The organism is Arenibacter palladensis (assembly GCF_900129275.1).
GTDB classification, from domain to species: domain Bacteria; phylum Bacteroidota; class Bacteroidia; order Flavobacteriales; family Flavobacteriaceae; genus Arenibacter; species Arenibacter palladensis.
Genome location: NZ_FQUX01000013.1, coordinates 6,263 through 63,728, shown reverse-complemented (window position 1 = coordinate 63,728; position 57,466 = coordinate 6,263). Strand labels below are relative to the sequence as shown.

Genomic DNA, 57,466 nt, shown 5'->3' with positions numbered 1-57,466 from the left:
ACCAATACCCAATGCACCTCCAGAAGCGCCTTCACCTATAATTACCACAATAATGGGAACCTTTAGGCGGGTCATTTCCAAAATATTTCTTGCAATGGCCTCCCCTTGGCCCCTTTCCTCCGCCTCAATTCCTGGATATGCCCCTGGAGTATCTATTAGGCAAACCACGGGGATACCGAATTTTTCGGCAGACTTCATTAAACGCAATGCTTTTCTATATCCTTCAGGATTGGCCATACCAAAATTTCGTAGTTGCCTTGTTTTGGTATTATAGCCTTTCTGCTGACCAACGAACATATAACTCTGATCCCCAATTTTACCAAGGCCGCCGATCATTGCCTTATCATCCTTTACATTGCGATCGCCATGCAATTCCAAAAAGGTTTCCCCGCAAATGGCCCTAATATAATCCAAGGTATAGGGTCTGTTGGGATGCCTTGACAATTGCACCCTCTGCCACGCAGTTAGGTTTTTATATATTTCCTTTCGGGTCTCAACGAGTTTTTTCTCAATTTGTTTACATGTCTCAGAAACATCAACTTCACTCTCTTCACCGATTATCATGCACTTATCCAATTGCTCTTCCAGCTCTTTAATTGGCAGTTCAAAATCTAAATACTCCATAGGTTTATAGGTTTAGCTCTTTTCAACGAGCAAATATAAAACTTTAATGGGAAGGTAACCCATTAGTCGTTTTTTTTAATTTTTTTCTATTTTTCAAAATCCCGTTTGCCACTACTGTCAACAATACCAATAGCGCCCCCACATAGAACAGCGGTTTCATTTTTTCACTGTCTCCAAGAAGTACAACTCCCAATATTATCCCATAGACGGGTTCCAGATTGTTTGTCAACATAACAGTATAGGGAGAAATATATTTTAGAATCTTTACGGAAGCGATGAAGGCGTAGGCCGTACAGACCGAAGCCAGTATAAATATATACAACCAATCATTAATGGAAAGTTGAAAAAACTTTTGGTCATAACTGCCAGAAAATATCAAAAAAACAGACAAAAATAGCACACCGCTCCCCAATTCATAAAACGAAATTACCGATGGTCTTTGCTCCTGGGTTAGTTTACCATTTATCAAGGAAAAGGTGGCAGATAACAAGGAGGACACCAATGCCAAGAGTATTCCATTTAGAAAGCCCGTCTCCACTCTAAACATTATATATAGACCCAGCATAACTATTAGTCCAAAGACCACTTCATAACCTACCATTTTACGGCCATACCAAAAAGGCTCCAACAAGGCCGTAAAAAATGCGCCTGTAGACATTGTTGCCAGGGCAATAGATACATTTGAAACTTTAATAGCCATAAAGAAGGTAACCCAATGCAAGGATACCACTATGCCACCTAAAATAAGCATCAATAGTGTTTTGGGAGGTACCCTTAACTGAAATTTTCTAATGAGGATATAGCCTAAAATGATTAGGGAAGCCATTAGCATACGATACCAAACCAAAGGAAGGGCATCTATGGTAATCAACTTGCCAATGACCGCTGTAAAGCCCCAGACAAAAACTATAAAATGTAGATGAAGGTAATTATTGAGCTTAACGTTTGGCATTCTGCAACAAGTAAAATGCGATGGCCCCAAACATAACGTTGGGAATGATCACGGCCCATAGGGGCGAAAATCCAGATTGTTCTGCGAGGGTACCGAAAACCTTGTCAAAAAAGATATATATAAATGCCACTCCTATACCAAAGGCCAGATTTACCCCCATACCTCCACGTCTCTTTACCGAGGACACCGCCACGGCAATAATGGTTAGGATAAAGGCAGCTATCGGCAGGGCCCAGCGCTTATACTTCACCAACACATAACTATTTATATTGGAAGCGCCTTTTTTTCTTTGTGCCGCTATAAATTTGTCCAGCTCAAACATATTCTTGGTTTCGGCTATATAGGAAACCGGAGTAAGGTCGTCTATCTTAAAATCGAAAATAGTATCCAATCTACGCTTTGTTTCCACAATCTCCTTATCGTTTACCAATTTTCTCTTTTCGTAGGAGGTAAGTCGATAAACCGTATCTTTTTCTATCCATCGGATGTTGGCTGCGGATATCTTAAAATCCAAGGTGTTCTGTTCGTTAAAACGCTCCATGGTGAAGTTATACCCTATCTGCCTGGCAGGGTCAAAACTGCTGACATAGATATAATCACTTTCGTTCAGTTGGTTAAAAATATTGGTAGTTACCCTATCCTGTTTACCTTTCTTTAAATACTTAAATTTGAATTCATTGTATCCCACACTTGCCGGGGGAACAATAAACATATTCATAAAAAACATCATTAAAGCTATGATTGATGCCCCGATCAGATATGGTCGCAAAAAACGTCCATAGGAAACCCCCGAACTTAAAATTGCCACAATTTCAGTGTTGTTAGCCAATTTGGAGGTAAAGAAGATTACGGACAGAAAAAGGAAAATGGGGAACAGCAGGTTTCCTATTACCAAAGTAAAATTCCAGTAATACATGACAATTTCAGAAAGAGGAACCTCATTATCGATCATTTTTCCGATCTGCTCTGCCAAATTTGCCATTATCCCAATAGGGATAAACAGCAACAACATCACAAAGAAGGTTGCCAGATATCTCTTTAAAATATATTTGTCAATTATGCTCAGCACCTAGAGTCTTTTATCCATTTGTTTTACCATTACAGATTTCCATTCATAGAAATCCCCTGCTAAAATATGTCTTCTTGCCTCACGAACCAACCACAAATAAAATCCTAAATTGTGAATGGTAGCGATTTGTTTTCCCAAATACTCGTTCGCCGCGAACAAATGCCTTAGGTAGGCCTTGGAATATTCATGGTCTACAAAGGTAGTCCCCATCTCGTCTAAAGGGGAAAAATCGTCTTCCCACTTCTTATTTTTTATATTGATAGTGCCATGTGCCGTAAACAGCATACCATTTCTAGCATTTCTGGTCGGCATAACACAATCGAACATATCTATCCCCAAGGCAATATTCTCCAAAATATTGATCGGGGTACCCACTCCCATTAAATATCTGGGTTTATCCTCTGGCAGTATTTCACAGACTACCTCTGTCATGGAATACATTTCCTCGGCTGGCTCGCCCACTGAAAGTCCGCCAATGGCGTTACCCTCTGCTCCTACCCCAGCAATATATTCGGCCGATTGCCTCCTAAGGTCCTTATAGGTAGACCCTTGGACAATTGGAAAAAAGGTTTGTTCATAATCATAGGCAAAAGGAGTTTTTTCCAAATGCTTTATACAGCGCTCCAACCACCTATGGGTCATGTGCATGGATCTTTTCGCGTAATTATAATCGCATGGATACGGAGTACATTCATCAAATGCCATAATAATGTCTGCTCCTATGACACGTTGAATCTCCATAACATTCTCCGGGGTAAACACATGGTAGGAACCATCAATATGGGATTTAAACTTAACCCCTTCTTCCTTTATCTTTCTGTTATCCGACAAGGAGTAGACCTGATAACCACCACTATCCGTTAAGATATTGCGGTCCCAATTCATAAATTTATGAAGTCCTCCAGCCTGTTTCAGTATTTCGGTTTTAGGCCTTAAATACAAATGGTATGTATTCCCTAAAATAATGTCAGGATTTATCTCCTCCTTCAATTCCCTTTGGTGCACCCCCTTTACGGAAGCTACCGTACCTACAGGCATAAAAATGGGGGTTTCTATCTTGCCGTGGTCCGTAATAAGCTCGGCCGCCCTAGCCTTTGTCCTTGTGTCCGAATGTTGTAAGGTAAATTTCAAAAAAAATCTATTTAAAGCCGCAAATATAGTCAACTCGGAGCCATTAAAACCTTAACAAAAAAATAAAGTTCTGTTATGGTCCATTATAGTTGATAAAATATTATAATTCCTGCTTGTGTACCCAAAAGATTGCCATTACTTTTGAAAAGTTTAAAAAATATAGATAAAATGCCAAAACTTCAAGAATTACAAGATTTGACCGTTCAAGTTCGCAGGGACATTCTAAGAATGGTTCATAAGGTAAACTCTGGACATCCAGGAGGTTCCTTGGGATGTACAGAATTTTTCGTTGCCCTTTACAATGAAATCATGGAGCTTAAGGATGAATTTGATATGGACGGTAAAGGTGAAGATCTTTTCTTTTTGTCCAATGGTCACATATCCCCTGTTTTCTACAGTGTTCTGGCAAGAAAAGGCTACTTTCCAGTTGATGAATTAAATACCTTTAGATTAATAGATTCGCGTCTACAAGGCCACCCTACCACTCATGAAGGTTTGCCAGGTGTACGTATAGCCTCAGGTTCGTTGGGACAGGGCATGTCCGTGGCCTTGGGTGCGGCACAGGCCAAAAAACTCAACAAAGACTCCAAACTGGTCTATACCCTACACGGTGACGGCGAGTTACAGGAAGGTCAGAACTGGGAGGCCATTATGTATGCCGCTGGTAAGAAAGTAGACAATATTATTGCGACCATTGATTATAATGGCCAACAGATAGACGGAGCTACGGACGACGTACTTCCAATGGGAGACCTAAAGAAGAAATTTGAAGCCTTTGGATGGGATGTTCTGGACATTAAGGAAGGAAACGATCTGGAAGCTATTCTAAAAGGAATGAAAGAAGCAAAGAGTAGAACCGGAAAAGGAAAACCGGTATGCGTACTGCTGCATACTATAATGGGACATGGGGTAGATTTTATGATGTACACCCACGCATGGCACGGCAAGGCGCCCAATGACGAACAATTGGCAACCGCTTTGGCGCAGAACCCAGAAACTTTAGGAGATTACTAATCCACAACCTTTTCCAAAAAAATTAAAGAAAATACAGATGAAAAAATATATAGATCAAGGTAAAAATGACACAAGAAGTGGTTTTGGTGCGGGACTAGCCGAATTGGGCCGGACCAACCCCAATGTAGTTGCTTTGTGCGCGGATTTGGTAGGATCCCTTAAGATGGAGAAGTTTATAGAGGAAAATCCCGAACGTTTCTTCCAAATAGGTATCGCCGAAGCCAATATGATGGGAATTGCCGCCGGACTTACCATAGGCGGGAAAATTCCTTTTACCGGAACTTTTGCCAACTTTTCCACTGGACGTGTCTATGATCAAATTAGACAATCTATTGCCTATTCCGATAAGAATGTAAAAATCTGTGCTTCCCACGCTGGGGTTACCCTTGGTGAAGACGGTGCTACACACCAAATATTGGAAGATTTGGGATTGATGAAGATGTTGCCTGGAATGACTGTCATCAACACCTGTGACTACAACCAGACAAAGGCTGCCACCATTGCAATAGCAGAACATCACGGTCCTGTTTACCTAAGGTTTGGACGGCCAAAAGTGGCCAACTTTACCCCAGTAGACCAAAAATTTGAAATAGGAAAAGCCGTCATGCTCAACGAGGGAACGGACGTTACCATTGTGGCCACAGGGCACTTGGTTTGGGAAGCACTGATAGCTGCTGAAAATCTAGAAAAACAAGGCATATCCGCCGAAGTCATCAACATACACACTATTAAGCCTCTTGACGGGGAAGCTGTGTTAAAATCTGTTAAAAAAACAGGTTGCATAGTTACTGCGGAAGAACATAATTATTTAGGTGGACTTGGTGAAAGTATCTCCGGATTCCTCGCTACCACGCACCCTACACCGCAAGAGTTTGTTGCAACCAAAGATACTTTTGGAGAAAGTGGCACTCCTGAACAATTAATGGATAAATACGGATTAAACAATAAAGCTATAGAGAACGCCGTTGTGAGTGTGTTAAAAAGAAAATAATCAATTCCCTTTTAGGGAGATGAGGATTCTTAACATGGAAAACGGCGAAAACTATGGAACAGAACTCAACTAAACTGCTAGAACTACCTATCAGCAATAAAGGTAGAATTTAGCGGTTTTTTTGTGCCATTACCCCGCCTTTTCGTGTCAAGATAATTTCTTTTTAGGTTAAACAATTAAAAAAGTTGTGCCTAAAATTGCACAATGTATTCTAATTTTAAAAGAACACAGTATGATGAAGAAAACAGTTTTATTAGCAGCTATCGCATTAATGGGTATAACTGCACATGCACAAAAAGGATCAGGGTTCGGAATCAAGGGCGGACTTAACTACGGCGCCAATGGTGATTATTTTGAATCCGCAGAAAACGCCTACAAAGATCCCAAGGGAAATGTGGGATACCACATTGGAGTTTTTGGCATTATCGGGGACAAAATTTACCTTAGACCCGAATTGGTCTATACCAAAACAAAATCGGACTATGAAAACAATAGTCTGGCTATGAGTAAATTGGATGCTCCAGTATTGCTAGGTGTTAACTTAATTGGACCGTTAAACCTTTTTGCAGGGCCTGCTTTCCAATATATTTTGGACACCGATTATGATGGTATTACGATAGGGGATGTAGAAAATGATTTTACCGTAGGACTAAATATAGGTGCCGGACTGTCCTTTGGGAAGTTTGGAATAGACCTAAGATACGAAAGAGGTTTTAGCGAGAATGAGGTAACCGTAATCGAAGGACCATTTATCAATGACCGTATAGACACTAGACCAGACCAATTAATTTTGAGTGTGGCCTTGAAACTTTAAAAAAAATGAACTTATAATAAAAAATGCCCCCGCAGTTGCAGGGGCATTTTTTATTATTTAGTGAACCAATATGGTCAACTTCAAATATTTTTATCCAAATAATCGGGAATACCATCGTTATTGGAGTCTCCCAATTCGTCCTCGGTAAGGATACCATCACCGTCGTCATCGGTATCCAAATAATTGGGAAGGCCATCTTCATCGGTATCATCGTTATAGAGATTACCGTCACCATCCAAATCTTCCAGAATGGTATCCACACCATCCCTATCGTGATCGGCAGTATTGGTTGCCAATAGGTTTACTTCAAACATTAATGGTGCATAGCTTGCCCCAGGTGCGCTTCCACTGAAATAAGCAATCCCTGAGGGCATAAAAATAAGACCTACCCCGCTTCCAGTTACGCTAAAGGTACCGTCGCCATTTTCAATTATATCTCCACCCGACTTAAATTTGGGCATTCCTTCCTTAAATCCTTTTATGACCCCAGAATTACCTGAAACTCCGGAACCCTGCATATCGAACCAAACCGGAGAACCCAGTCTACTATCAAAAATAGTTCCGTCCAATCGCATACCCTGATATTTCAAATATACAGAATCTACGGGCGTAGGATTCTCACCTACTCCTTCCCTAGCAACTATATAATACAAGGTATGTGGAATATCAACTTCTTCCGCATCCAATCCCAAATCACTGGAAGAAACGTTTATGACCTGTGTAAGGGCATCTTCGAACAAGGATCTTTTATCGGCATTGGAACCGGCTATGGTATCGATCCTGATCCTTAAGTCAAAACCTTCATCAATTGGTTCCTCAAAATCTTCATAGTTATAAAAATGCGTCTTTAAATAAGCCTGAATTTCAGCATCATTTTCAACAATAACCTCACTTAGCAGTCTTGGGGGTATCACCTCAAAATCATCCCCATCGTCCTTTTTACAAGACCAGATAGTCAAAAAAATTAAAGCAAGTAAAAGAAATCTCTTTATATTCATCAGTTTATTTTTATTGTCTTTTAATTACGGAATGCCACCTAGGATTATAATAATAACCAATTAGGATTCATTGATTTCTTAATTAAAGGGCGCAAGATACAATTTTCAACTATTTTTGTAGAGGACGTTAACAAAGATTTTCAATAGTTTATGCGAATTGACAAATACCTATGGAGCACCCGTTATTATAAAACGCGAAACATAGCTACGGAGGCTTGTAAAAAGGGGCATATAAGAATCAATGAACAGGTAGTAAAACCATCGAGGGAAGTATACCCCATGGATAAAGTTGTGGTAAGGAAAAACCAGATCAATTATGAATTTACGGTATTGGATATTCCAGAAAGCAGGGTAGGCGCTAAATTAGTGGATATCTACCGCAAGGATACTACTCCCAAGGAAGCCTTTGAGCACAATGAGCTGTTAAAGTTCTCCAAGGATTATTATCGAAAAAAAGGTACTGGAAGACCTACAAAAAAAGACCGAAGGGATATAGACGGTTACTTGGATGAAGAAGCTGAATAAAGAATTTTGGGAACAAAAGTATGAGACTGGGGACATGGGATGGGACATAGGCTACATTTCCACCCCTCTAAAAGAATATATAGACCAGCTTACGGATAAGAACTTAAAAATTCTAATACCAGGTGCTGGCAATGCTTACGAGCTCATGTATTTGGTTGAGAAGGGATTTTCCAATGTTTTTGTCATTGACATTGCCAAACAGCCGTTGGAAAACATAAAAAAAAGAATTCCAAATTTTCCAGAGCATCAACTCCTGGAAGGCAATTTTTTTGATCTGGCATTGAATAATTTTGATTTGATCCTGGAACAAACTTTTTTTTGCGCCCTCGACCCCAGTTTTAGGACGGACTATGTAAAGAAAATAAAGCAACTGCTGAAACCCAATGGAAAACTTGCAGGGCTGCTGTTTAATTTCCCCTTATCCGAATCCGGACCGCCCTTTGGAGGTAGCATTACCGAATACAAGAACCTATTTCAAGGGCAATTTAAGATCAAGACTCTGGAAACCGCATACAATTCCATAAAACCGAGAGCGGATAAGGAACTCTTTTTTATATTTGAATCTAAATAAAAATGACTATGTCCAATAGAATTCTATCACATGTGCAGATACAGCATAAGATAAAGCGCATTGCTTACCAGATTTATGAAACCAATGTTGATGAACCGGAAATTATCATTGCCGGAATTGAAGGAGGAGGATTAAACTTTGCCAAAAAGATCCAGGCCGTACTGCAAAAGATTACCGAGGCCAACATTATTCTGTGCAAAGTAATCATGGACAAGTCCAATCCTTTGGCCAGTGGCGTAAAGACTTCCATTCCAGAATCGGAATATGCCAATAAATCCGTTGTCCTGGTAGACGACGTTCTCAATTCAGGTACAACCTTGATATACGGAGTACATCATTTTTTACGCGTCCCATTAAAACAACTTAAAACTGCTGTATTGGTGAATAGGAATCACAAGAAATATCCGGTTAAGGCAGATTATAAGGGAATATCCCTGTCCACATCGCTTCAAGAACACATCAATGTTGAATTTAAGGCCAAGAACGATTCGGTATATCTAAGCGAGTAATCCCTGTATTTCAGAAACCAAAGCCTCTGGGTCCTTATTATCGCACTCAATAATATGATTCGCCTTAAGGTAAAAATTATTGCGCTCAAACAAATGCTTTCCAATAAACTCGGGCAGATCCCCATCATCTATATTTTTGATCAAGGGTCTATGTTCTTTTTCCAATATTAACCTTTTCACTAGCCCTGGGATAGAAATTTTCAGGTAGAAAACATAATCGGCCAACTCCAACATAGTATCCATATTTCCAGAATAACACGGAGTTCCACCACCGGTTGACAGTATAAAGTTGTTTTTTTGGGATAAAACATCATTTAAATATTCATGCTCCTTTTTCCTAAAAAAAATTTCGCCCTTGCCATTAAAGATATTGGAAATGGAATCTTCCAGCCTTTCCTCAATGACTTCATCAAGATCTAAAAAACTAATTTTCAATTTCTTAGCCAACAATTTTCCTATGGTGGTCTTACCGCTTCCCATATACCCTACGAATACTATTTTCACGCTGTAATTTTTTGTAAAATTGGTCTAATTTAGTGGTAATTCAAAAAAAAATAAAAAATTCTCAAAAAGGCCTTGCAAAACAAACAAATGGTTTTATATTTGCACCCGCAAACAGCAATAGTTTGCAACTCATTTTGACCTGGTAGCTCAGTTGGTAGAGCATCTCCCTTTTAAGGAGAGGGTCCTGGGTTCGAGCCCCAGCCCGGTCACAAAAAAGTTAAGTCTCGTACTTAACTTTTTTTGTTTAAAATAGTTTCTAATTACTTAAATTTAGGGACTATTAAAAAACAGAAAAAGTCCATTCCAGGACTATTATGCCCACGTGGTGAAATTGGTAGACACGCCACCTTGAGGGGGTGGTGTTCGCAAGGACGTGCTAGTTCGAATCTAGTCGTGGGCACCAAAAACCGCTTACTTCTTAAATGAGGTTGGCGGTTTTTTTTTATTCCCTTACCCTACTCTGGGCTTAGTCAATACATCCGACAAGGAAATTTAAATACGTAGTCAATTACAAAAATTGCCTTACATATCTAGAAAATAAGCCTTATTTTCATAATATGGCATTTAGCAGTCTTATAGTGCTACAAATTATACATAAATACCTATGGACAAAAGAGTTATTATCATCGGATCTGGTTTTGCATCCCTTTCCGCATCCTGCTACTTGGCAAAACAGGGATACGATGTGTCTATTTACGAAAAGAACAAGACCGTAGGAGGCCGAGCAAGGCAATTTATCCGGGATGGTTTTACTTTTGATATGGGACCAAGTTGGTATTGGATGCCGGATATATTTGAACGTTTTTTTAAGGATTTTGGAAAAAAAACATCGGAATACTATCAACTGAATAAGTTGGATCCCGCCTATAATATTTACTTTTCAGACGATGTCATTACCATAGGAGATAGTATGGACAAAATTTGCGAAGAATTTGAACGAATTGAAGAAGGGAGTGCAGAACCATTACGCAAATTCATTAAAAAAGCACAGGACAATTATGAAATCGCCATACACAAGATAGTACTTCGCCCAGGCCTTTCCCCTTTGGAATTGGTTAGTAAAGATACCATTGTACGCTTGGACCAGTTCTTTAAATCTATAAGTGACGAGGTCCGTAAACGTTTTAAAAACCCAAAACTAATTTCTACCCTAGAGTTTCCTGTTCTCTTCCTAGGGGCCAAACCCAGCAAAACCCCTTCCTTTTATAGTTTTATGAATTTTGCCGATTTTGGACTGGGCACTTGGCATCCCAAAGGCGGAATGTACCAGGTAATTAGAGCCATGGAGCATTTGGCCTTGGAATTGGGAGTCAAAATTTATACCGATGAAACCGTAACAAAGATAGAAGTAGCCAAGGGTAGGGCCACCGGCATTAAAGTCAATGGAAACAGTATTAAAGCAGATGTAGTACTTAGTGGCGCCGATTACCACCATTCGGAAACGCTGTTGGACCCACAATTTCGTCAATACTCCGAAGCTTACTGGAAGAAAAAGACCTTTGCCCCGTCATCCTTATTATTTTATGTGGGGTTTAATAAAAAGTTACAAAACGTATCCCATCATAACTTATTTTTCGACACCAGCTTTGAGCAACACGCCCAAGAAATATATGACGACCCCAAATGGCCGGAAGCACCACTCTTCTATGCCAACTTTCCGTCCATTACGGATTCCACCATGGCTCCTATAGGTTGTGAAACAGGCTTTTTCCTAATTCCCATTGCCCCAGGTTTAGAGGACACCCAAGAACTACGAAATAAGTATTTTGATATTATTTTAAACAGGTTTCAAAAACTTACCGGTCAACAAGTAAAAAGCAGCATCCTTTTTAAGGAAGACTTTTGTGTAAACGATTTTATAGACCAGTACAATTCCTATAAGGGAAATGCCTATGGTATGGCCAATACCCTTTTGCAAACAGCCTTTCTTAGACCCAAATTACACAGCAAAAAAGTAGATAATCTATTTTTTACCGGGCAGCTCACCGTTCCCGGCCCTGGTGTACCACCGGCCCTTATTTCCGGAAAATTGGTTTCAGAACTTATTGTTAAACATCAAAAAACATAATTATGAAGTCAATTTTTGATGCTGTTTCCCAAGAGTGCAGTAAGCTCGTTACCCATAATTACAGCACCTCCTTTTCCTTGGCCACGAAAATGTTGGCTCCTTCCATAAGAGGGGATATATATAATATTTATGGCTTTGTCCGGTTTGCCGATGAAATTGTAGACAGTTTTCACGATTATGATAAGTTGTTTTTATTGAATAAATTTGAGGAGGATTTGAAGGATGCACTGGAACACAAAATAAGTCTTAACCCCATTCTAAATTCCTTTCAACATACCTTCCACAAATACAACATTCCACTGCATTTGGTAACCTCATTCCTGAAGAGTATGCGGATGGACTTGAAAAAAGGGATTTGTCTTACGGATAGCCAGTACAAGGAATATATCTATGGCTCCGCCGATGTTGTTGGTTTAATGTGCCTAATGGTATTTGTAAAGGGAGACAAAATAGAGTACGAAAAACTAAAACTCTCCGCTATGGCCCTTGGATCTGCTTTTCAAAAGGTGAATTTTTTAAGGGATTTGAAAACAGATTTTGAAGAGTTGAACAGAACTTATTTCCCTAACACCAATCTTCAAAATCTTACAGAGGAAGAAAAAAACAAAATAGTGGATGAAATAAAAGCCGATTTTAAATTGGGATATTCTGGAATAGTTCACTTGCCACGTGAAGCTAAATTTGGAGTTTATACGGCATATAGGTATTATTTTAAGTTGTTGAAAAAATTGCAGGAGACGCCTTCAACTAAGATCATACGTACTAGAATACGGGTTTCCAATCCACAAAAAATTGGATTATTGGTCAATTCGTACATTAATTATAAATTAAAACTGGTTTAGAATGAAAATGTTGATATGGATTTTAATTTTCTTGGCTACTTTTTCCTTTATGGAATTTATGGCATGGTTTACCCATAAATATATCATGCATGGTTTCTTATGGTCCCTGCACAGGGATCACCATAAAAAGGACCACGATTCATGGTTTGAAAGGAACGATGCATTTTTTTTGTTCTATGCAGCAGTTAGCATGACTTTCTTTTGGCTAGGTTCCCAAACCGACTTTTGGTACGGTTGGCCCTTAGGCTTTGGCATTTTGGCATATGGAGCCGCTTATTTCCTAGTCCATGATATTTTTATTCACCAAAGATTTAAATTGTTCAGAAATGCAAATAATTGGTATGCCAAAGGGGTAAGAAGAGCACACAAAATGCATCATAAACATTTGGGAAAAGAGGATGGGGAATGCTTTGGGATGTTAATGGTCCCTTTTAAGTATTTCCAAAAAAAAGAAAAATAGAATAGGAACTTCCTCCGCTTACTGGCTTAACAAATCATCTATAAGAGCTCTCGTTTTGTTACTGTTCCAATCGGCCGCACCAGTTTCTGCTACTACAATTTCACCTTTACTATTTATGATGTAGGTGGTTGGAAGGAGTTTGGATTTAAGTGTTTCAGGTGTTTCGGACACAGGATAGTAAACGGGGAGATTCAGATTCTTTCTTTTTAAAAAGTTCTCCACTTTTTGACGGTCATCGGAAGTTACGAACATAAACGTCACCTTATCTCCATAATCATCGTAGAGTTTTTGCATACTAGGCATTTCCGCTACACATGGAGGGCACCAAGTAGCCCAAAAATTCACAAGGATTACTTTTCCCCTTTGAGCTTCAAAATCGAATGGCCTATTTTCCAAATCGGTCAATTTCCATTGATAGGAATCCAAAGGAACCTGCATCCCCTCCTTTACCATCGCAGCACTAGTGGATAACAATTTACTGGCAAAAACCTTAATTCTAAAACCTACCGGTGTAGAAACCAGTACAAGAACAGCAAGAATAAAAACACCGTTAACAATCCACTTCTTGTTGGGTACCATATTATATCTATTTGGCAATAAGATCGTCCAAAATGGCCTTTACCTTATCATTGTCCCAATCCGCAACCCCTTCTTTGCTAATCACTATCCTTCCCTCTTTATCCAACAAATAGGATCGAGGTGGTTTAGAACCATCCACAGGCATAGGATCGCCCACTATGGAATAGGTTACCGGAAAGGTAAAGCCATGCTCCTCCATAAATTTCTCTACGGGTTCCCTTTCCTCATTGGTAATAATATAGAAATCTATCTTACCCTTATAATCGTCATATAACTTTTGGATACTTTCCACTTCGGCCTCACTGGGAATATTCCAAGACCTCCAAAAATTAATAAATACCACACGACCTTTTGACTTTTTAAAATTGAAAAAATTCCAATTGGCATCCTTTAGCTTCCAATCGTAATCCTTAATCTGTCCCCTATTGATTTCTTTGGTTACTTCCGGCGAAAAGGAGAACCATTTGTTTAACAAAACCTTGCTATAATCGCCCAAAGGCGTTACAAAAAAAGATAGAATTAATGCCATTAAGGCGATGTTCAAAACAGTTTTCTTACGAATTTTCATTTAATTTATCCTTTTGTCAAAACTAAAAAACTCCCGATGATTATCAGGAGTTTTTATAAAGTATTTACAGCACAATATTAAGCCGCGTTCTCCCTTTTTATAACGTTAAGGGCAGAACCTTCATTAAACCATTCAATCTGCGATTGGTTATAGGTATGGTTCAATTTAATGGTGTCTTTGGTACCATCTTTATGCACCAACTCCAAGGTAATTTGCTTGTCTGGAGCAAAATCCTTTATATCGATAAAGTTGAAGGTATCATCCTCTTGAATTAAGTCATAATCATTTTCATTGGCAAAGGTGAGCCCCAACATACCTTGCTTCTTAAGGTTGGTTTCATGGATACGAGCAAAAGACTTAACGATTACCACTGCAACACCCAAATGTCTTGGCTGCATGGCAGCATGTTCACGTGAAGAACCTTCCCCATAGTTATGATCTCCCACAACTACTGTTTTTATTCCAGCAGCTTTGTACGCCCTTTGTGCATCAGGAACACCTACATATTCACCAGTAAGCTGATTCTTTACAAAATTTGTCTTTTTATTGAAGGCATTTACCGCTCCAATCAAGGTATTGTTGGCAATATTGTCCAAATGACCTCTAAAGCGCAACCAAGGACCCGCCATGGAAATGTGGTCTGTAGTACATTTTCCAAAAGCTTTGATCAATAATTTAGCTCCTTGAAGACTTTCTGGTTTTATAGGAGTAAATGGATCCAATAATTGCAAACGCTCAGATTTGGGATCTACCTTTACCTGAACACCAGAGCCATCTTCCATAGGTGCCAAATAACCTGCATCTTCTACTTCAAACCCTTTTGGAGGCAATTCAATTCCCAACGGCTCGTCCAATTTAACTTCTTGTCCGTCCTCATTGATCAACGTATCGTTCATTGGATCAAAATCCAATCTACCCGAAATTGCTATAGCAGCCACCATTTCTGGGGATCCAACAAAAGCGTGGGTATTTGGATTTCCATCCGCCCTCTTGGAAAAGTTACGGTTAAAGGAATGTACTATGGTATTCTTCTCGTCACCTTTTAGATCACTACGATCCCATTGTCCTATACATGGACCACAGGCATTGGTAAATACTGTTGCTCCCAAATTTTCGAATATCTGCAACAAACCATCACGTTCAGCTGTATATCTAATTTGCTCAGATCCTGGGTTGATACCAAAATCGGATTTTGGTTTTATCTTTTTATCAACAGCCTGCTTCGCAATTGAGGCAGCCCTGGTCAAATCCTCATAAGAAGAATTGGTACAAGACCCTATTAGACCCCAATCCACTTTTAAAGGCCATCCATTAGCTTTCGCCTTTTCTCCCAACTGTCCTACCGGAGTAGCTAAATCTGGGGTGAACGGACCATTAAGATGTGGCTTAAGTGTGTCCAAATCTATTTCTATAATTTCATCAAAATATTTTTCTGGATTGGCATATACCTCAGGATCTGCCGTTAAGTAATCCTTAACCGCGTTTGCTGCATCGGCAACATCATTTCTATCGGTAGCCCTTAAATATCTTTCCATAGAGGCATCATAACCAAAAGTAGAAGTGGTAGCCCCCACTTCGGCACCCATGTTACATATGGTTCCCTTACCAGTACAGGAAAGGTTTTTGGCTCCTTCACCAAAATATTCTATGATGGCCCCAGTACCACCTTTTACAGTTAGTATTCCTGCCACTTTTAGAATAACATCCTTGGCAGATGTCCAGCCAGAGATATTACCTGTTAATTTTACTCCTATCAATTTTGGAAACTTAAGTTCCCAAGCCATTCCGGCCATTACATCCACAGCATCCGCACCACCAACACCTATGGCAACCATTCCTAGTCCACCGGCATTAACCGTATGGGAGTCGGTTCCTATCATCATTCCTCCTGGAAACGCATAATTTTCAAGTACTACTTGGTGAATAATCCCAGCACCTGGCTTCCAAAAACCAATTCCGTACTTATTGGAAACGGATTCCAAAAAATTAAAGACTTCGGCACTGGAAGTGTTGGCCACTTTCAAATCTGCCACGGCTCCACTTTTTGCCTGAATTAGGTGATCACAATGAACTGTAGTTGGTACAGCTACTTTTGGTTTTCCAGCCTGCATAAATTGCAACAATGCCATTTGCGCAGTAGCATCTTGACAAGCGATTCGATCCGGTGCAAAATCAACATAGTCCTTACCTCTTTTAAACGCCTTGGTTGGCGTACCGTCCCATAAGTGGGAATACAAAATTTTCTCTGAAAGGGTTAAAGGTTTTCCAACAATTTCACGTGCCTTATCAACACGCTCGGACATGTTGGCATACACCTTTTTAATCATATCAATATCGAATGCCATTATCTATAAAATTTTAGTTTAAGTTATTCTCCAAAATTAAGAAAATACCTTACGTTTATAAAACTTTTAAACTAAGAATACCTCAAGAATACGCCAATTTTATGTAATTATAAAAAAGATTGCCATTATAGGAATGTAAATGCAATAAATTTCATTTTTTTCAGCCTATAAAAATCATGCAGTTGCGGCTTATTTTTTCCCCACTATAAAAGCTTTCCAATAATATCCTCTTCGGAAATTCCTTCGGCTTCCGCCTTATAATTTTTAATAATCCGATGTCTGAGGATTCCCAAGGACACTGCTTTGACATCTTCAATATCCGGAGAAAATTTACCGTTTACAGCCGCATGGGCTTTGGCTCCCAATATTAAATTCTGGGAAGCTCGGGGTCCCGCCCCCCAATCAATAAACTGCTTTACAAATTCAGAAGCATTATCTTGATTGGGTCTGGTACTATTTACCAATTTCACTGCATATTCCACCACATTGTCGGGAACTGGAATTCTACGTACCAAATGCTGAATATCCATTATTTCACTAGGTGTAAACAAAGGGGTTATTTCATGCTTAAAATCGGAAGTTGTTTCCTTTACTACTTTTATTTCCTCCGCAATAGATGGATATTTCAATTCTATGGCAAACATAAAACGATCCAACTGTGCCTCTGGCAATGGATAAGTACCTTCTTGCTCTATTGGGTTCTGGGTAGCCAAAACATAATAGGGAAGATCCAATTTATATTGATTGCCAGCAATGGTCACCGCTCTTTCCTGCATAGCCTCCAATAAGGCCGCTTGGGTTTTGGGAGGGGTACGGTTTATTTCATCGGCCAGAATGATATTGGAAAAAATTGGCCCTTTTATGAACTTGAAGTTTCTATTCTGATCCAACACCTCGCTACCTAGAATATCGCTAGGCATCAGATCTGGGGTAAATTGAATCCTTTTAAAACCCAGTCCCAATGCAGAGGCAATTGTATTTACCATAAGGGTCTTGGCCAAACCGGGAACTCCGATAAGCAAAGAATGCCCCCCTGTATAGATAGAAAGTAATATTTGATCTACTACTTCTTCCTGCCCAATAATGATTTTGGCAATTTCTTGTTTAAGAACCTTATTTTTTTCAACTAGAGCCTTAATTGCAGCTACGTCTGACATGCATTTATTCCTTTACCCAATTATTTGCAAAATCACATTCTTTATTCGCGGAATTAACACTCACATAGGTATCTTCGATATGCTCGTCCATCCATTTTTTAATGGCATTATACTGCTTTTCCCTAAGCGCCAATTCCTGAATCTTTATATAATCCTTCGCAAAATCGGCTACGTGTTCATCATAGCGATTGGTAATTTTCATGATTTTGTACTTGGGTGCGCCTCCCCTGGGGTCATTTTCCAATATTGGCCTAGAAATTTCATTGTCCTTAATATCCCTTACCTGGTTGTAGAGCGATGGCTCCATTTTGGTAAGCTCAAATCTGGAGCTGTAATCCTGTGGGTTTCTTAACAAACCTCCATCAAACTTGGTTTCCTTTTCGTCTGAAAAGTTTAAAGCTGCGGCCGCAAAAGTAAATTTACCGTCCAATACCCCTTGCCTTATGCTATCCAATTCCTGCTTTGCTTTGTCCAATTCCTTTTGGGATATCTCTGGAGTTATAAGAATATGTCTTAGATCCAACTCACGGCCCCTAATTTTTTCAACATATATAATGTGATAACCAAAATCTGTTTCGAACGGATCCGAAATTTCACCTTCCCTCAGGCTAAAAGCCACATCCTTAAATTCCTTTACAAATGGGGTTTCACGCGTCATACTGTAAAATCCACCTTTGGATTTGGATCCAGGATCTTGGGAGTACAAAATAGCTTTCACGCTAAAACTAGCATCATTTTCCTCAATATCTGCCTTGATGCCATTTAGTTTATCTATTACCTTTTGTTTTTCTTCCTCGGAAGCCTTAGGTTGTTTTACGATTTGGGCAATCTCCAATTCCGCTCCAAAAACGGGTCTTTCATCAACTGGAATCTTATTAAAGAACTGCCTAACTTCCTCTGGGGTAATCTCTATTTCCGAAACAATTTTGTTCTGCATTTTTTCAGAAAGCATTCTCAGCTTGTTGATCTTGTACAGTTCTTCACGAAAACTGGCCTCATCATCCTTTTTATAATAATTTAAGACCTTTTCCATAGAGCCGATCTGGGAAACCAATTGTTGCAATTGTCGATCTCCTTGGGCATTTACCTCATCATCCGAAACCAAAATACTGTCCTGAACCGCCTGGTGCGCGTACAAGCGATCTTCCATTAACTTGCCCAAAAGACTGCATCTTGTAACATCGGCAGTGGAAGCCCCCTGACTTTTAAGGTCTATCAAAGTTTTCTCTATATCCGATTCCAAGATTACATAGTCGCCCACTACTGCAGCTATTCCGTCCAATTTTATTTTTTTAAAATTATTGACAGAATCGTTTTTGGAAATCATAGATTCCTCTACAATTACCTCTTGTGGTTCTACCTGGGTGTCAGGAAGAGTTTCTGATTCCTGAGCGCTCATTATCCCTGTCAAAAATAAAATAGAAAGGGTTAAACCTGTTTTAATTACCTTGTTCATAAACTTCAAATTCTTTTTCTTTAATAGCTTCATCCATTACCTCCACTTCCAATTTTTTCATATAATCCAACTTCCTTCTATTTAAAAGCAGTTGCTTAATGGTAGGCTCAATATAAGTAAGGGGCGCAATATCGTTGATTTCCAACATATCGTTTACCTTGCCCAAATATACCCCTAAAGAGTCCTGTAATTCAAAAAATTGTGATTTTTTTAAGTACTTGTCCTGATTTTCAGTGGTTAATGGCGCAATTTCTTCCATAACCCGAAAAGCGCTTACCCAAATAGAATCGTTAAAATTCACCTTTCTAAATTGCACACTTATGGAATCCAAATAGCGCTTATCCGCCTCTTTAAAATTCCTCAATTTATTGGCAACCAAATCCTTATCCAAATATTGCGTAGGCAATTCCACGAACCTCAACTGTATTATGCGTTCCTTTAACTTAAAATTTTCCTTTTCCCGCTCGTAGAACTCAGTGAGCTGGGCCCGGGTAATAGCGGTATCATGGGATTGGAGGACCAATGCCTCCTTGTAGGCGCCTGTGTATAAATCCGTTCTGTAATTGGAAACCAATTGCTCAAAGTATTCCAGCTTCTCCTCGGGAAGATTTATTTTGGCCTTGGAAAGCAAAAGTTGTTTATAAGCCCAATTATTAATATAGTTATTAACCAGGGAAGTGCTGTCCTCCTTGGACATATTGGTCAGAAGCAGCTCTTTTAAATCCTCCTTGTACAAATAAGTTTCCCCTACCCTAGCCACTGGAATTTTGCCTTCCTTCTTATTAAAAAGGGAATCACAGGATATAAATGTGCATAGCAAAACCACACTCATTAAAAATATTGAGATTTTTTCCAGCTTTATTTCACAAAAATCCATTCCGCAAATTTAGCAATAAAGCAGCATTATGCAAGTCCTCATTTCCCAATAAAATTCCCCAAGATTTATAGGAAGGTTTACTGCGCATATTATTCCTTTTATTATTAATTTTATTCCATGGCGGAAAGACAAATAAAACTAATTTGGGATTTTAGGGGTGAATCGGCCCAGAATACGGCGAAACATCATAAAATACATCTTGAAGAATATGTGCTAGCTCAAAATCTGACTTTCAACATTACAGGAAACAATGACCTTAGCAGTATGCACTCCATTGCCTATCTCGTTGTAAGCGAATCTGAGATGATTGCCGTTAGGGATGCCCTAAAACCGCATCGCGGTGAGGTCTACACCCCGATTGACTAAACAAAAAACAAGAAACAGACCTATGGGCAGTAGATTCTTTTTTTTCATTGCAACCATCACCAACTTGCTTCTATCATGTGCTACCCCTACTGAAGACCCGGATTTATTGAAAATTGCCCTAAAGTCCAACAATTCCAAAATAAAGAACGTTATGGACAGCTTGGCAAAACATGAGCTGCAAGTAAGGTATACCCGAATAGACCGTATAAAAGATAGCATAGTTTTTACGGACTATAATTTTCAGGTTAACGACAGCAACTACTTTTACCCAGCAAGCACGGTTAAAATCCTAACGGCCCTACTTGCCTTGGAAAAGCTCAACGAAATGGATTCCCTGGACCTGTACACCCAATTTTATGTGGAGGGTGATTCCTTGGAAACAACATTTGCCAACGAAATCTCCAAGATTTTTGCGGTAAGCGACAATGAGGCCAATAATAGACTTTTGGAATTTTTAGGTCAAGACCAAATAAACAAAAAATTGAAGGACAAGGGCATAGCACCTGTCCGAATCTCCCATCGACTTTCAACGGACAATGCTTTTGAGGTAACTACAAGGCCACTTATAGTCTACTTAAACGACACCACGTTAACCTGGTTAAAACCGAGCGTAAACAAACCCCCTGTTCCTTTGACCCTGAACAGGATAAAAAAAGGCACGGCCTATTACGAAGAAAACACCCTAATTAATGAACCATTCGATTTTAGCTTAAAAAATTATTTTCCAATAAGTGCCCAGAACGAGGTCTTAAAAAGGATAATTTTCCCGGAGCAATTCCCAAAGAATGAACGATTCAACCTTAGTCCCGATCAACATAGTTTTCTGCTGAAGGCCATGAGCGATCCTCCAAGAAAAATGGGGTACGATGATATGGATTATTACGACGGTTATTGCAAGTTTTTTATATTTGGAGATAGCAGGGATACCATTCCCGAATACCTCAAAATATACAATAAAGTAGGCAATGCCTATGGCACAATTACGGATTGCGCCTATATATCTGACAGTAAAAATAATGTGGAATTTATGCTAACTGCCACTCTTTTGGCCAATGAAAATGGGATATTTAACGATAATTCCTATGAGTATGAAGATATTGGACTCCCGTTTTTGGCACAATTGGGAAGAGAGATCTACAATTTGGAAATAGCACAAAAACAACGACAATGACAGCCTTAAGTTTTGACTCTTTCACTAAAAAAATATACATCAAGACCAATATGGAAAAAATTTATTGGGCCTGGTGTACGGCCGAAGGGATTACCTCTTGGTTTTTGAGCAAGGCCACTTACATATCTCCTGATGGACACCCCAAGGCTGCACATCAGAAGATTGCAGAAGGAGACAGCTATATCTGGGAATGGCACAATTGGGACGGTCAGGAAAAAGGAACAGTAACAAAGGCGAACGGCACGGATTTTTTTGAAATTACCTTTGCCAATGTATGTAAGGTTTCGGTTTCGCTCGAGGACTGCGGCCATGATATACTATTAACCTTGAAGCAATACAATATACCTACGGACGACAACAGCAAATTGAACATCCATTATGGCTGCAGCAACGGATGGACCTTCTGGCTGGCAAATCTTAAGGCCTATTTGGAATATGGCATTTTGTTGAATGAAACACAAAATGACCTGCGACACCAACCTCTAGCAGGATTTGAATTTGTGAATATTTAGGGGATATCAATTTTATAAGGATTTAACTGGTATATGGACAACAACAATTCTCCTTATTTCCTATTTTTGCGCATTTTTCAAAAATGATAACAAAACCACGTATCGCCCTAATAATTGGAATAGTCTGTATTTCCATATTCCCAGTATTGGTGAAATTAAATTATACCCCAGGCCTTATTTCCGCCTTCTATCGTATGGCTATCGCGCTAAGCATAATCTTGCCTTATGTCCTATTTACAAAACAATTGAAAATCCCGGATCGAAGAACTTTATTGCTTACCGTTATTTGCGGAATATGTTTTGGTTCTGATGTGGCGGTATGGAATATTGCCATTCAGGAATCCACGGCCACACAAGCATCGTTCCTTACCAACCTATCTCCGGTTTGGGTGGGCATCGGTACATTTTTCTTTTTAAAACCCAAACCCTCCATTAATTTTTGGATAGGTACCCTTATTGCGTTATTGGGAATGGTCACCTTGGTAGGATTTAAATTCTTTGCCCATCTTTCTTTTGATATTGGCTTTAGTTTTGGAGTATTATCCGGGGTGTTCTATGCCATCTATATCCTAATCAGTAAGGAAGTCCTCGCCAAGACTTCTGTAGTAAATTTCATGACCCTTAGCTTAATTTCCTCTTCATTCTTTTTGGGGATCCTATCGTATTCCCTTGGAGAGCCTTTTAACGGCTTCTCTAACATTGGTTGGTTTGTACTTGTCATCCAAGGATTGGTCTGCCAGTTGTTGGCCTGGTTATCCATCAGTTATTCCACCCAACATATGCGCGCCACAAGAGTCTCCTTAAGTCTATTGGCGCAGGCCATCTTGGCCGCAATATTGGCTTGGATATTTCTCAACGAGCTAATTACCCCACAAATGATTCTCGGAGGCATTATTTTACTATTTGGAATACGAATCACCTTTTACGACAAGCCACTTGTTTTACCGATGGGGAAAAAGGCTAAACTCCCGCCTCTTTAATAACTTTCAATGTCTTTTGCAGTCCGGTCTTGGCCACCTCCAACAAATCCATACTGTGGTACTCCGGATTGTACAGCTCCAAGGAAATACAACCGTTGAAACCAGTGGTTTTAAGGTCTTTTAAAATTTGTGGCAGTGGCAAAATTCCGTCACCAGGAAAAACCCTATGCTTATCCTCCATATCGGCTATTTCCATTCCCTTGGGAGCATCGTTAAATTGAAAAATAGCGAATATATCGCCGTTTAGAAGTCTTAAACCTTCAAAACCTCCTTCCGAAATATACATATGATATACATCCGGTATTATCTTGGCTTTAGGGTGGTTGGCATCCAAGGCAACCGCTGTTGCCTGCCCCATTGTCTTGAGCGGAAACATTTTAACAAACACCAGTGCCGGTATTACATTGTACTCTGTTATCCCAATTTCCAACAATCTGCGGTAACAAGAGGCAACAAAGGCAACATCATAATTTTCTCCAACCTGATTGGGTATGGCCTGCACATAGGTGCAACCTATTTCCGATGCCATTCTCATTCTATTTTTAGTAGCCGGCAAGGACTTTTGAAATTCTTCCTCATTCTGGGGAATGCAGCCCCAAAGACCAATCATACTGGGTACGAACAGTCCGGCTTCCTTTATTTTAGCTCCTAATTTCTTAAGATCGCCCCCGCTTTTCTCATATTCAGCCAAATCGCTGTCCCAAGGTTCTATGGCATCGTAGCCTGCCGCTATGGCAATCTCTACCTTTTTTTCCAGGCCCTTGGCCGGTCTAATGGTCGCCGTATCCAAACAGATGGGCCACGGACTCTGTCCGTTTTGATATCTTTTTTCTTTCTTCGGAATTTCCATCGGCAAGGTGTTGGCCATTGAAATTGTTGCGACACTAGCAGTGGCTGCGCCTGCAATAAAGGATCTGCGATTCATATTATAGTCAGTTATTCGACTAAAATATGAAAAAAAGTGAAGTTTGTCCCACTTACTGGCAAGAACCGACGGTTATAGTTTCAATAATCTAACCCATAAGTTTCCAAATGGGCCAAAGATCTATTATCCAATGGCCTTTACCATGAATTGGAACTATAATTTAATAGATTAAGCTTGAATAGGTTCCCCATAGAGGTCAAAATCTGCAGCTTCAAAAATATGAAGATCAACAAATTCCCCTACTTTCAAATAATGCTTTGCTGCATCCACCAAGACTTCGTTGTCTACATCGGGAGAATCGAACTCCGATCGACCTACAAAATACTTGCCTTCCTTACGGTCTATGATACATCGCAAAGTTTTACCCACTTTTTCTTGGTTCAACTCCCACGAAATCTGTGATTGAAGCTCCATGATCTCCGAAGCCCTTTGTTGTTTCACTTCCTCGGGAACATCGTCTACCAAATTATAGGCATGCGTATTTTCTTCATGGCTATAGGTAAAGCATCCCAATCTTTCAAAACGCATTTCTTCTACCCAACTTTTCAAAGTTTGAAAATCTTCCTCCGTCTCGCCTGGATAACCTACAATTAGGGTAGTCCTTATGGTCATTTCAGGTACCGCAGCCCTAAAGTCCTTCAACAATTTTGTTGTTTTGGCCTGAGTTGTTCCCCTCCGCATACTCTTTAATATGGCATCTGAAATATGCTGCAAAGGAATATCCAAATAATTACAAACCTTAGGTTCGCGTTTCATCACTTCCAGAACATCCATAGGAAATCCAGTAGGGAAAGCATAATGCAATCGAATCCATTCAATACCGTCTACCTTCACCAATGCGTTCAGCAATTCTGCCAAATTCCTTTTCTTATAAAGGTCCAATCCATAATAGGTAAGATCTTGGGCAATAAGAATCAATTCCTTCACCCCTTTGGCTGCCAATTTATTAGCTTCGGTTACCAAATCCTCTATAGGAGTACTCTTATGTTTGCCCCGCATAATGGGGATGGCACAAAAAGAACAAGGACGATCACATCCTTCCGCAATTTTTAGATAGGCGTAATTTTTAGGTGTGGTCGTTAGCCGCTCACCAATAAGTTCGTGCTTGTAATCGGCACCCAGGGCCTTTAACAAATTAGGCAATTCACTGGTTCCGAAATACTCATCCACATTAGGAATCTCTTTTTGAAGATCTGGTTTATAGCGTTCACTTAAGCAGCCTGTAACGAATACCTTGTCTACTTCCCCTGCTTCCTTTTTTTGAACGTATTCCAAAATGGTATTGACACTCTCTTCCTTGGCATTGGCAATAAAACCACAAGTGTTTATCACTACCACATTCCCTTCCTCCTCATGCACGACTTCCTTGTTATTGGCCCTTAATTGGCCCATCAACACCTCTGAATCGTATACATTCTTGGAACACCCCAAGGTTACAACATTAATCCTATTCTTCTTAAGTGACTTAGTACGCATATTTTTCAAATAAAGTGCAAAAGTACAACTTGAAAAAAGATTGTAGTCCCATTATATCTTTTTTTATTCTTTTAACGTTAAACCTGTATAACCAATTGAACTCTAATTCATAAAGCACTATGAAAACCCAATTTCTTATTTCTAGTTTATTCCTTTTTTGCTGTTTAATGGGATGCTCTAAAGGGAATGATGACCAAGTGCCAGTTACACCGGAGGAAACCTTATATTTTCCCCCAATAAATTCGAACGAATGGGAAACCGTGTCCCTTGAGGAGCTAAATTGGAATACAAGTGCCGAGCAACCTCTATATGATTACTTGGAGACAAATGAAACAGAAGCCTTTATCCTTTTGAAGAATGGAAAAATTGTTTTGGAAAAATACTTTGGAAGCTTTAACGCCTCTAAAAATCACTCTTGGAACTCCGCAGCCAAAACTTTGACCGCCTTTACCGTAGGAATTGCCCAAAAGGAAGGTTATCTAGACATAGACCATGCCTCGTCCGACTATATGGGAACGGGCTGGTCCTCACTAACCCCTGAACAAGAAGTGCAGATTACCGTAAAAAATCATCTTACCATGACATCGGGCCTTGATTTCACTGGTGAAAATAGTTTTTGCACCAATGTGGAGTGTTTGATATTCAAGGATGACCCGGACAGCTTTTGGTACTACCACAATGCAGCCTATACCTTATTGGATAATATTATAAGCGGTGCCGTTAATGAGGAATATAAAGAATATTTTTACCAAAAAGTTCGGGACAAAATTGGGATGCAGGGATCTTGGATAAAGACGGGATATCTTAATCTTTATTTTAGCAATGCCAGAAGCATGGCAAGGTTTGGACTGTTGAGCCTCAATAAAGGCATATGGGAAGACACCCCAATTCTGGACGACCCCAACTATTTTACAGAAATGACCACGACTTCCCAAGAACTGAACAAGTCATATGGTTATCTCTGGTGGCTCAATGGAAAAAGTAGCTTTAGAATACCAGGTTCCGAAGAATTATTCCCTGGAAAACTGATACCCAATGCTCCGGACGACCTAATAGCAGGACTGGGTGCATTTGATCAAAAACTATATGTGGTACCAAGTAAAGGATTGGTAATTATACGAATGGGCGATTCCGCAAATGAAGATGAATTGGGACCAACTAGCTTTGACAACGATTTGTGGGAAAGAATAAATGAATTGATCAACTAAAATCCTAAGGTATCAAAAATCACTAATTCACGGGCTGAAGATGAACCACTTCCTCCAAGAACCCTATGGTTTCCTTTTTTACAGATTCCAAATCCTTTGAAGTAATATAGGACGTCATTACGTGGTTTCCTACCTCAGGAAAAGCCACTTTCCGTTTTAAGTTGCTATCTACACCCAATTCTTCGTACATATCCAACAAGGCGGGAACCGAGACTACCTTATCCTGTTCTTCCTCGTTTTTATAGTAATACCCTAAGAAGGTGGGTTGATCGATGTGCTGAAAGACTTCCGGTTTCATTGTTTCATCCAATAAAGCCTGCAATTGTGTCAAGGCCTCTACCCTATATTTAGTAGTCCAATAGCTCTGTTTTAGGGAATCGGCTTCAGATTCATAAAAGTCGCTGTCCATAATGGTTTTGGCAATCTCCAATCCCCATGGTCCCGACAATAGGAAAGCCGAGGGATCATAGATCCTTATATTCGGGGAATACAAAAGAAGACTGGCAATATCCCTATCCCCCTGGGCCAAATAAAGAGCAAGTGTACCACCTGTGGAAGTACCCATAACAATTACCTTATTTCCAATCTGTTTTGCTATTGCCAAAGCCTCTTTGGCAGATTCAAAGTAGTCCGTCGCCGTTAAATGAAGCATGGCCTGTTCTTCCTGGATGCCATGCCCTTCCAGACGGGGCAAGTATACATTGGCACCATACCTTTGACCCAGTTCCCTGTGCAGTGGTGCACCTTCCTCATGACTGGCGGACCAACCATGAAGATAAAGAATAGAATACTCTGTTTTGCTGGGAATAGAATCGTACCAAAGAATTTGCGATTCGTTATTGGCCTTGATTTTGGTATTTGACCTTTCCTTCTCGGAAATACTATTTTGAAGTTTATTCAAATCGGTTTCCATTGCCGGAAGGTCCATGGTCAAAAGGGGTTTATCTACCTTAGGACCCAAAAAATAGACAAGGAACAATAAAAGCAGTAAAAAAAATAAAGCTTTAAATAACCTACGGATTACCTTCATTCTTTTTTACTAAAAAATGAATCCACAAATTCTACCTTATTAAAGACTTGCAAATCATCCATTCCTTCCCCAACACCTATATATTTTACAGGAATCTGGAATTGATCGGAAATACCAATAACGACACCGCCCTTGGCGGTACCATCCAATTTTGTAACCGCCAGTGAAGTTACCTCCGTAGCCTTGGTAAACTGTTTTGCCTGCTCAAAGGCATTTTGCCCCGTAGAGCCGTCCAAAACCAGTAGCACCTCATCCGGAGTACCCTCCACTACCTTTTGCATAACGCGCTTCACCTTGGTCAATTCATTCATCAAATTAACCTTATTATGCAATCTTCCAGCAGTATCTATAATTACCACGTCAGCATTCTGCTTAAGGGCAGAACTGAGGGTATCGAACGCTACTGAGGCAGGATCACTGCCCATATTTTGTTTTATGATAGGCACATCTACGCGATCTGCCCAAACCTGAAGTTGGTCTATTGCTGCTGCCCTAAACGTATCGGCCGCTCCGAGCACTACCTTTAAACCTTGTTTTTTAAATTGATATGCCAATTTACCAATGGTGGTTGTCTTACCTACCCCGTTAACCCCAACTACCATGATAACGTAGGGCTTTCTTACCAAGGGTACCGTGAATTCCGTTTCATTTCCAGAATTGGTTTCGGACAACAAGCCCGCTATTTCCTCCCTTAATATAACATTAAGCTCATCTACCCCAAGGTATTTATCCTTGGATACACGGGCCTCTATACGGTCTATAATCTTTAAGGTAGTATTTACACCCACATCGGAAGAAACCAATACCTCCTCCAAATTATCCAAGACATCATCATCTACCTTGGACTTTCCTACTACCGCCTTACTAAGTTTGGATAAAAAATTGGTCTTGGTCTTTTCCAGACCCTTGTCCAAAGATTCCTTTTTTTGTGTGGAAAATATTTTTTTAAATAAACTCATATTTTTGGCATGTTCCTTTTCATCAAAGATATAAAAATAAAAAAGCTACTTTCATCAGAAAGTAGCTTTATAACCAATAAATTTAGGTTATTAATTTTTTTTCAACCAGTCGTTTACCATTTCTGGGCTCATTACAGACTCCATAAAAGTGTAAGCACCTGTTTTAGGTGACTTTACCATTTTAATGGCCTTGGTCAATCTTTTTGAACTTGTTTGTAAACTCGCTACCGTTTTCTTTGCCATGACGTATTATTTAATTTCTTTATGAACTGTCATTCTCTTTAGAATAGGATTGAATTTTTTAATTTCCATCCTATCTGGAGTGTTCTTTTTGTTCTTAGTGGTTATGTACCTTGAAGTACCTGGCATGCCAGATTCCTTATGCTCTGTACACTCCAAAATAACCTGAATTCTGTTACCTTTCTTTGCCATTATTATCTTAGTATTTCAGGATTATTTAATTAACCCTTTTTCCTTTGCTTCTTTCAAAACAACGGAAATTCCTTTTTTATTTATACTCTTTAGAGCTTTAGCGGAAACCTTTAAGGTTACCCAACGATCTTCTTCTGGAATATAGAAACGCTTTTTAGAAAGATTTACATCAAATCTTCTTCTGGTTTTATTAATCGAGAAGGACACATTGTTCCCAAACATGGCTCTCTTTCCAGTAACATCACAAACTTTTGACATCTCTCTACTTTTATTTTGTTATAAACAGGGTGCAAATTTAAATTAATTTTATGGGACGGACAAAATTCTTTGTCAGAATTTTAAAATTTCTTTTTGAAGCATTTCAAAAGCCTTATTTACAGTCTTTTGCACAATTCTTTCACGCTGGCTTCCCATACTATATTTCTCTACCACTGTAGCTTTAGGGGAAACAACCGCTATAAACACTGTCCCTACCTCTGCATCGGAGTCCCCTTTTGTTGGCCCTGCGTTCCCGGTAGTAGCTATGGCAAAATCGGTTTTTAAAATTTTTCGCAGATTGGTGGCCATTTCAACGGCAACCTCTGCACTTACTACAGAAAATTCATCAATAGTGGCTTTGGACACCTTAAGCAGTTCAATCTTGGTTTCGGTGGCATAACTAACTATACTCCCCTTAAAATAAGCCGATGCCCCCGGTATACTGGTTATCTGTTGGGCAATTTTACCTCCGGTACAACTCTCCGCCGTACCCAAGCTCATGCCCTTTTTTGTAAATAATTGGGCAACTACAGATTCTACGGGTTCGTCCCCTGCCTCTCCTAGGATAATGTCGCCCAAAAGATTTCTAATTTTTTCTGCTTCTATATTGACCATGGCATTTAACTGCTCACTATCGTTTCCTTTCGCAGAAAGCCTGAGCCTCACGGAACCAAGACTTGGTAGATAGGCCAATTTCACCATACTGGGCAGGTTGTCCTCTACAGAGGATATCCTATCCGCCAAGGAACTTTCCCCTATACCATAAGTAATGATGGTCTTATGCACAATATAAGGCCGCTTGAACTCATGTATAATTCTTGGAATTACCTTAGTAGTTATTAAATTCTTCATCTCGAAGGGCACACCTGGCAATGAAACAAATACTTTCCCTTCACTTTTAATCCACATTCCGGGTGCCGTACCAAATTCATTGTGGAGCACATCTGCCCTGGAAGGCACCAGTGCCTGATTTTTATTCACCTCCAACAAGGGTATTCCCAAATGCTTTTTAAATATAGCCTCTACATGGGCCAATACTTCCTTGCTCTCCACCAAAGTATCATTGAAATACTCACACAGGGTATGCTTGGTAATGTCATCTTTGGTAGGACCCAATCCGCCCGTAATTATAATGACATCGGCCCTGGCCTCAGCTTCCTTAAGTGCTTCGAGTATATGCAGCCTTTCATCCTGTACCGAAGAAATCTGATACACGGAAACCCCAATCTTATTTAGTTCTTGGGCAATGAAGGCAGAATTTGTATCTATAATTTGACCAATGAGAATCTCATCGCCAATAGTTATGATTTCAGCAAACATTAAATCTTGAAGTCGTTTTTCAATTCTGAAACCACTTGATCTACGTCCTTTTTAAGCAATGGCACCAAACGCTCGATTTCTTCCGTATTCTCTTCCTTTTTTCCCAAAGTTTCTATCTGAAGAGCAATTGCCCGGGTCTGTTCCATGCCCAGCAAATCTACATTAGGTTTAATTTTATGCGCCAATTTATATACACTATCGTAATTTTTTACCACTAATGCTTTCTCCAGTTCGTCCAAATCCTGGGGAACTTCTTCCAAAAAAAACAGCAACGACCGACTTAATGAATTCATCATCACCATCTGCCATTTCATTGATCTTGTCCAGACTATAAATCATCTATTTTATATTTAATGAGAACATTTGTTCATTCTCCAAAGTACCCGAAAGATAATCATTTGCACTTATTCTACCAACACCGGCAGGTGTACCTGTAAAAATAATGTCCCCTTTTTTCAATGTAAAAAAACTGGAAACATAGGAAATTATTTCATCAATCTTCCAAAGCATTAAACTGGTGTCCCCTTCCTGAACAACCTCATTGTTCTTTTTAAGCTGGAATTTTAAATGGTTTACATCTCCCAGACTAGATTTCGGCAACCACTTACCTATAACCGCAGAGCCATCAAAACCCTTGGCCTTTTCCCAAGGCAATCCTTTCTCCTTTAATCGGGACTGAAGGTCCCTAGCCGTAAAATCTATTCCTAAACCAATTTCATCATAATAGGTATGGGAAAACTGGGCATCTATATGTTTGCCCACTTTTTTTATTTTCACCAAAACTTCCACTTCATAGTGTATGTCATTGGAAAACTCGGGAATATAAAAATCCTGTTCTTTTGGCAAAACAGCGGAATCTGGCTTAATAAACAAGACCGGATCTGTAGGCCTCTCGTTGTTCAATTCCTTTATGTGATCAACATAGTTGCGACCAATACAAATAATCTTCATATTATTTAGAAATGTTTAGCAAGTAGCTTTGGAATTTAAACCTAGCCAGTATCTCAAATAAAGCTTTCAATTATAAACGCCAACCTTAATTAAGAATCCTCAACCCAGTTTGTTGTTTAGCTTACTCAATTTTATTTGGGTCAAAACCTTTTTAGTATACAATGGAAAATCAGCATTCAAGATCCAACCAAAATATCCAGGTTCATTTTCCAAAACAGCATGCACTTTTTTACCCTTATGCTTACCAAAGGAGAAAATCTCCTCCCCTTCTTCATCCAACACAATAAACCCTGCAAAATCAACCGATTGTTTTCTCGTTGTAAATTCCGATAGCTTTTTAATGTTGTTTTCCAATTCAGGATAACGGTCCAATTGTGACAAGAGCACTTCATAGGTAGCCAAGGTGTCCGCCTCCGCACTATGGGCGTCTACAAGACTTTTGTCGCAATAAAATTTATAGGCCGCCTCCAAGGTTCTTTTCTCCATTTTATGAAAAATGGTCTGCACGTCCACAGAAACGGTATTCTTCATATCAAAATCTATTTCGGCCCTGAGCATTTCCTCTGCCAAAAGCGGAATATCAAATCGGTCTGAATTGTAGCCCCCCAAATCACTATCCTTGATCATTTTATAAATTTCTTTGGAAAGCTGTTTAAATGTAGGTTCATTGGCTACTTTCTCGTTAGAAATGCCATGGATAGCGACCACTTGTGGAGGGATTTCCATTTCAGGATTAACCAACCATGTTTTACTCTCCTTATTCCCATTTGGATAGACTTTTAGAATAGCTATTTCCACTATTCTATCTTTGGCAACATTAGTACCTGTAGTCTCCAAATCGAAAAAACAAATTGGCCTTGTAAGCTTTAATTGCATGTTGTAGGTTCTTTATGCAAATATAGTTTTTACAAAGGTTATGACTAAAAATAGACCCATAAAATCTTGAAAATCCTTTTAAGGGTGAAGAATTCTATGAATATTAATAAAACTTAGATGTGTAGACTCCAGACCAATGCCAGTAAATCATGAAACCAAGCCAAAACCAAAATCCACAAGAGGATTCAATGCCATAGCAAAGATTTACTAAATCTCCCTATTCACGTCCCAAGCCTCCAGATAATCGGCTACGGCCTTCACGAACATGCCGCCCAAGGCCCCGTTCACTACCCTGTGATCATAACTATGGGATAAATACATCTTACTTCTGATAGCGATAAAATCGCCCTCTTTGGTCTCCACTACGGCGGGCATTTTACGTATAGCGCCCAAAGCCAAGATACCCACTTGGGGCTGATTGATAATCGGCGTACCAAAAACACTGCCAAAAGTACCAACATTGGTTACCGTATAGGTACCATCCTTTACCTCATCTGGTTTTAAGGCATTGTTCCTAGCCCTCTTGGCCAAATCGTTAACCGCCTTTGCCATACCCACCAAGTTTAACTGATCGGCATTTTTAATCACGGGAACAATCAAATTTCCATCGGCCAAGGCCGCGGCCATGCCTATATTTATATTCTTTTTCTTTATTATGGTATCTCCGTCCAGGGATATATTGACCATAGGATACTTTTTTAAGGCAATGGCCACAGCCTCCATAAAAATAGGGGTAAAAGTAAGTTTCTCACCTTCCCTTTTTTCAAAGGCATCCTTGACCTTATTCCTCCAATTGACCACATTGGTCACATCTACCTCAACAAAACTTTGTACGTGTGCCGAAGTAGCCACACTTGCGGTCATATGCTGAACTATCAATTTACCCATACGGGTCAAAGGAATATGCTCGTCCCCGTTACTGGGCTGTTCCCTCTCCAAAGCCGGCTTAACCACTTCTTGTTTTGGTTCCTCTTTTTTAACAGGAACAGGCTTGGTTACTTCCTCCACTTTTTCGACCACAGGCGTTACATGCTCTTCCTTTTTTTCTTCAAAAGGTTGTCCTCCGCTTGCCTTTCCGGAAGCAATATAATCCAATATATCATTTTTGGTCACCCTACCTTCACTTCCAGTACCGTTTATGGTATCCAACTCTGCCAAGGTAATTCCTTCCTGCTTCGCTATATTTTTCACCAAGGGGGAATAGAACCTATCGGCCCCACTATAATCCATTACCGGAGCGGCAACGCTTTCCTTTGCACTCAGCACCCCAACTTCCAATTCCTCCACCACTTGGTTAGGGGCATCATCTTTTACAGAAGCATCAGCACTTTCCTGATCATCATCGGATTCAAGATCACTTCCGTTTAATTCTATTATGGCTACGGTCTGCCCAACCTTAACAACATCATCTATATTGAATAATTTCTCAACCAAAATGCCATCTACCTCGCTAGGAACTTCGGAATCTACCTTATCCGTTGCAATTTCAAAAACAGCTTCATCCATCTCTATGGTATCGCCAACTTCCTTCAGCCATGAGGTAAGTGTTGCCTCTGCAACACTCTCTCCCATTTGTGGTAATTTTAGCTCAAATTTTGACATATCCTTATTTAATACACTTGTAATGATTAATAATTTGCAAAAATAATAAATAAAAGAGCATATTTTTGACTTTTATTCATGCTTTTTACTTACGACTCCTATACTTTTAACGAATTCTCAAACGGAATTCTATTGAGAATACTTCTTCCCAAAGTCACCTCATCGGCATACTCCAGTTCATCCCCTACCGCAATGCCCCTTGCTATGGTCGAAGTTTTTATCCCCAGACCCTCTAATTGGCGGTATATGTAAAAGTTGGTGGTGTCCCCCTCCATGGTAGAGCTTAATGCGAATATTAATTCCTTTATTTTCCCTTGCTTCGCTTTGTCGACCAGAGAGTAAATTGTCAAATCTTGGGGGCCCACACCCTCCATTGGGGAAATCTTCCCACCCAAGACATGATATAACCCTAAAAACTGACCTGTATTCTCAATAGCCATCACATCCCGAATATCTTCCACCACACAAACCAGACTTTCATCCCTCCGCGGGTTTGAACAAATTTCACAAACCTCTACATCTGATATATTATGGCAGCTTTTACAGAATTTGATATTGTCCTTTAAATTGGTCAACGCATTGGCCAATCTGGCAGTTTGCTCCTTGGGCTGTTTCAAAAGATGCAGGACCAACCTCAGCGCCGTGCGTTTACCAATGCCCGGCAATTGGGACATCTCATAGACCGCATTTTCCAATAATTTAGATGAAAATTCCATATCCACAAAATTACAATTTTATACCATTAAATTGAGGCATTCTCCCTAAAAGTAAATTTCACTAATTTAACAAACCATATGATTGGAACTGAACAACAAACCGTATCCTTAAGCTGCAACAGTGAAATGCGCTACCTAATAGTAGTTGACAAATTGCCTTCCAGACCATTCCATTTTGCAATGCACTTCCTTTCCCTTTACTCCTTACCATTTACCGAAACAAATAGCCTTTCATCGAAAGCCCAGTTTTGTATATTCCCATAAATTATCACCCCTTAAATCTCCCATCCAATTAAGCCTTATTCTTAAACGAATAAGGCAGCAACTAGAATCAAATGGCAGGAAAAAGCGCACTACACTCTGATTTACAATAAATTAAATACGCTTACAGGAAAATTTAATACACGTTTGGCGCTCGTGATTATGTTTTCTAGAACTTTAAACCCTTAAAAATCAATGTTGATTTTCAGAAAATTAAGATAAAGTTATGAGTGGTATATTTTGATAATAAAATAATTAACCCTTATTTTGCTCACGGCATAGTTCCCCCAGTCCTATAGCCGCAATGCAATTACTATTTATTGGCTTATTATCCAAAAGGAACGACACCCTACTATTTGGTGTTAACACTCTACTTTTTTGAAGTTAAAGTGTGTTAATACTTGTAAGCAGGTAATAGAATATTCGTACTTTAAGGTGTATATAAAGAAATTGGTCATTGATAACGCTATATATTTATAGTTAATGGTTAGTGTTTAGTATAGTCTATCAATGAAAGAAACCCGGAACAAATGTTCCGGGTTTTGTTTTTATAGCTCAGTAATTATTAACACTTTACCATCTTATTATGGCACTGCCCCAGGTAAATCCACTTCCAAAGGCGGCAAGCACCACCAAATCTCCCGACTTAATTTTCCCCTGCTCCCAGGCTTCCGTCAAAGCAATGGGTATAGAGGCTGCAGTTGTATTTCCATATTTCATAATATTATTGAATACCTGATCATCCCCTAGGCCAAACTTATTCTGTATATACTGGGATATCCTTAGATTGGCTTGATGGGGCACCAACATATTTATATCCTTAGCTTCCAGATTATTAGCTTTTAAACCCTCTATTATTACTTCACTAAAACGGACCACAGCGTTCTTAAAAACAAATGGACCGTTCATATAGGGCAAATAAGACTCGTCATTGGGGTCGTTATCCTCCAAAATATCGTTTACCCATCGCTTACCCATCCCAGGAGCTATAAGGGACAATTCTTCCGCATGTTGTCCTTCGGAATGCAAGTGGGTAGAAAGTATACCTTTTTTATTATCTTCCTCCCTACTGACTATTGCAGCTCCGGCACCATCACCAAAAATAACCGAAACTCCCCTACCCCTGGTAGTCATATCCAGTCCGTGGGAATGTAGTTCGGAACCGATCACCAAAACATTCTTATACATCCCTGTTTTTATATATTGATCCGCAACGGACAAGGCGTATACAAATCCGGAACATTGATTACGTACATCCAAAGCACCAATCGTCTTAATATCCAAATCCCGTTGCACCAAAACCCCGGGACCAGGAAAATAATAATCAGGACTCAATGTAGCAAAGACGATAAAATCGATATCATTTTTATCTATTCCAGAGCGCTCTATGGCAATTTTCGCTGCCTTCACCCCCATGGCGGTAGTAGTATCCCCATCACCCTTTATAACATGCCGTCTTTCTTGAATACCAGTCCGCTCCTGAATCCAAGCATCATTGGTGTCCATTATTTTCGACAAATCATCGTTGGTAACTACATTTTTAGGTACATAGTAACCCAGACCAATTATTTTTGAATTGAACATTTGTTGGAAAATTAAGTTTTCGGGAAGACCCTGCTTCCTACTTTTTCTATTATAAAGTCTAAAATATGAGAAATAAATTTAGTTACATCCAAATTAAACAAAAATATGTACTGATATGATGATATTGGTCATACCGTCATTGGAGGAATATTAATACACACAATGACATAGGAAGCATTTTAATTCCACCAAAAAATGTCAGTTTGTCACATCCTCCAAAAATGGTATTTTTTTTGACAGTGTTTAGTCGTTAAACTAAAAAAAACTAGAAGTATGGCCACAGGCAAGATTAATGTTTCCGTAGAGAACATATTTCCGCTCATAAAAAAATTCCTATACAGCGACCATGAAATATTTTTACGAGAGCTTATTTCAAACGCAACAGATGCAACTTTAAAATTAAAACACCTCACCACTATAGGAGAGGCCAAGGTGGAATATGGAAACCCACTTATTGAGGTTAAGATCGATAAGGAAGGAAAGAAAATTCATATCATTGATCAAGGTGTTGGTATGACCGAAGAGGAAGTACAGAAATACATCAATGAAATTGCATTTTCAGGAGCCGAAGAATTCTTGGATAAATACAAAGATTCTGCCAAAGACTCAGGAATCATTGGTCATTTTGGACTAGGATTCTATTCTGCGTTCATGGTAGCATCCAAAGTAGAAATTATCACCAAGAGTTATAAAGACGAACCTGCAGCACATTGGACCTGTGATGGATCGCCCAATTTTACCCTAAAAAAGGCTAAGAAAACTAGCCGTGGTACGGAAATAATTCTCCACATCGCAGATGATTCCACAGAATTTTTGGATGAAGGCAAAATTGGTACCTTACTTAGAAAGTATAACAAATTTATGCCTATCCCCATTAAGTTCGGGACTACAACTGAGACACTTCCAAAACCGGAAGGAGCCAAAGAAGAAGATCCTGCACCTTCAAAGGAGGTAGACAACATAATTAACAATCCCAATCCAGCTTGGACCAAGCAGCCAACGGATTTAACGGATGAGGATTACAAAGGATTCTACAGGGAACTGTACCCAATGCAATTTGAGGAGCCTTTGTTCCACATACACTTAAATGTGGATTATCCTTTTAATCTGACCGGGATTTTGTATTTCCCGAAATTGACCAATGATTTAAATACCCAAAAGGATAGGATTCAACTATACCAAAATCAGGTTTTTGTTACGGACAACGTTGAAGGAATCGTACCTGAGTTTTTAACCATGCTGAGAGGGGTTATAGATTCTCCGGATATTCCGTTGAACGTTAGTAGATCATATTTACAGGCCGATGGAGCGGTTAAAAAAATATCCACCTATATTACCCGTAAAGTTGCCGATAAATTAAACTCTTTGTTTAAAAATAATAGAGCAGACTTTGAAGCAAAATGGAACGATATCAAAATCGTTATTGAATATGGAATGCTTTCCGAGGATAAATTCTTTGAAAAAGCGGATAAATTTGCCTTGTACCCCACTGTAGACGGTGCTTATTATACTTTTGAGGAATTACAGGAAAAATTAAAGCCGAATCAAACGGACAAGGACGATAAATTAGTAATACTTTACGCCTCCAACAAGGAAGAGCAGCACAGTTATATTGAGGCTGCCAAGGCCAAAGGCTGTGAGGTTCTATTGTTAGACTCCCCAATAGTATCGCACCTAATGCAAAAACTGGAAACCTCCAAGGAGAAAATTTCCTTTGCACGTGTAGACGCCGATCATTTGGACAATCTTATCAAAAAAGAAGACACCCAAATATCCAAGCTGTCCGATGAAGAAAAAGAGTCTCTAAAAAAAGATATCGAAACTGCTATCAATAATAAAAGCTATACCATTCAATTGGAAGCCATGGATAGCAGCTCCTCTCCGTTCATCATTACAGAGCCAGAGTTTATGCGACGTATGAAAGAAATGCAGCAAACAGGTGGTGGCGGAATGTTCGGCATGGGAAATATGCCGGAAATGTATAATTTGGTAGTGAACACCAACCATGAATTGGTTTCTGAAATTTTAAACACCAAAACTGCCAAAAAGAAAGAGCGACTTATTAATCAATCCTTGGATCTGGCACGTTTGTCCAAAGGACTTTTGAAAGGTGAAGAACTCACTAAGTTCATTAAGAGAAGTTATGAAATGGTGAAGTAATCATTTTTAACAATAATTATAAGAAGCTGAATTGCCTAGTGTAATTCAGCTTTTTTTATTTATACCTTTACCACATGGTCTACCCTTGGCATCTTTACCTTTTAGCGTCTATTTATATTTTGGCAGGAATAATGCATTTCATTGTTCCCAAAGTGTATCTGAGAATAATGCCACGGTACTTGCCAAATCATAAACTCCTGGTTTACCTCAGTGGCCTGGCGGAAATTCTTTTGGGTCTGGGACTGTGCTTGCCTGCTACTAAAAACATTGCCGTCATTGGCATCATTCTAATGCTTGCCGTATTCCTATTGGTCCACTTTTATATGCTAAAGGGTGAAAAAGAGTCGGCAGGAATCCCAAAATGGATCCTAATTCTTAGAATCCCACTTCAATTTGCCCTTATGTACTGGGCCTATTTATATTTGGAGCTGTAAATTTACTATATATCAGAGTTGCCATTCCATGAATGCGATGCCTTATGGTTGGCCCCAATACGATAACAGACTGTAATTTAACCAATTATCTTGCTAAGGATTTGGATTAAATTTTAATATTAATTCATTAGTCATCAATATTATATTTGGGGTATTTCTATCTTTATAATATGAAAATCATCTCCACAAATATTGGAAAAGCCACCACCTTTCTTTGGAATGGAAGGGAGGAGCAAACAGGGATATTTAAATATCCAACCGACGAACCTCTTTTTCTAGGTAAAATGGATGTTTTTAAGGATACCGTTATAGATAGGGTACATCATGCCGGAATAAACAAAGCTTGTTATCTATTTGCATCAGATCACTATCCTTATTGGAAAGGTATCTATCCGGAATTAAATTGGGACTGGGGAATGTTCGGAGAAAATCTTACCGTAGAAGGTCTGGATGAATCCGAAATTAGAATTGGCGATATCTATAAAATTGGAAGTGTTGTGGTTCAGGTCTCACAACCTAGGGAACCCTGTTACAAGCTTGGCGTACGTTTTGGCAATGCCAAAATATTAAAGGAATTCATAGATCATGGTTATTCCGGAACCTATGTTCGTATATTGGAGGAAGGCCAGGTAAAAAACGGAGATGCGCTTAGCTTGCTGGAAAAATCCAAAAACATCCTGACAGTAAAAGAATGCTTTCATATTATTCTTGCCAAAGAAAAAGATCCCATACTACTTCAAAAAGCGATCGATAACCCTTCGCTACCTGAATACAAAAGGGATCGACTAAAAAAATACATATGACAGGAAAACAAAAAAGGGCCCAATGGGCCCCTTTTTTTCAATTTAATGATATTTACTTTTTCATAAATTAATTCACCGAAATGGTTTCATAATAAGTTTTGGTACCTTCACTAACAGATACTGTATAATCATCTTTTACAGCATTGGTAAAGTTGAAAACCTTTCCTACAACCAATTCTTTATCAAATTTTTGAGTAAAGACAACCCTGTTGGAACTGTCTACAACATTAATCACTACTGGACTAAGCTTTTGGTTCAAATAGTTTAAATAAAGAACATCACCATTTTTTCTAAAGAATGGTTTTGTAATCTCGTCACGTGCAATAACGTTTACCTCAGAATCCTCTACGCTTATAGTGAATTCCACAGTCCTAGTAAGGCTTTCCATCTTTAAGAAGTAAAGACCTTCGTCCAATTTAGACAAATCGAACTTTTTAGTATAATCTTCATCTTCCTTAATATTCTCCATGAATATTTGATGCTTCTCCGTATCGGTCAAAGTCAATGTAGAAGATTCAGTTTGCTTATTTAATTTAAGAACCAATCTTTTTGCTTCTTTAACTGTTGTCAAATACATTCCTGGGTCGTTGGCCATAGCTATAGTACTACTAAGTAATAAGGCTGCCACTGCTGTTAATTTTAAAACTGCTTTCATAACATTTAGGATTTAATATTAATAAATCATTTATATGGCAAATGTAGACCAGGAATTCCCTTCCCACTACTCCAGAATTCTCCAGTTTCTATTCTATTTTACCATCGCAGTATATTAAATAATTGTTAATAGGTTAATTTTAGACATATTTAGGTTAATTTTGCACAGAATTGTCCAAAATAGCTGTATTACCTTTACTTAACCTAATGAAATTATCTTATGATACCTAAACCTACATTTGAGGTCATAGAACCAGATTTCGGTCATTCTTATACCTATCAACAGTTTGATGAACACAACCCTAACAAAATTGGGGTATGGCACTATCACCCTGAAATTGAACTGGTTTATGTTAACGGGGGATCCGGAAAGCGACAAATTGGAAGCCATGTTTCCTATTATACCGATGGCGATCTTATTTTGATTGGATCCAACCTACCGCACTGTGGATTCACGGATGTGCTTACAGGCAACAAAAGTGAAAGTGTGGTACAAATGAAGCAGGATTTTTTAGGCAACGACTTTTTCAAAATCCCAGAAATGAGAAAAATTCAGAGCCTTTTTCAAATTGCAAGTGGAGGTGTGGCCTTTACAGGGAGTACCAAGAAAAAAATTGGCGAGAAAATCGAAATCATGGAGTATCAAACAGATTTTCAACGTCTGCTGTCCATTTTAAACATCTTAAATGAACTGGGGAACTCCAAGGAATATCAAGTATTGAATGCCCAAGGTTTTTCACTTCAAACAGAAGTGAAGGATAATGACAGGATAAATATTGTCTTCAATTACGTAAAATCAAATTTTAAGGAGGAAATAACATTAGAAGAGATTTCCGACTTGGTGAGTATGACCGTACCGTCGTTCTGCAGATACTTTAAGAAAATAACCAATAAGACTTTTGTACAGTTTGTTAATGAGTGTAGATTGGTACATGCCTCAAAATTATTGGCAGAAAAGCCAATTAGCATAACAGAGGTATGTTTTGAAAGTGGGTTTAACAATTTCTCACATTTCAACAAGTCCTTTAAAGCGTTTACAGGTCAGAATCCGTCCGAGTATAGAAACGAACTGAAAAGTGTACTTCAGTCTTGAAGCCGTTGTTTTCAAAAAAAATAGAGCTACAACTCCCAGATAGTGATATTGTCTATTATCCCAATTTTCTGGGAGCAAAAGAAGCCGATCATTATTTTAAGTCAATTAAAGCCAGTACCCCTTGGCAACAGGATGACATTACCGTATTTGGCAAAACATACCCCCAGCCAAGATTAACCGGCTTATTTGGAGAAAATAGCAAACCCTATTCCTATTCCAATATTACCATGCACCCCCATGCGTTTACAGCTGAGTTGCTGGAATTGAGGAATAAACTGCAAATGGAAATTGGTGTACCCTTTACAAGTTGTTTATTAAATCTGTATAGAAATGGCCAGGATAGCAATGGTTGGCATTCAGATGATGAGAAGGCCTTGGGCAAAAATCCAATAATTGCATCCATAAGCCTTGGACAAGAACGCTACTTTCACTTAAAGCATAAATTGAAAAAGGACTTAAAACAAAAATTGTTATTGGAACACGGGAGCTTACTGCTTATGAAAGGTGAAACCCAGCATTGTTGGTATCACCAAATTCCAAAAACCGCCAAAACCATTCAGGAAAGGATCAATATTACCTTTAGGTTCATTAAATAAAAAAATCGGTTGCGAAAACCGATTTTTTTATGCCTTTGTTATTTCAGTTGGATACTGCCCCTAACCTATCAGGCATATACGTTAGTCTCCTCACACCCAACTTCAATAACAATAACTCAAGAACTTTGCCAATTAATATAAATATTGGACAAAAGTCATGTTTTTTTCGATAATAGGCTTAAAAAATCACTAGCACTATAAACTACTGATATTAAGTAATCTATAGGTTCAGGCAAAACCAAATTACAAGGTTTCTTCCTTTAGAGCTTGGGCCGGTTTCTTTACATTGGTGATTACCAGAATTACTTAAGAAAAAAGTTCGTTCAATACCTTGGCCAAGCGTAATCCTCCTTTTTGTAGTTGTTTCTCCAGGGTAGCCCAGTATTTATAACCATAGGCATAGCCCAATTTTTCACCTACCTCGACCGAACCATAAAGTTCATTGGCTATTTCTTGGGACTCCTCCACCCAATCATATATATTACCCTGTTGTATAAATCTAATTTGCCCCTTGGTCAGCTCCGGCAAATTAGTTGCCAATTCCGAATAACTCATACCATAGTCATCTATCATATTGGAGTCCCACAACCTATGCAGATTGGTACCTCTTCCAAACCATTGCAATTGGATATCATTGCCCCCTTTATCCTCCAACCTGCCCACATGCATAGGTTGGTGCAGGTCCCCTATTAAATGGACCAACATTTTTAAGTAAAATACTTTATCCTCTTCCTTACTATTCCTGTCCTTGACTATTTCCAAACACTTTTCTATACCTATAATTATATCGCCCTCTTCACTAGGTGTAACCTCAGTGTATTTTTTATCTGCAGGATAATTTACATAATGCCAGGGGCCAAATTTGGAAAAGCTACGATCTGCCTTTATTTCATCTGCATAATTTGAAACCAATGCCAGACTTTGCCCATTCAAAAGTTTCTTCAATGCCTTTTTGGTCCGTCCTGTCAAATGTTGCTGAGCAACCTCCCCTATGGTTCTGTGTCCGGTCTTGGACCATTCCATATCATTGCCAAAGCCCAATTGAAAAATAAGTAGGCAGAGTACCGTAATTCTTATCATATTATTATATGTTGTTTGTTTTTAAATACCAAACGTGTCAAAAACCAGCCAATATTCATAAATTGGATAATAACCCTTTTAAAAAACTCGAGGAAATTCAATAATTCTAATTCTTGATGGTGCTCAAAAATAATGAATTGAAGTATAACTAATTGTTAAGAAGTTAATCCGTTTGATTTTTTAATTTAACCTTGCAGTTCTTAATTGTAAAAGAAGATGTTGAAGAATATAAAAAATCCCTTTCTAAGGATTGGAATAATTTCTTTAGTTGTAATTGGCGGCACTGCCCTTTTATTGGTGCTGAGCATATATTTGGGGGCTTGGGGAAAACTTCCAAGCAAGCAGGAATTATCTGACTTCAAATATCAAAGAGCTTCCGAGGTCTATTCTGCGGACAGTGTACTTATAGGTAAATATTTTCTGTTTGACAGGCAGCCCATACAATATGAAGAAGTTCCCAAAAATTTAATAGAGGCCTTGGTGGCTATTGAAGATGAACGTTTTTATGATCATTCAGGAATAGATTATAAGAGTCTTTTCCGTGTGGCATTTAAAACCATACTGATGCAAGATCAATCGGCCGGTGGTGGTAGCACCATTAGCCAACAACTTGCCAAGAATTTATATCCCAGGGAAAAATCCGGAAAGTTCAATCTGGCCCTATCGAAATTTAAGGAAATGATAATAGCCTCCAGATTGGAAGCCATGTACTCTAAAGAAGATATTCTTATGCTTTATTTGAATACCGTTTCCTTTGGTGACAACACTTTCGGAATAGAAAGTGCTTCTCTAAAGTTTTTCAATAAATCGGCAAGGGAACTTGAGCTCCAAGAAAGTGCAACACTAGTAGGCATGCTAAAGGCAACTTACGGTTATAATCCCCGTGTTTTTCCAAAAAACAGCCTAAACAGGCGTAATTTGGTTATGCAGTCCATGTATTCCAATGATTTTCTATCCCAAAAAGAGGCAGATAGCCTTAAACTACTTCCTTTACAACTCAATTACAGGGACTACGACTACAGTGAGGGCATAGCCCCCTATTTCAGGGAGGAGGTAAGAAAACAAATGCTAAATTGGGCCAAAGAGCAAAGGGAAAAGGGTTTGGATTATAACATTTATACATCAGGCCTTAAAATTTACACCACATTGGATTCCAAGATGCAAATGTTGGCAGAAGAAGCAATGGGGCAGCATATGAAAGCCCTTCAAAACAGTTTTGAAAAAAGTTACGGCAAGCGAGCGCCCTGGATAAAGGACCAAAATCTCATTAAAAAAGTTATACAGAATTCAGGACCCTACAAAAAGTGGAAGAAGGCAGGGCTCAACGAAAAGGAGATTATGGATTCCATGAACTTAAAAAAAGAAATGCTATTAAGAGATTGGAATCAGGATGAAATGCGCTCTGCCAGTACTATAGATAGTTTATTGCACTATCTTAAATTCTTAAATACCGGATCCCTATCCTTGGATCCCAAAACGGGGGCCGTTAAAACGTGGTTGGGAGGAATTAATTTTAAACATTTTAAATACGATCATATTTCACAAAGCAAGCGTCAGGTCGGCTCTGCCTTTAAGCCCATTGTTTATACCGCTGCCCTAGAAAAAGGCATATCTCCCTGCACCTACTTTTCGGCCCAGGAGGTGGCCTATGAAAATATGGAGGGTTGGTCTCCCAGTAATTCCGCAAATAAGGACGAGGCATACCTAAATTACTCTATGGAAGAAGCCCTGAGCAAATCTGTAAATACCGTGGCGGTAAAGGTTTTGGAGAAAACAGGTATTCCCAATGTAATAGATCAGGCGCAGAAAATGGGTATTGAAACAACATTGCCGGCACTACCGTCATTGGCATTGGGCACAGCAGAGATCAAAATCAATGAACTGGCAGGTGCCTATGCCAGTTATCTGAACCATGGGAAATCTGTGACCCCATTTTTAATTCACCGAATTACCAATGAAAAGGACTCCATAATTGAGACCTTTAAGCCAGTTGTAGCCGAAAAAAGAGCCTTTTCCGAAGAAACAGGGCAAATTATGTTGGAGATGATGAAGGCCACCGTGAATAGTGGTACTGCTGCCCGAATTCGTTCTACATATGGTATTAAGAACGACATTGCCGGAAAAACCGGAACCACACAAAACAACAAGGATGCCTGGTTTGCAGCTTTGACCCCAAAACTACTTAACATAACCTGGGTAGGATTGGACAACCATGAAATTGGCTTTAGCAGCACTAGCCTGGGCCAAGGGGCCAATGCGGCATTGCCCATTTTTGCGTTGTGGTTGCAAAAGCTAAATGCAGACAAATCCTTTGACCACATTACCAAAGCTAAATTTCCCAATCCCAGCTCGGCTGTGATGAGCAATCTGGATTGCGATCCGGTAAAAAGGGATGGATTTTTCAAAAGGCTTTTCAAGAATCCCAAAAAAAAGAAAACGAAAGATTTTAAAACCGGTAATACAAAGACTTAAACGCTCAGGATTAATTTAGTGCCAAAGTGTTCATGGTTATTAATTTATTTATATCTTTATGATATCATTTTAATATCATTATAAATCAATCGACCATGAAACAAGAAAAAAACATTATCCCCACCAATGGCTATATTATGCTACTGGTATTATTAGGGCTCTTCATTTTAGCCATTGTGCTAGTAATTGGTGGCGTACCGCTGGCGTTACCTATCTTCTTCATATGTATTATATCATTACGTGGGTTTGTTTTGGTAAATCCAAACGGATCCAGGGTGCTACTCCTCTTTGGGAAGTATATGGGTACCATTAAAAAAAATGGCCTTTACTGGGTCAATCCCTTTTATAGCAAAAATAAAATTTCCCTGAGGGCCAGTAATTTTGATAGTGAGCGACTCAAGGTAAATGACAAACTGGGAAACCCAATCATGATCAGTACTATCTTGGTATGGAGGGTAACCGATACTTATAAGGCAGCTTTTGATGTGGACGACTACAAGAATTTCGTCCGCGTACAAACAGATGCCGCTGTACGCAAATTGGCCAGTATGTATCCTTATGACAATTTTGCGGATGAGGGCCATACGGAAGATATTACCTTACGATCCAGTGTTAATGAAGTAAGCGAGGCCTTGGAAAAAGAGGTTCAGGAAAGATTGGCCATGGCAGGCATAGAAGTACTGGAGGCTAGAATTGGATATTTGGCCTATGCCCAAGAAATTGCCAATGCCATGTTAAAAAGACAGCAGGCCACGGCAATTGTTGCCGCAAGACATAAAATAGTGGAAGGTGCGGTAAGCATGGTAGAAATGGCACTGGATCAATTAGGAAAGAAGGAAATAATTGACTTGGACGAGGAACGAAAAGCGGCTATGGTAAGCAATCTTATGGTAGTCCTCTGCTCGGATAAGGATGCATCGCCCATTGTCAATGCCGGGACACTTAACCATTAACCATAGCAAGGTAATATTAAAATACACCTGCTATGTTCTGGTTTTTATGGTCAACTTACCGTTGGTTGTCTTTGGCAATGGACCTATGTACCCTTATCTTTGCCGATATATAGGGCAGAACCTAGTTAAAAACAATCAAAGTATAATATTGGATTCCAAGTTTGAAAACAAACCGAACACCTTGGCCAAGGAATATTGAAAAGTGAAATAAATCTTTCAGGACCCTCTTTAAAGATTTTAAAATAATTTTAAAGGGGTAAAAACTGATCATATGAGCAAAAAGAAAGCTTTTGCATTGCGATTAAATGAAGATATGCTGAAAGCCATTGAGAAATGGGCTTCGGACGAATTTCGCAGTGTAAATGGCCAAATAGAATGGATGTTGATGAAGGAACTAAAAGAGGCCAAACGTGCCCCCAAACAAAAGGAGGATTAATTTTTGGACCTACTTCAGGCTGGTTAAATAAGCACCCTTAAAGCTACTCTTTTACCTTTTTTATACTTAAACCATATCTTTGTCCACAAATTAATTCCAAAACCTAAACCCAATCCCCCATTATGGATTTCAAAATTTTATGTTCCGATTTGGATGGCACTTTATTGACCTTTAAGGATAATGTCTCCGATTTTACAATTTCGGAAATTAAAAGAATAAAGGATTATTTAAGGATTATACTGGTATCGGCCAGAATGCCGCAGTCCATGACCTATATTCAAAAAAACCTAGGCATAGAAAATCAACCCATTATATGTTACAATGGGGCGTTGGTACTACATGGTTCAAAAGAATTGTTCTCCACTTACATCCATATAGACCAAATAGCCTCCATATACGACATGGCCAATAAGGTCGGAATTCAGCTGGGCCTTTATTCAAAAAGCGAATGGTATGTAGCAATAGACTCCGAGCGGGTACAAAAAGAAATAAAATATACCAAAACCATTCCCACCTTTAGGGACACCCAAGCAACCATTGAGGACTGGAGGGATAGAAAAATGGGAGCCCACAAAATTATGCTGATGGGAAACAAAGAAAATACAGACAATCTCTTCCCTGTTCTTCAGGAAAATTTCAACCAAACCCTAAACCTGTATCGTTCCAATGATACCTTGATAGAAATCGCCCCTAAATCCGTTTCCAAATTGACCGCCATTAAACTCTTGCTGGAGGAGCATGAAAGTTTAAACGACGTTATTGCCTTTGGCGACAATTACAACGATATGGAAATGCTTCAAAACGTAGGTCGTGGAATAGCGGTAGCCAATGCCCGTGAAGAAGTAAAGAGTATAGCCCGCGATCTTGCCTTGAAAAACTCTGAGGACGGGGTGGCACACTATATTAAGCAGCATATTTTAATTTGATTATATTTGGCGACAACGAAAAGCCCAATTGAACTAATTTTTATATGAACGAACCAATTATCACCAATGATACCGTCGTATTTGGACTACTTGCCCTTTGTTTGGGATTTATATTTTACACCTCTTCCATAAAAACCGGCTTTTGGAGTAAATTTTACAATATTGTCCCGGCCGTTCTAATGTGCTATGTACTACCATCTATATTGGCCAGTAGCGGTTTAATATCGGACGAGACCTCTGGACTCTACTTTATGGCCAGTAGATACTTGCTTCCTGCGGCACTGATTTTAATGACCTTGAGCATAGATCTGAAGGCCATAGCCAATTTGGGTTCGAAAGCCTTGATCATGTTCCTTACCGGATCCTTTGGGATTATTATAGGTGGGCCATTGGCCATTTTAATAATATCCATATTCTCTCCCGAAACCGTTGGTGGAAATGATTTTGATGCCATTTGGAGAGGACTTGCCACTATTGCCGGTAGTTGGATAGGTGGGGGAGCCAACCAAGCTGCCATGCTCGAAATTTATCAATACAATCCCGATAAATATGGTGGAATGGTTTTGGTTGATATAGTGGTTGCCAACGTTTGGATGGCCGTTATTTTGTTGGGCGTAGGAAAAACAAAAAAAATAGACCGATGGCTTAAGGCCGACACCTCTGCTATTGAAGAACTTAGAATAAAAGTTTCCCAGTTCACCGAAAAAATCACCAGGGTCCCCACATTAAAGGATTATATGATGATGCTGTTTTTTGCCTTTACGGGAGTTGGCATTGCCCACTTTTTTGGTGATTATATCAGTTCATATTTGACCAACACTTTTGAAAGCGTAAGCGACAATAAAAGTTTTCTATCATTTTTAGGATCCAGCTTCTTTTGGATGGTGGTTCTGGCAACCGTAGTGGGGATAGTAATCTCCTTTACGAAAGCAAAGAACTATGAGGGTGCAGGGGCAAGTAAATTAGGCAGTGTATTTATCTATATCTTGGTGGCCACTATTGGCATGAAAATGGACTTGGGCAAGGTTTTTGAAAATCCAGGATTAATTGCCATAGGTTTTGTGTGGATCACGATTCACGCTGTTTTGCTTATTGTGGTGGCCAAACTGATCAAGGCCCCCTATTTCTTTCTTGCGGTAGGTAGCCAGGCCAACGTAGGAGGTGCTGCCTCTGCCCCTGTGGTAGCTGCAGAGTTTCACCCATCTTTGACCTCGGTCGGTGTTTTACTGGCGGTTTTTGGCTATGTGGTAGGTACCGGTGGTGCCATACTTTGTACAATTCTCATGGAAATTGCATCAAAAGTTTAAAATTCCATAAACTTTAATGATATTTGCGCTTCAAAAAAAATAATATGAAGAAAGTTTTAATGGTCGCGGTACTGGCAATAATTATTAGCTCTTGTGGGGGCGGCAGTACTGAAAATACCATGACCGTTACCGGAAATGTAAAGGGGTTAAAAAAAGGCACCCTTTATCTGCAGCACATTGCGGATACTACCTTGGTCACAGTTGATTCGCTTGTCGTGGATGGGGATGGTAATTTTTCCTTTACCACAGAACTGGAAAGCCCTGAGCTGTTCTACCTATACCTTGACAAGAAGGATAACAATAGCATAAATGACCGAATTACCTTCTTTGCAGAACCTGGAATTATAACCATTAATACCAATTGGAATACCTTCGACCTTAATGCCAAAATTGAGGGATCTAAAAGTAATGAGAAGCTGAAGGAATATCTGGAAGTTATGTCCAAGTTCAACACCAAGAATTTGGAATACGCAAGGTTGAGTATGGATCCCAAAACGCAAAGTGACTCTGTTGCTTTTGATTCACTTCAAGATTTAACCGAAAAAAATGTTAAGAGAGGATACCTTTACGCCATTAATTTTGCGTTGAACAATGCAGATTCCTATGTAGCACCCTACATTGCCGTAAAGGAAGTTTCGGATGCCAACCTTAAATATTTGGACTCTATAAACAATACGCTCTCTGTTGATGTTGCCAATTCCAAGTACGGCAAGGAATTAAAAGAACATATTGAAAACCTTAGGAAAGAAACTAAAGAATAAAAAAAAGCATCCAATAAATGGATGCTTTTTTTAAATACCTACTAAGGGAAATACTACCCTAATTTATTAAGTTGTTCAATTAAAGAACCTGCTTTGGTTTCCAATTCCGCTTTAACGGATTTTAAATGGGCCGGTCTGTTCTCCACTGACTTCTGGTTTACTTTCGCGATCAACTCGTCAAAGACTTCAATTGCATTATCTATTATTGCATTACCTTCTTTTGAATTTTGCTTATTTCCAGAAGCTTCCACTAAATACACCGCTTCAATAATATCTCCTAAAACGTAATTAATGTCTTTCTTTAAATCTCTTATACTTGCCATTGGTAAATTTTTTTTGCAAAAGTAATCATTTTCAGATAGTAACCTCCAAAAGTTTTGCACTCGTTGTAATTATATTTATTTTTTTGGACTGGGCAGGCACTAAAGTAGTTTCGCCCTTTTGTATGGATACCGATCCAAATTCGTTAGAAATAGTCGCCTTGCCCCCTACACACATGTATATGGTGAACGAATCCCTTTTTTCTACATCCAACTCCAAGTCCTTGGTAAGCTCTAAAATGTTGGTATTGAAATAAGGACAGGAAACCATATTGTTAACACTGTCTTTTTTATCGGAATATTTCACTTTAAAATCATCCTTCTTAGTGTAATCTATGGCATCCAGGGCCAAATCGGTATGCAATTCCCTAAGATTGCCATTTTTGTCCCTTCTATTAAAATCGAAGACACGATAGGTGATATCGGAAGTCTGCTGAATCTCCGCAAGCAACACTCCAGCCCCAATAGCGTGCATTTTACCAGTGTTTATAAAAAAAGTATCCCCTTCCTTTACACTTTCATAGTTCAACAAATCCAACAGCGTATCCTCTTCAATACTCTTGGCGTATTCTTCTTTGGTTACGTCCTTGTTAAAACCCACTATTAACTCTGCACCCTTATCGGCATCCATAATATACCACATTTCCGTTTTTCCAAAGGAATTGTGACGTTTTTTGGCCAATTCATCGTTAGGATGCAATTGGATGGACAAATCCTGTTTGGCATCTATAAATTTGATAAGAATTGGAAACTCGGTCCCAAATCTGGCATAAACACTTTTACCCAATAATTCTTCAGGATGCTCATTGATCAATTCCTGTAAAGAAGTACCGGATAAATCACCATTGGCTACCACTGAAACGTCCCCTTTCACTGCAGAAAGCTCCCAACTTTCACCCGTAATATCATTTTCAATGGGTTTTCCCAAAACATCTTTCAATTTGGTACCGCCCCAAAGTCGTTCTTTAAGGATAGGATTGAATTTTAAAGGATATAAGTTCATGCTGATTGGTATTAGGTATTTATATTCTATGTATTAATTTGATTAAACTGCTAATAGGGAAGTTCAATACTTTCCTTCCTTTTTTTTGATTGATAATAATAAACCCCAACTATCCGGAATAGGTTACAAAATTTCTTGGGGTTTCGTAAAGTACCACCTCCAACTCGTTTGAAGCCTTTATAAAGGGCCGAAGCTGGTTCCAAATATAAACTACTATATTTTCCGCTGTAGGATTCACGGTCTTAAACCATTCCACCTCCACATTAAGGTTTTTATGGTCCAGTTGATTTTCTATTTTTTCCCTTATAAGCTCCTTTAAGTCTTTCATATCTATAACAAAGCCTGTTTCCTCATCTATTTCTCCGGTAACGCTGACTATCAGCTCATAATTATGGCCATGAAAATTTGGATTGTTACATAAACCAAAAACACTATCATTTTTTTCATAACTCCATTCGGGTCTATACAACCTGTGAGCAGCATTAAAATGAGCTTTTCTACTTACTTTAACTTTCATATGGCAGTATTGTATTGCGAAATATGATTGTAAAACTTATCGAAAATAATCTTGAACCAGGCCGTGTATTTCTCAGGGGAGTTAAGCATATCCTGCTTTATTTCCACAGGCTTCATCCATTTCCATGAGGCCACTTCCTCTGGGTTTATCTTTGGTTCCCCATTGTAGTGTCCTATCATCACATGATCCAATTCATGTTCGGTAAGACCATTGTCAAAAGGAGCCTTATAGATAAAAGAAAACAACTCCTTCAATTCGGTCTCAAATCCCATCTCTTCCTTCAATCTTCTTTTCCCTGCCTGAATATTGGATTCTCCCTCCCGTTGATGACTACAACAGGTATTGGTCCACAGAAGGGGGGAATGATACTTATGACCCGCTCTTTGCTGAATCATTGTTTCCCCCTTATCATTCATAATAAAAACCGAAAATGCCCTATGGAGCAAAGCCTTTTCATGGGCTTCCATTTTGGGCATCAGACCAATTTGCACATCAAATTTATCAACAAGAATTACATTTTCCTCTTCCATTTTGTAAAAATAAAACCTTTCCCCAATAATAAGGGTTAAGTAGGTCATAAAAATTAAATACTTTAAAACTGGAGGTTCTTGTAACCTATTCCTTAAAAAAAGATTGAGAGTGTTAGATTCTACCAATAATCTTATAGAAATAATTTCATTTTGAGATGTAATGAAAATTGGGATGGACCTTTAGACAAAGGTAGCGGACGGTTTCCGAATTGGTATATAATTATCGCATTAAGGATTACGTTTGATTGTTGTGTTTCTATAAAAATTGGATCAACATAACTTGTAATGCTTTTTATCTTAGGTTTTATTTGTTAAGGATAATAGATTAAAACATATTTTGAAATTATCCTTTCATTTTCTTTGCTTGTCCAAAGAAAACGAAACAAACCCGCCTTGCCGTCGGGCAGGAGAAAAGACCCTTCTTCACTAGGTGGTCCCTAAAATCTAAGGATTTTAAGGACCGATGCAATGGCCTAAATTATTTCCAAGGCTTCAATAATTCTTAACGGCCATGTCATCTCCACTACGGAAGAAGATCTGCCTGACAATTGACGTCTAGGACAAAATTGAAGGATATCCAATAGCGAACAATGATTTATCCAGACATTTAGGTTTACCGAACAAAAAAACGGACTTATTCATATTTCAACTTAACATGACTAGTTTTCACACAGGGCGAGGGAACTAATTAACATGAAAGTCTTGGATAAGGCTGACTCCTTTAAACCAAAATACACCGTGCAATAGTAAATCGATTCTGGTCCTTTTTTAAGCGATGCAAATAATAAACAGAACATGAACTTTGGTATTGAGTACAAACCATGTATTGGAGGTACCTCGAGTCTGAAATAGTAGCATTCGAATTTAAAAAATTATCATTAAGTCGGAGTGGGTAGATACCTCCTATTTCCCTGAACCTTTGGCTTATGAAATACGGGGATATCACAAATGAAATTCCCGATAGGCTTTTAGAAAAATCTGGGCGATTTTAAATTACCAAGCTCCTTGATGAAGTCGTAGCGTAAAATAATCTCAAAGGATCCATCATTAAAAGTAGCCTGACCCAGCTCAGTAGTTTCCTTGTCATAAGCCATTCCTATCAGGAACGAATTGGAGATATTAAAACCTACCATGGCACTTAATGCCGCATCCCATCGATAGGCCGCACCAACAATAAATTTGTCATTGAGCATAAAATTGGCCGAAACGTCAACTTGTAAAGGTGCACCTTGAACCACTTTGGTTAAAAGGGCAGGTTTAAATTTTAAATTGGTATTCAGGTCGAACACATATCCGGTTATCAAATATAAATTCATCTGTTCCTTGGCAGTGGACAAAGCTTCACCATCAAAATGTGTTGTCTGTAAAAATCGCGGTACGGACAGGCCTGCATAGAATTTCTCTGTGTGATAATATATTCCGGCACCTATGTTGGGCGAAAATTTATTATTTATGTCCTGTTGTAATGTAGGATCCGGCCCTCCTGGGTTGGTATAATCTTGGTTAAGTTCTGAAAAACGTATGTCCAACATATGGGCACTGGCTTTTAAACCAAAACTTAATCTACCTTCTTGTGAAGTATAAACGGTGTATGAAAAATCTCCATCAAAATAAGTTTCCGAAGTGGGGCCAATTTTATCGTTTACAATTGAAATGCCCAAACCTACACCCCTATAGCCAATGGGTGAGTGCAAATTTAATGTCTGGGTGGTTGGGGCTCCGTCCAAACCTACCCATTGCGACCTATGCAATGCTGCAATACTGATATGTCCACGGGAACCTGCATAACCAGGATTTACACTTACCGTATTGTACATATACTGCGTATACTGTGCATCTTGTTGCGATTGTACCGTGTTACTTAACAACATGGCTATTGCAATTAAGCAGAATAACAGTTTATTGGAATCTAGTATATTCTTTATAAGATTTGGCATCTTTTATCTATTTATATAAATGTATCCTGTTAGGGTCGTCATCTTACCACCTGCCGAAGGACTATAATCCAAAATGTAGAAATAAGTTCCTACCGGCAATTGATTATCCTGAGCAACGGTTACCCTACCTTCAGACGTACCGTCAAAATAATTGGAATCATTGTTATAGGCTTTGGTTGCATAAACCAATACTCCCCAACGGTTATATATTTTGATGGTATTGTTTGGATAATTTTCAATTCCCCTTATGGTCAAGACATCATGAATGCCATCATTATTAGGAGTAATTACGTTAAACACTTCCACGCCGTCATCCATTATGATCAAATCTGAATCCAGATAATTAGGAATACCATCATTATCAAAATCGTCGTTGGCATAATTTCCATCCCCGTTTTCGTCTTCATCAATTGTAAGTATTCCATCATCGTCATCATCGGTATCCCTGTAATCAACTTCATCGTCCCCATCGGTATTGGGTAGATCATTGTAAGGATCATTTATTTCATCGTTAACATCAATATCAATAGTTGTACTGCCTTCATAACCATCATCAAGACCATCATTATCCTTATCCGAACCAATATAAACTACATCCGGAATACCGTCATGGTCGTGATCATGGCCTTCAATTCTGTCAGGTACATTATCATTATCACTGTCTTCATCCAAGTAATCTGGTAAATTATCCCCGTCCGTATCAATTGGGAACAGGCCTATATTTCCATTATTTTCATAGGCATCGTCCAGACCATTGTTATTGGCATCCACTCCACTTGGCGGAACATAACCTTGGGTGGTTTGTGCTTCAACATTATCTGGAATACCATCATTATCACTGTCGATATCCCAGTAATCCGGTATGCCATCACCATCAGAATCTGTTGGGTCTGTAGACGGATCATTATCACCATCCAAATTAAGATCTTCAAAACTGTCCAAAATTCCATCGTCATCACTGTCAATATCAACAATGCCAAGTGGATTCACCAATATGTTGACAGTGGCCGTACTACAATTTGATTGATCATCACATATGGTGTATGTAAAAAGATCGCTGCCCACATAACCATTGTTGGGGGTGTATGTTACCGTATCGTCCCTAAGGTCATTAGGCGTACCATTATTGTTAACTACTACATTGCCATTGGATGGACTGGTAGTCGTTATGGTTCCCAGGATAGGGATATCATTGTCGTTCACCAAAATATCTACATCCACGGGCATATTCTCCAAGGTAGCCACAGAATCGTCGAAAGCATCAACAATAGGAAGTACGTCGACATTTACAGTAGCTGTACTACAATCTCCCAAGGAATTACAAATGGTATAAGTGAATGTACTTGGTCCATTGTAATTGGGATTTGGGACAAAAGTTATGATGTCATCCGATGGATTATTTGGTGTGCCATTATCATCAATAAGGACATTACCGTTAAACGGATTTGAAGTAGTCAAAATACCCGAAGTAGGCAAATTGCTATCATTATCAAAAATTGGTACTATAACCGATGAATCTTCATTGACCGTAATAAAATCGTCCACCAAAACACTGGATTGCTGTAAACAAACCACAGTAAAATTGGGTAAATCAAAAGAGTTCCCTGCCTTGGTAACGGTAGCAGTATAGCGCACCACACTCTGTGTTGCAATCACCGTAGGTCTTAGTTGATCCCCACTAACTGCAGGCGACCAACTAATGGCAGCGCTGGTACCCACATTATTGGATATATCCATCGTTACCTCATTATCCGGGCTCGTACAATCGGTTACTATAAAATAACCAGTAGCATTTGATCCACATAGAGTTCCGTCATATGTTGCAAAATAAATCCCGGAGGATGTTACCTCGTAAAAAAAATCGGTACCCAAAACTGTGGAAGTATCGGAAGCCTCGTACCATTTGTAATTATGTTCATCGGTACTGTTGGGTGCCTGCAACAAAAATTGCGCATTGGCCCTATTAGCACCAAAGAATATGGTTACAAGGATAACAAAAAGAAATCTATATATGTGTTTTGGTTTCAAACTCCTGTTGTACCTAATTGGTTTATATAATCTATTTCACTACAAATACTACGTTGATAAGCGAATTATAATCTGTTGGTGTTGCTATTACATCATAGGTCATTACACCAAATTCATCCACACTTACATTGTCGAACACCGTATTATCGTAATACGTAACATAGTAATACAGCTCTGTATTGGCATAAGTGGGTATAGCCCCAGGTGCCAAATTACTAGCCACCATTGGTGATCCAAATTGAGCCGTATATTGCGTATGCAGATTAATTGTCCTACCCGTGCCCGTTGAAGAGGCATCCACAGCAATGGAAGGCGGATAGAAAATATTAGGTCGTGTATTTGCAATTACATAAGGAGTGGCACTACTACCATTTCCAGTTACACTAATATCATTACCTGCCGTCACTATAGTCTCTGTTCCATCGGCCGTAGGCACTGTAATGGTATTACCACCAGATATACTCAATTGATCGCCAGCAATACTCAATGTTTGATCATCCGTTGCTGGATCTCCTGCAGGACCAGTTGCTCCTGTTGGACCTTGTGACCCTGTAGCTCCCGTTGGACCCTGAGGACCTGCTGGACCTTGAGGACCTACAGCACCATCTATACCATCGGATCCGGCCGGACCTGCTGGACCTTGGGCTCCTGTATCACCCTTAGCTCCAGTTGGGCCTTGGGCACCGGTTGCTCCTGTATCACCTGTATCTCCTTTTGCTCCGGTTGGACCTTGCGCTCCAGTGGCTCCTGTATCTCCAGTATCTCCTTTGGCTCC

59 protein-coding genes, 2 tRNA genes and 1 pseudogene (1 of these 62 only partly in view) are annotated in these 57,466 nt (G+C 39.2%); 27 read left to right on the top strand and 35 right to left on the bottom strand.

Features of this window, described 5'->3' with window-relative positions:
• The 4 genes in view from BUA60_RS22055 to tgt are tightly spaced (at most 43 nt apart) and all read right to left on the bottom strand, a layout consistent with a single transcriptional unit that may run on beyond the window.
• Window positions 1-624 carry the 5' portion of an acetyl-CoA carboxylase carboxyltransferase subunit alpha gene (locus tag BUA60_RS22055; protein WP_072865628.1) on the bottom strand. 330 nt of this gene lie to the left of the window's left edge, so 624 of the gene's 954 nt are visible here — the first part of the coding sequence; the start codon lies at window positions 622-624; its stop codon lies off the left edge, out of view.
• Between the two features lie 43 nt (window positions 625-667).
• Window positions 668-1,576: a DMT family transporter gene (locus BUA60_RS22050; protein ID WP_072865626.1), complete on the bottom strand. Its 909-nt coding sequence runs from the start codon at window positions 1,574-1,576 to the stop codon at window positions 668-670.
• Window positions 1,563-2,642 carry an LptF/LptG family permease gene (locus BUA60_RS22045; protein ID WP_072865656.1) on the bottom strand — a complete coding sequence of 360 codons (1,080 nt, stop codon included), beginning with the start codon at window positions 2,640-2,642 and terminating at the stop codon, window positions 1,563-1,565. The genes BUA60_RS22050 and BUA60_RS22045 overlap by 14 nt, the downstream gene beginning before the upstream one ends.
• A 3-nt stretch (window positions 2,643-2,645) precedes the next feature.
• Window positions 2,646-3,776, bottom strand: a complete 1,131-nt coding sequence (gene tgt / locus BUA60_RS22040; protein ID WP_072865654.1) for a tRNA guanosine(34) transglycosylase Tgt — start codon at window positions 3,774-3,776, stop codon at window positions 2,646-2,648.
• Between the two features lie 159 nt (window positions 3,777-3,935).
• On the opposite strand from tgt, the gene BUA60_RS22035 reads away from it, so the two are divergent.
• The 3 genes from BUA60_RS22035 (at window position 3,936) to BUA60_RS22025 (ending at window position 6,595) form a co-directional block, all read left to right on the top strand.
• Window positions 3,936-4,790 carry a transketolase gene (locus BUA60_RS22035; RefSeq protein ID WP_262483054.1) on the top strand — a complete coding sequence of 285 codons (855 nt, stop codon included), beginning with the start codon at window positions 3,936-3,938 and terminating at the stop codon, window positions 4,788-4,790.
• A gap of 37 nt (window positions 4,791-4,827) precedes the next feature.
• Window positions 4,828-5,781, top strand: a complete 954-nt coding sequence (locus BUA60_RS22030; RefSeq protein ID WP_031444766.1) for a transketolase family protein — start codon at window positions 4,828-4,830, stop codon at window positions 5,779-5,781.
• 235 nt (window positions 5,782-6,016) lie between these two features.
• The gene (locus BUA60_RS22025; protein ID WP_072865622.1) at window positions 6,017-6,595 is read left to right on the top strand and encodes an outer membrane beta-barrel protein; all 579 of its coding nucleotides are present in this window, start codon (window positions 6,017-6,019) and stop codon (window positions 6,593-6,595) included.
• An 80-nt stretch (window positions 6,596-6,675) separates the two neighbouring features.
• Here BUA60_RS22025 and BUA60_RS22020 read toward each other — a convergent pair whose 3' ends face one another.
• A complete protein-coding gene (locus BUA60_RS22020) occupies window positions 6,676-7,593 on the bottom strand; it encodes an FKBP-type peptidyl-prolyl cis-trans isomerase (RefSeq protein ID WP_072865620.1) in 918 nt (305 codons plus the stop codon).
• A 150-nt stretch (window positions 7,594-7,743) separates the two neighbouring features.
• Here BUA60_RS22020 and BUA60_RS22015 point away from each other — a divergent pair, with 150 nt between their 5' ends.
• The 3 genes from BUA60_RS22015 to BUA60_RS22005 are packed head-to-tail and all read left to right on the top strand — an operon-like array spanning window position 7,744 to window position 9,198.
• A complete protein-coding gene (locus tag BUA60_RS22015) occupies window positions 7,744-8,118 on the top strand; it encodes an RNA-binding S4 domain-containing protein (protein ID WP_072865618.1) in 375 nt (124 codons plus the stop codon).
• A complete protein-coding gene (locus tag BUA60_RS22010; protein ID WP_072865616.1) occupies window positions 8,102-8,689 on the top strand; it encodes a methyltransferase domain-containing protein in 588 nt (195 codons plus the stop codon). Before BUA60_RS22015 ends, BUA60_RS22010 begins: the two co-directional genes overlap by 17 nt.
• 8 nt (window positions 8,690-8,697) lie before the next feature.
• Window positions 8,698-9,198, top strand: a complete 501-nt coding sequence (locus BUA60_RS22005) for a phosphoribosyltransferase family protein (protein WP_072865652.1) — start codon at window positions 8,698-8,700, stop codon at window positions 9,196-9,198.
• On the opposite strand, the gene BUA60_RS22000 is transcribed toward BUA60_RS22005, so the two are convergent.
• Window positions 9,187-9,702, bottom strand: a complete 516-nt coding sequence (locus BUA60_RS22000; RefSeq protein ID WP_072865614.1) for a shikimate kinase — start codon at window positions 9,700-9,702, stop codon at window positions 9,187-9,189. The genes BUA60_RS22005 and BUA60_RS22000 overlap by 12 nt on opposite strands.
• Before the next feature lie 136 nt (window positions 9,703-9,838).
• On the opposite strand from BUA60_RS22000, the gene BUA60_RS21995 reads away from it, so the two are divergent.
• From BUA60_RS21995 to BUA60_RS21975, 5 genes are all read left to right on the top strand, one after another.
• Window positions 9,839-9,911, top strand: a tRNA-Lys gene (locus tag BUA60_RS21995).
• Between the two features lie 107 nt (window positions 9,912-10,018).
• Window positions 10,019-10,105, top strand: a tRNA-Leu gene (locus BUA60_RS21990).
• 201 nt (window positions 10,106-10,306) lie between these two features.
• Window positions 10,307-11,770 carry a phytoene desaturase family protein gene (locus tag BUA60_RS21985; RefSeq protein ID WP_072865611.1) on the top strand — a complete coding sequence of 488 codons (1,464 nt, stop codon included), beginning with the start codon at window positions 10,307-10,309 and terminating at the stop codon, window positions 11,768-11,770.
• 2 nt (window positions 11,771-11,772) lie between these two features.
• The gene (locus BUA60_RS21980; RefSeq protein WP_072865609.1) at window positions 11,773-12,612 is read left to right on the top strand and encodes a phytoene/squalene synthase family protein; all 840 of its coding nucleotides are present in this window, start codon (window positions 11,773-11,775) and stop codon (window positions 12,610-12,612) included.
• Window position 12,613: 1 nt separating this feature from the next.
• Window positions 12,614-13,072 carry a sterol desaturase family protein gene (locus tag BUA60_RS21975; RefSeq protein ID WP_072865607.1) on the top strand — a complete coding sequence of 153 codons (459 nt, stop codon included), beginning with the start codon at window positions 12,614-12,616 and terminating at the stop codon, window positions 13,070-13,072.
• An 18-nt stretch (window positions 13,073-13,090) separates the two neighbouring features.
• Here BUA60_RS21975 and BUA60_RS21970 read toward each other — a convergent pair whose 3' ends face one another.
• The 6 genes from BUA60_RS21970 to BUA60_RS21945 form a co-directional block, all read right to left on the bottom strand.
• Window positions 13,091-13,651 (bottom strand): TlpA family protein disulfide reductase, encoded by a 561-nt coding sequence (locus tag BUA60_RS21970; protein ID WP_072865605.1) that lies wholly within the window; start codon window positions 13,649-13,651, stop codon window positions 13,091-13,093.
• Between the two features lie 7 nt (window positions 13,652-13,658).
• The gene (locus BUA60_RS21965; RefSeq protein ID WP_072865604.1) at window positions 13,659-14,219 is read right to left on the bottom strand and encodes a TlpA family protein disulfide reductase; all 561 of its coding nucleotides are present in this window, start codon (window positions 14,217-14,219) and stop codon (window positions 13,659-13,661) included.
• Window positions 14,220-14,296: 77 nt separating this feature from the next.
• Window positions 14,297-16,564 carry an aconitate hydratase gene (locus BUA60_RS21960; protein WP_072865602.1) on the bottom strand — a complete coding sequence of 756 codons (2,268 nt, stop codon included), beginning with the start codon at window positions 16,562-16,564 and terminating at the stop codon, window positions 14,297-14,299.
• 203 nt (window positions 16,565-16,767) lie between these two features.
• A complete protein-coding gene (locus tag BUA60_RS21955) occupies window positions 16,768-17,721 on the bottom strand; it encodes an AAA family ATPase (RefSeq protein WP_072865600.1) in 954 nt (317 codons plus the stop codon).
• 4 nt (window positions 17,722-17,725) lie between these two features.
• Window positions 17,726-19,177 carry a peptidylprolyl isomerase gene (locus BUA60_RS21950; RefSeq protein ID WP_072865651.1) on the bottom strand — a complete coding sequence of 484 codons (1,452 nt, stop codon included), beginning with the start codon at window positions 19,175-19,177 and terminating at the stop codon, window positions 17,726-17,728.
• Complete coding sequence (locus tag BUA60_RS21945) at window positions 19,161-20,054, bottom strand: peptidylprolyl isomerase (protein ID WP_072865598.1); 894 nt, start codon at window positions 20,052-20,054, stop codon at window positions 19,161-19,163. The genes BUA60_RS21950 and BUA60_RS21945 overlap by 17 nt, the downstream gene beginning before the upstream one ends.
• 117 nt (window positions 20,055-20,171) lie before the next feature.
• Between BUA60_RS21945 and BUA60_RS21940 the strand changes: the two genes are divergently transcribed.
• The 4 genes from BUA60_RS21940 (at window position 20,172) to BUA60_RS21925 (ending at window position 23,083) form a co-directional block, all read left to right on the top strand.
• A complete protein-coding gene (locus tag BUA60_RS21940; RefSeq protein WP_072865596.1) occupies window positions 20,172-20,420 on the top strand; it encodes a hypothetical protein in 249 nt (82 codons plus the stop codon).
• A 22-nt stretch (window positions 20,421-20,442) separates the two neighbouring features.
• On the top strand, window positions 20,443-21,591 hold the full coding sequence (locus tag BUA60_RS21935; RefSeq protein ID WP_072865594.1) for a serine hydrolase: 1,149 nt from the start codon (window positions 20,443-20,445) through the stop codon (window positions 21,589-21,591).
• Window positions 21,588-22,103 carry an SRPBCC family protein gene (locus tag BUA60_RS21930; RefSeq protein WP_072865592.1) on the top strand — a complete coding sequence of 172 codons (516 nt, stop codon included), beginning with the start codon at window positions 21,588-21,590 and terminating at the stop codon, window positions 22,101-22,103. Before BUA60_RS21935 ends, BUA60_RS21930 begins: the two co-directional genes overlap by 4 nt.
• 83 nt (window positions 22,104-22,186) lie before the next feature.
• The gene (locus BUA60_RS21925; protein WP_072865590.1) at window positions 22,187-23,083 is read left to right on the top strand and encodes a DMT family transporter; all 897 of its coding nucleotides are present in this window, start codon (window positions 22,187-22,189) and stop codon (window positions 23,081-23,083) included.
• On the opposite strand, the gene BUA60_RS21920 is transcribed toward BUA60_RS21925, so the two are convergent.
• Window positions 23,064-24,008 carry a sugar phosphate isomerase/epimerase family protein gene (locus BUA60_RS21920; RefSeq protein ID WP_072865589.1) on the bottom strand — a complete coding sequence of 315 codons (945 nt, stop codon included), beginning with the start codon at window positions 24,006-24,008 and terminating at the stop codon, window positions 23,064-23,066. The two genes, BUA60_RS21925 and BUA60_RS21920, sit on opposite strands and share 20 nt — an antisense overlap.
• A gap of 168 nt (window positions 24,009-24,176) precedes the next feature.
• Window positions 24,177-25,484 carry a 30S ribosomal protein S12 methylthiotransferase RimO gene (rimO, locus tag BUA60_RS21915; RefSeq protein ID WP_072865587.1) on the bottom strand — a complete coding sequence of 436 codons (1,308 nt, stop codon included), beginning with the start codon at window positions 25,482-25,484 and terminating at the stop codon, window positions 24,177-24,179.
• 119 nt (window positions 25,485-25,603) lie between these two features.
• Here rimO and BUA60_RS21910 point away from each other — a divergent pair, with 119 nt between their 5' ends.
• Window positions 25,604-26,692 (top strand): serine hydrolase domain-containing protein, encoded by a 1,089-nt coding sequence (locus tag BUA60_RS21910; RefSeq protein ID WP_072865585.1) that lies wholly within the window; start codon window positions 25,604-25,606, stop codon window positions 26,690-26,692.
• A gap of 22 nt (window positions 26,693-26,714) precedes the next feature.
• On the opposite strand, the gene BUA60_RS21905 is transcribed toward BUA60_RS21910, so the two are convergent.
• The 12 genes from BUA60_RS21905 to BUA60_RS21850 all read right to left on the bottom strand — a co-directional run bounded on the left by BUA60_RS21905 (window position 26,715) and on the right by BUA60_RS21850 (window position 36,681).
• Complete coding sequence (locus BUA60_RS21905; protein WP_245802605.1) at window positions 26,715-27,620, bottom strand: alpha/beta hydrolase; 906 nt, start codon at window positions 27,618-27,620, stop codon at window positions 26,715-26,717.
• A 98-nt stretch (window positions 27,621-27,718) separates the two neighbouring features.
• Window positions 27,719-28,681, bottom strand: a complete 963-nt coding sequence (gene ftsY, locus BUA60_RS21900) for a signal recognition particle-docking protein FtsY (RefSeq protein WP_084532723.1) — start codon at window positions 28,679-28,681, stop codon at window positions 27,719-27,721.
• 90 nt (window positions 28,682-28,771) lie between these two features.
• A complete protein-coding gene (locus BUA60_RS21895; protein WP_069859169.1) occupies window positions 28,772-28,924 on the bottom strand; it encodes a DUF4295 domain-containing protein in 153 nt (50 codons plus the stop codon).
• Between the two features lie 6 nt (window positions 28,925-28,930).
• A complete protein-coding gene (gene rpmG / locus BUA60_RS21890; protein WP_031444791.1) occupies window positions 28,931-29,113 on the bottom strand; it encodes a 50S ribosomal protein L33 in 183 nt (60 codons plus the stop codon).
• Window positions 29,114-29,134: 21 nt separating this feature from the next.
• The gene (rpmB, locus tag BUA60_RS21885; protein WP_031444792.1) at window positions 29,135-29,371 is read right to left on the bottom strand and encodes a 50S ribosomal protein L28; all 237 of its coding nucleotides are present in this window, start codon (window positions 29,369-29,371) and stop codon (window positions 29,135-29,137) included.
• A 72-nt stretch (window positions 29,372-29,443) separates the two neighbouring features.
• Entirely contained in the window at window positions 29,444-30,691 is a 1,248-nt protein-coding gene (locus BUA60_RS21880; RefSeq protein WP_072865580.1) for a competence/damage-inducible protein A, read from the bottom strand.
• Window positions 30,691-30,987, bottom strand: coding sequence for an Hpt domain-containing protein (locus tag BUA60_RS21875; protein ID WP_317043225.1), 297 nt, complete (start codon window positions 30,985-30,987; stop codon window positions 30,691-30,693). The genes BUA60_RS21880 and BUA60_RS21875 overlap by 1 nt, the downstream gene beginning before the upstream one ends.
• A gap of 43 nt (window positions 30,988-31,030) precedes the next feature.
• Window positions 31,031-31,642, bottom strand: a complete 612-nt coding sequence (locus BUA60_RS21870) for a fumarylacetoacetate hydrolase family protein (protein ID WP_072865578.1) — start codon at window positions 31,640-31,642, stop codon at window positions 31,031-31,033.
• A 99-nt stretch (window positions 31,643-31,741) separates the two neighbouring features.
• Window positions 31,742-32,518: a 3'-5' exonuclease gene (locus BUA60_RS21865; protein ID WP_072865576.1), complete on the bottom strand. Its 777-nt coding sequence runs from the start codon at window positions 32,516-32,518 to the stop codon at window positions 31,742-31,744.
• 207 nt (window positions 32,519-32,725) lie between these two features.
• Window positions 32,726-34,120 (bottom strand): dihydrolipoamide acetyltransferase family protein, encoded by a 1,395-nt coding sequence (locus BUA60_RS21860; RefSeq protein WP_072865574.1) that lies wholly within the window; start codon window positions 34,118-34,120, stop codon window positions 32,726-32,728.
• Between the two features lie 98 nt (window positions 34,121-34,218).
• Window positions 34,219-34,836, bottom strand: coding sequence for a recombination mediator RecR (recR, locus tag BUA60_RS21855; protein ID WP_072865572.1), 618 nt, complete (start codon window positions 34,834-34,836; stop codon window positions 34,219-34,221).
• A gap of 834 nt (window positions 34,837-35,670) precedes the next feature.
• Window positions 35,671-36,681 carry a 3-oxoacyl-ACP synthase III family protein gene (locus BUA60_RS21850; RefSeq protein ID WP_072865570.1) on the bottom strand — a complete coding sequence of 337 codons (1,011 nt, stop codon included), beginning with the start codon at window positions 36,679-36,681 and terminating at the stop codon, window positions 35,671-35,673.
• Between the two features lie 273 nt (window positions 36,682-36,954).
• On the opposite strand from BUA60_RS21850, the gene htpG reads away from it, so the two are divergent.
• The 3 genes from htpG (at window position 36,955) to BUA60_RS21835 (ending at window position 40,078) form a co-directional block, all read left to right on the top strand.
• Complete coding sequence (gene htpG, locus BUA60_RS21845) at window positions 36,955-38,841, top strand: molecular chaperone HtpG (protein WP_072865568.1); 1,887 nt, start codon at window positions 36,955-36,957, stop codon at window positions 38,839-38,841.
• Window positions 38,842-38,915: 74 nt separating this feature from the next.
• Complete coding sequence (locus BUA60_RS21840; RefSeq protein ID WP_072865566.1) at window positions 38,916-39,275, top strand: DoxX family protein; 360 nt, start codon at window positions 38,916-38,918, stop codon at window positions 39,273-39,275.
• 170 nt (window positions 39,276-39,445) lie between these two features.
• Window positions 39,446-40,078, top strand: a complete 633-nt coding sequence (locus BUA60_RS21835; protein ID WP_072865564.1) for an MOSC domain-containing protein — start codon at window positions 39,446-39,448, stop codon at window positions 40,076-40,078.
• Window positions 40,079-40,145: 67 nt separating this feature from the next.
• Here BUA60_RS21835 and BUA60_RS21830 read toward each other — a convergent pair whose 3' ends face one another.
• The gene (locus BUA60_RS21830) at window positions 40,146-40,733 is read right to left on the bottom strand and encodes a hypothetical protein (protein ID WP_072865562.1); all 588 of its coding nucleotides are present in this window, start codon (window positions 40,731-40,733) and stop codon (window positions 40,146-40,148) included.
• A 219-nt stretch (window positions 40,734-40,952) separates the two neighbouring features.
• Between BUA60_RS21830 and BUA60_RS21825 the strand changes: the two genes are divergently transcribed.
• Together BUA60_RS21825 and BUA60_RS21820 are read left to right on the top strand one after the other, a co-directional pair.
• Window positions 40,953-41,825 carry an AraC family transcriptional regulator gene (locus BUA60_RS21825; protein WP_072865560.1) on the top strand — a complete coding sequence of 291 codons (873 nt, stop codon included), beginning with the start codon at window positions 40,953-40,955 and terminating at the stop codon, window positions 41,823-41,825.
• Window positions 41,826-41,830: 5 nt separating this feature from the next.
• The gene (locus BUA60_RS21820; protein ID WP_072865649.1) at window positions 41,831-42,421 is read left to right on the top strand and encodes an alpha-ketoglutarate-dependent dioxygenase AlkB family protein; all 591 of its coding nucleotides are present in this window, start codon (window positions 41,831-41,833) and stop codon (window positions 42,419-42,421) included.
• Between the two features lie 306 nt (window positions 42,422-42,727).
• Here the strand turns inward: BUA60_RS21820 and BUA60_RS21815 are convergent, their stop codons facing one another.
• Window positions 42,728-43,501: a S1/P1 nuclease gene (locus BUA60_RS21815; protein ID WP_072865559.1), complete on the bottom strand. Its 774-nt coding sequence runs from the start codon at window positions 43,499-43,501 to the stop codon at window positions 42,728-42,730.
• 216 nt (window positions 43,502-43,717) lie between these two features.
• Between BUA60_RS21815 and BUA60_RS21810 the strand changes: the two genes are divergently transcribed.
• From BUA60_RS21810 to BUA60_RS21780, 6 genes are all read left to right on the top strand, one after another.
• Window positions 43,718-45,973, top strand: coding sequence for a penicillin-binding protein 1A (locus BUA60_RS21810; protein ID WP_072865558.1), 2,256 nt, complete (start codon window positions 43,718-43,720; stop codon window positions 45,971-45,973).
• A 95-nt stretch (window positions 45,974-46,068) separates the two neighbouring features.
• The gene (locus BUA60_RS21805; protein WP_072865556.1) at window positions 46,069-46,926 is read left to right on the top strand and encodes an SPFH domain-containing protein; all 858 of its coding nucleotides are present in this window, start codon (window positions 46,069-46,071) and stop codon (window positions 46,924-46,926) included.
• A 271-nt stretch (window positions 46,927-47,197) separates the two neighbouring features.
• Window positions 47,198-47,362: a type II toxin-antitoxin system antitoxin gene (locus BUA60_RS21795; RefSeq protein WP_072865552.1), complete on the top strand. Its 165-nt coding sequence runs from the start codon at window positions 47,198-47,200 to the stop codon at window positions 47,360-47,362.
• Window positions 47,363-47,484: 122 nt separating this feature from the next.
• Window positions 47,485-48,288: a Cof-type HAD-IIB family hydrolase gene (locus BUA60_RS21790; RefSeq protein WP_072865550.1), complete on the top strand. Its 804-nt coding sequence runs from the start codon at window positions 47,485-47,487 to the stop codon at window positions 48,286-48,288.
• A 44-nt stretch (window positions 48,289-48,332) separates the two neighbouring features.
• Window positions 48,333-49,595: a DUF819 family protein gene (locus BUA60_RS21785; RefSeq protein WP_072865549.1), complete on the top strand. Its 1,263-nt coding sequence runs from the start codon at window positions 48,333-48,335 to the stop codon at window positions 49,593-49,595.
• A 44-nt stretch (window positions 49,596-49,639) separates the two neighbouring features.
• A complete protein-coding gene (locus BUA60_RS21780; protein ID WP_072865547.1) occupies window positions 49,640-50,356 on the top strand; it encodes a DUF4369 domain-containing protein in 717 nt (238 codons plus the stop codon).
• 53 nt (window positions 50,357-50,409) lie between these two features.
• On the opposite strand, the gene BUA60_RS21775 is transcribed toward BUA60_RS21780, so the two are convergent.
• The 7 genes and pseudogenes from BUA60_RS21775 to BUA60_RS23465 form a co-directional block, all read right to left on the bottom strand.
• On the bottom strand, window positions 50,410-50,679 hold the full coding sequence (locus BUA60_RS21775) for a hypothetical protein (RefSeq protein ID WP_072865545.1): 270 nt from the start codon (window positions 50,677-50,679) through the stop codon (window positions 50,410-50,412).
• Window positions 50,680-50,710: 31 nt separating this feature from the next.
• Complete coding sequence (locus tag BUA60_RS21770) at window positions 50,711-51,679, bottom strand: type I phosphomannose isomerase catalytic subunit (protein WP_072865544.1); 969 nt, start codon at window positions 51,677-51,679, stop codon at window positions 50,711-50,713.
• A 109-nt stretch (window positions 51,680-51,788) separates the two neighbouring features.
• Window positions 51,789-52,196 carry a 6-pyruvoyl trahydropterin synthase family protein gene (locus BUA60_RS21765; RefSeq protein ID WP_072865542.1) on the bottom strand — a complete coding sequence of 136 codons (408 nt, stop codon included), beginning with the start codon at window positions 52,194-52,196 and terminating at the stop codon, window positions 51,789-51,791.
• A complete protein-coding gene (gene idi / locus BUA60_RS21760; RefSeq protein ID WP_072865648.1) occupies window positions 52,193-52,726 on the bottom strand; it encodes an isopentenyl-diphosphate Delta-isomerase in 534 nt (177 codons plus the stop codon). Before idi ends, BUA60_RS21765 begins: the two co-directional genes overlap by 4 nt.
• A gap of 968 nt (window positions 52,727-53,694) precedes the next feature.
• Window positions 53,695-54,663: a PorP/SprF family type IX secretion system membrane protein gene (locus BUA60_RS21755; protein WP_072865541.1), complete on the bottom strand. Its 969-nt coding sequence runs from the start codon at window positions 54,661-54,663 to the stop codon at window positions 53,695-53,697.
• Window positions 54,664-54,666: 3 nt separating this feature from the next.
• Window positions 54,667-56,691, bottom strand: coding sequence for a T9SS type B sorting domain-containing protein (locus BUA60_RS21750; protein WP_072865539.1), 2,025 nt, complete (start codon window positions 56,689-56,691; stop codon window positions 54,667-54,669).
• A gap of 31 nt (window positions 56,692-56,722) precedes the next feature.
• Window positions 56,723-57,466 (bottom strand): annotated as a pseudogene (locus BUA60_RS23465) (collagen-like protein); the annotation flags it as partial.

What these genes read in the sequence shown, in the direction of transcription:
- BUA60_RS21875 (WP_317043225.1), bottom strand. Translation starts at nt 30,987, where the DNA reads ATGATGAATTCATTAAGTCGGTCGTTGCTGTTTTTTTTGGAAGAAGTT.
- BUA60_RS21815 (WP_072865559.1), bottom strand. Translation starts at nt 43,501, where the DNA reads ATGATAAGAATTACGGTACTCTGCCTACTTATTTTTCAATTGGGCTTT.
- BUA60_RS22030 (WP_031444766.1), top strand. Translation starts at nt 4,828, where the DNA reads ATGAAAAAATATATAGATCAAGGTAAAAATGACACAAGAAGTGGTTTT.
- BUA60_RS21945 (WP_072865598.1), bottom strand. Translation starts at nt 20,054, where the DNA reads ATGGATTTTTGTGAAATAAAGCTGGAAAAAATCTCAATATTTTTAATG.
- BUA60_RS22050 (WP_072865626.1), bottom strand. Translation starts at nt 1,576, where the DNA reads ATGCCAAACGTTAAGCTCAATAATTACCTTCATCTACATTTTATAGTT.
- htpG (WP_072865568.1), top strand. Translation starts at nt 36,955, where the DNA reads ATGGCCACAGGCAAGATTAATGTTTCCGTAGAGAACATATTTCCGCTC.
- BUA60_RS21830 (WP_072865562.1), bottom strand. Translation starts at nt 40,733, where the DNA reads ATGAAAGCAGTTTTAAAATTAACAGCAGTGGCAGCCTTATTACTTAGT.
- BUA60_RS21765 (WP_072865542.1), bottom strand. Translation starts at nt 52,196, where the DNA reads ATGAAAGTTAAAGTAAGTAGAAAAGCTCATTTTAATGCTGCTCACAGG.
- BUA60_RS21880 (WP_072865580.1), bottom strand. Translation starts at nt 30,691, where the DNA reads ATGTTTGCTGAAATCATAACTATTGGCGATGAGATTCTCATTGGTCAA.
- BUA60_RS21785 (WP_072865549.1), top strand. Translation starts at nt 48,333, where the DNA reads ATGAACGAACCAATTATCACCAATGATACCGTCGTATTTGGACTACTT.
- BUA60_RS21780 (WP_072865547.1), top strand. Translation starts at nt 49,640, where the DNA reads ATGAAGAAAGTTTTAATGGTCGCGGTACTGGCAATAATTATTAGCTCT.
- BUA60_RS21775 (WP_072865545.1), bottom strand. Translation starts at nt 50,679, where the DNA reads ATGGCAAGTATAAGAGATTTAAAGAAAGACATTAATTACGTTTTAGGA.
- BUA60_RS21835 (WP_072865564.1), top strand. Translation starts at nt 39,446, where the DNA reads ATGAAAATCATCTCCACAAATATTGGAAAAGCCACCACCTTTCTTTGG.
- BUA60_RS22025 (WP_072865622.1), top strand. Translation starts at nt 6,017, where the DNA reads ATGAAGAAAACAGTTTTATTAGCAGCTATCGCATTAATGGGTATAACT.
- BUA60_RS21805 (WP_072865556.1), top strand. Translation starts at nt 46,069, where the DNA reads ATGAAACAAGAAAAAAACATTATCCCCACCAATGGCTATATTATGCTA.
- idi (WP_072865648.1), bottom strand. Translation starts at nt 52,726, where the DNA reads ATGGAAGAGGAAAATGTAATTCTTGTTGATAAATTTGATGTGCAAATT.
- BUA60_RS21825 (WP_072865560.1), top strand. Translation starts at nt 40,953, where the DNA reads ATGATACCTAAACCTACATTTGAGGTCATAGAACCAGATTTCGGTCAT.
- BUA60_RS21985 (WP_072865611.1), top strand. Translation starts at nt 10,307, where the DNA reads ATGGACAAAAGAGTTATTATCATCGGATCTGGTTTTGCATCCCTTTCC.
- BUA60_RS21790 (WP_072865550.1), top strand. Translation starts at nt 47,485, where the DNA reads ATGGATTTCAAAATTTTATGTTCCGATTTGGATGGCACTTTATTGACC.
- rpmG (WP_031444791.1), bottom strand. Translation starts at nt 29,113, where the DNA reads ATGGCAAAGAAAGGTAACAGAATTCAGGTTATTTTGGAGTGTACAGAG.
- recR (WP_072865572.1), bottom strand. Translation starts at nt 34,836, where the DNA reads ATGGAATTTTCATCTAAATTATTGGAAAATGCGGTCTATGAGATGTCC.
- BUA60_RS21940 (WP_072865596.1), top strand. Translation starts at nt 20,172, where the DNA reads ATGGCGGAAAGACAAATAAAACTAATTTGGGATTTTAGGGGTGAATCG.
- BUA60_RS21950 (WP_072865651.1), bottom strand. Translation starts at nt 19,177, where the DNA reads ATGAACAAGGTAATTAAAACAGGTTTAACCCTTTCTATTTTATTTTTG.
- BUA60_RS21755 (WP_072865541.1), bottom strand. Translation starts at nt 54,663, where the DNA reads ATGCCAAATCTTATAAAGAATATACTAGATTCCAATAAACTGTTATTC.
- BUA60_RS21895 (WP_069859169.1), bottom strand. Translation starts at nt 28,924, where the DNA reads ATGGCAAAGAAAACGGTAGCGAGTTTACAAACAAGTTCAAAAAGATTG.
- BUA60_RS21860 (WP_072865574.1), bottom strand. Translation starts at nt 34,120, where the DNA reads ATGTCAAAATTTGAGCTAAAATTACCACAAATGGGAGAGAGTGTTGCA.
- BUA60_RS21910 (WP_072865585.1), top strand. Translation starts at nt 25,604, where the DNA reads ATGAAAACCCAATTTCTTATTTCTAGTTTATTCCTTTTTTGCTGTTTA.
- BUA60_RS21920 (WP_072865589.1), bottom strand. Translation starts at nt 24,008, where the DNA reads ATGAATCGCAGATCCTTTATTGCAGGCGCAGCCACTGCTAGTGTCGCA.
- BUA60_RS21975 (WP_072865607.1), top strand. Translation starts at nt 12,614, where the DNA reads ATGAAAATGTTGATATGGATTTTAATTTTCTTGGCTACTTTTTCCTTT.
- BUA60_RS21795 (WP_072865552.1), top strand. Translation starts at nt 47,198, where the DNA reads ATGAGCAAAAAGAAAGCTTTTGCATTGCGATTAAATGAAGATATGCTG.
- BUA60_RS22020 (WP_072865620.1), bottom strand. Translation starts at nt 7,593, where the DNA reads ATGAATATAAAGAGATTTCTTTTACTTGCTTTAATTTTTTTGACTATC.
- BUA60_RS21955 (WP_072865600.1), bottom strand. Translation starts at nt 17,721, where the DNA reads ATGTCAGACGTAGCTGCAATTAAGGCTCTAGTTGAAAAAAATAAGGTT.
- ftsY (WP_084532723.1), bottom strand. Translation starts at nt 28,681, where the DNA reads ATGAGTTTATTTAAAAAAATATTTTCCACACAAAAAAAGGAATCTTTG.
- BUA60_RS21870 (WP_072865578.1), bottom strand. Translation starts at nt 31,642, where the DNA reads ATGAAGATTATTTGTATTGGTCGCAACTATGTTGATCACATAAAGGAA.
- rpmB (WP_031444792.1), bottom strand. Translation starts at nt 29,371, where the DNA reads ATGTCAAAAGTTTGTGATGTTACTGGAAAGAGAGCCATGTTTGGGAAC.
- BUA60_RS22010 (WP_072865616.1), top strand. Translation starts at nt 8,102, where the DNA reads ATGAAGAAGCTGAATAAAGAATTTTGGGAACAAAAGTATGAGACTGGG.
- rimO (WP_072865587.1), bottom strand. Translation starts at nt 25,484, where the DNA reads ATGCGTACTAAGTCACTTAAGAAGAATAGGATTAATGTTGTAACCTTG.
- BUA60_RS21930 (WP_072865592.1), top strand. Translation starts at nt 21,588, where the DNA reads ATGACAGCCTTAAGTTTTGACTCTTTCACTAAAAAAATATACATCAAG.
- BUA60_RS22005 (WP_072865652.1), top strand. Translation starts at nt 8,698, where the DNA reads ATGTCCAATAGAATTCTATCACATGTGCAGATACAGCATAAGATAAAG.
- BUA60_RS21770 (WP_072865544.1), bottom strand. Translation starts at nt 51,679, where the DNA reads ATGAACTTATATCCTTTAAAATTCAATCCTATCCTTAAAGAACGACTT.
- BUA60_RS21980 (WP_072865609.1), top strand. Translation starts at nt 11,773, where the DNA reads ATGAAGTCAATTTTTGATGCTGTTTCCCAAGAGTGCAGTAAGCTCGTT.
- BUA60_RS21925 (WP_072865590.1), top strand. Translation starts at nt 22,187, where the DNA reads ATGATAACAAAACCACGTATCGCCCTAATAATTGGAATAGTCTGTATT.
- BUA60_RS21905 (WP_245802605.1), bottom strand. Translation starts at nt 27,620, where the DNA reads ATGGACCTTCCGGCAATGGAAACCGATTTGAATAAACTTCAAAATAGT.
- BUA60_RS21970 (WP_072865605.1), bottom strand. Translation starts at nt 13,651, where the DNA reads ATGGTACCCAACAAGAAGTGGATTGTTAACGGTGTTTTTATTCTTGCT.
- BUA60_RS21865 (WP_072865576.1), bottom strand. Translation starts at nt 32,518, where the DNA reads ATGCAATTAAAGCTTACAAGGCCAATTTGTTTTTTCGATTTGGAGACT.
- BUA60_RS21840 (WP_072865566.1), top strand. Translation starts at nt 38,916, where the DNA reads ATGGTCTACCCTTGGCATCTTTACCTTTTAGCGTCTATTTATATTTTG.
- BUA60_RS21960 (WP_072865602.1), bottom strand. Translation starts at nt 16,564, where the DNA reads ATGGCATTCGATATTGATATGATTAAAAAGGTGTATGCCAACATGTCC.
- BUA60_RS22015 (WP_072865618.1), top strand. Translation starts at nt 7,744, where the DNA reads ATGCGAATTGACAAATACCTATGGAGCACCCGTTATTATAAAACGCGA.
- BUA60_RS21935 (WP_072865594.1), top strand. Translation starts at nt 20,443, where the DNA reads ATGGGCAGTAGATTCTTTTTTTTCATTGCAACCATCACCAACTTGCTT.
- BUA60_RS21965 (WP_072865604.1), bottom strand. Translation starts at nt 14,219, where the DNA reads ATGAAAATTCGTAAGAAAACTGTTTTGAACATCGCCTTAATGGCATTA.
- BUA60_RS21810 (WP_072865558.1), top strand. Translation starts at nt 43,718, where the DNA reads ATGTTGAAGAATATAAAAAATCCCTTTCTAAGGATTGGAATAATTTCT.
- BUA60_RS21850 (WP_072865570.1), bottom strand. Translation starts at nt 36,681, where the DNA reads ATGTTCAATTCAAAAATAATTGGTCTGGGTTACTATGTACCTAAAAAT.